This is a genomic window from Dysgonomonas sp. ZJ709 (genome assembly GCF_011039195.1).
In the GTDB taxonomy this organism is placed as follows: Bacteria; Bacteroidota; Bacteroidia; order Bacteroidales; family Dysgonomonadaceae; genus Dysgonomonas.
Genome location: NZ_JAAKEM010000015.1, coordinates 57,672 through 107,905 on the forward strand (window position 1 = coordinate 57,672; position 50,234 = coordinate 107,905).

General features: G+C 36.2%; 36 protein-coding genes (1 of these 36 only partly in view). 26 read left to right on the forward strand and 10 right to left on the reverse strand.

Translation table 11 applies throughout. The features are described 5' to 3' along the window. From G7Y56_RS11475 to G7Y56_RS11490, 4 genes are all read right to left on the reverse strand, one after another. On the reverse strand, nt 1–2,008 hold the 5' portion of the coding sequence (locus G7Y56_RS11475) for a glycoside hydrolase family 78 protein (RefSeq protein ID WP_165043562.1). 638 nt of this gene lie to the left of the window's left edge; 2,008 of the gene's 2,646 nt are visible here — the first part of the coding sequence; the start codon lies at nt 2,006–2,008; its stop codon lies beyond the left edge, outside the window. 372 nt (nt 2,009–2,380) lie between these two features. Further along, a complete protein-coding gene (locus tag G7Y56_RS11480) occupies nt 2,381–3,919 on the reverse strand; it encodes a RagB/SusD family nutrient uptake outer membrane protein (RefSeq protein WP_165020254.1) in 1,539 nt (512 codons plus the stop codon). 65 nt (nt 3,920–3,984) lie between these two features. Continuing rightward, a complete protein-coding gene (locus tag G7Y56_RS11485; RefSeq protein WP_165043564.1) occupies nt 3,985–7,134 on the reverse strand; it encodes a TonB-dependent receptor in 3,150 nt (1,049 codons plus the stop codon). A gap of 747 nt (nt 7,135–7,881) precedes the next feature. Beyond that, complete coding sequence (locus G7Y56_RS11490; protein ID WP_165020256.1) at nt 7,882–8,775, reverse strand: AraC family transcriptional regulator; 894 nt, start codon at nt 8,773–8,775, stop codon at nt 7,882–7,884. Nucleotides 8,776–8,993: 218 nt separating this feature from the next. Here G7Y56_RS11490 and G7Y56_RS11495 point away from each other — a divergent pair, with 218 nt between their 5' ends. The 4 genes from G7Y56_RS11495 (at nt 8,994) to rhaD (ending at nt 13,736) form a co-directional block, all read left to right on the forward strand. Next, nucleotides 8,994–10,472, forward strand: a complete 1,479-nt coding sequence (locus G7Y56_RS11495) for a rhamnulokinase family protein (protein ID WP_165043566.1) — start codon at nt 8,994–8,996, stop codon at nt 10,470–10,472. 24 nt (nt 10,473–10,496) lie between these two features. Then, nucleotides 10,497–11,753, forward strand: a complete 1,257-nt coding sequence (locus tag G7Y56_RS11500; protein ID WP_165043567.1) for an L-rhamnose isomerase — start codon at nt 10,497–10,499, stop codon at nt 11,751–11,753. 92 nt (nt 11,754–11,845) lie between these two features. After that, nucleotides 11,846–12,880, forward strand: coding sequence for an L-rhamnose/proton symporter RhaT (rhaT, locus tag G7Y56_RS11505; protein WP_165043569.1), 1,035 nt, complete (start codon nt 11,846–11,848; stop codon nt 12,878–12,880). Nucleotides 12,881–12,935: 55 nt separating this feature from the next. Continuing rightward, on the forward strand, nt 12,936–13,736 hold the full coding sequence (gene rhaD, locus G7Y56_RS11510) for a rhamnulose-1-phosphate aldolase (RefSeq protein WP_165043571.1): 801 nt from the start codon (nt 12,936–12,938) through the stop codon (nt 13,734–13,736). A 746-nt stretch (nt 13,737–14,482) separates the two neighbouring features. On the opposite strand, the gene G7Y56_RS11515 is transcribed toward rhaD, so the two are convergent. The 3 genes from G7Y56_RS11515 to G7Y56_RS11525 form a co-directional block, all read right to left on the reverse strand. Next, nucleotides 14,483–16,360: a SusD/RagB family nutrient-binding outer membrane lipoprotein gene (locus tag G7Y56_RS11515; RefSeq protein ID WP_165043572.1), complete on the reverse strand. Its 1,878-nt coding sequence runs from the start codon at nt 16,358–16,360 to the stop codon at nt 14,483–14,485. An 11-nt stretch (nt 16,361–16,371) separates the two neighbouring features. Further along, a complete protein-coding gene (locus G7Y56_RS11520) occupies nt 16,372–19,692 on the reverse strand; it encodes a SusC/RagA family TonB-linked outer membrane protein (protein WP_255498740.1) in 3,321 nt (1,106 codons plus the stop codon). A 167-nt stretch (nt 19,693–19,859) separates the two neighbouring features. Next, nucleotides 19,860–20,114, reverse strand: a complete 255-nt coding sequence (locus tag G7Y56_RS11525) for a hypothetical protein (RefSeq protein ID WP_165043574.1) — start codon at nt 20,112–20,114, stop codon at nt 19,860–19,862. 973 nt (nt 20,115–21,087) lie between these two features. Between G7Y56_RS11525 and G7Y56_RS11530 the strand changes: the two genes are divergently transcribed. Next, a complete protein-coding gene (locus G7Y56_RS11530; protein WP_165043576.1) occupies nt 21,088–22,395 on the forward strand; it encodes a site-specific integrase in 1,308 nt (435 codons plus the stop codon). 338 nt (nt 22,396–22,733) lie between these two features. Here the strand turns inward: G7Y56_RS11530 and G7Y56_RS11535 are convergent, their stop codons facing one another. Beyond that, nucleotides 22,734–23,615 carry an AraC family transcriptional regulator gene (locus G7Y56_RS11535; protein ID WP_165043577.1) on the reverse strand — a complete coding sequence of 294 codons (882 nt, stop codon included), beginning with the start codon at nt 23,613–23,615 and terminating at the stop codon, nt 22,734–22,736. A gap of 761 nt (nt 23,616–24,376) precedes the next feature. Between G7Y56_RS11535 and G7Y56_RS11540 the strand changes: the two genes are divergently transcribed. From G7Y56_RS11540 to G7Y56_RS11605, 14 genes are all read left to right on the forward strand, one after another. Next, a complete protein-coding gene (locus G7Y56_RS11540) occupies nt 24,377–25,630 on the forward strand; it encodes a fimbrial protein (protein ID WP_165043579.1) in 1,254 nt (417 codons plus the stop codon). Nucleotides 25,631–25,817: 187 nt separating this feature from the next. Then, entirely contained in the window at nt 25,818–26,768 is a 951-nt protein-coding gene (locus G7Y56_RS11545; RefSeq protein WP_255491297.1) for a hypothetical protein, read from the forward strand. A 36-nt stretch (nt 26,769–26,804) separates the two neighbouring features. Next, nucleotides 26,805–27,404, forward strand: a complete 600-nt coding sequence (locus tag G7Y56_RS11550) for a DUF3575 domain-containing protein (RefSeq protein WP_165043581.1) — start codon at nt 26,805–26,807, stop codon at nt 27,402–27,404. Nucleotides 27,405–27,416: 12 nt separating this feature from the next. Further along, on the forward strand, nt 27,417–29,357 hold the full coding sequence (locus tag G7Y56_RS11555; protein ID WP_255498735.1) for an OmpA family protein: 1,941 nt from the start codon (nt 27,417–27,419) through the stop codon (nt 29,355–29,357). 17 nt (nt 29,358–29,374) lie between these two features. Beyond that, a complete protein-coding gene (locus G7Y56_RS11560; RefSeq protein ID WP_165043582.1) occupies nt 29,375–31,834 on the forward strand; it encodes a Calx-beta domain-containing protein in 2,460 nt (819 codons plus the stop codon). A gap of 79 nt (nt 31,835–31,913) precedes the next feature. Then, nucleotides 31,914–32,414 (forward strand): hypothetical protein, encoded by a 501-nt coding sequence (locus G7Y56_RS11565; RefSeq protein WP_165020268.1) that lies wholly within the window; start codon nt 31,914–31,916, stop codon nt 32,412–32,414. A 117-nt stretch (nt 32,415–32,531) separates the two neighbouring features. After that, the gene (locus G7Y56_RS11570; protein ID WP_165043584.1) at nt 32,532–33,761 is read left to right on the forward strand and encodes a FimB/Mfa2 family fimbrial subunit; all 1,230 of its coding nucleotides are present in this window, start codon (nt 32,532–32,534) and stop codon (nt 33,759–33,761) included. Nucleotides 33,762–33,772: 11 nt separating this feature from the next. Next, the gene (locus G7Y56_RS11575; RefSeq protein ID WP_165043586.1) at nt 33,773–36,379 is read left to right on the forward strand and encodes a DUF4906 domain-containing protein; all 2,607 of its coding nucleotides are present in this window, start codon (nt 33,773–33,775) and stop codon (nt 36,377–36,379) included. A gap of 10 nt (nt 36,380–36,389) precedes the next feature. After that, nucleotides 36,390–37,709: a hypothetical protein gene (locus G7Y56_RS11580; RefSeq protein ID WP_165043587.1), complete on the forward strand. Its 1,320-nt coding sequence runs from the start codon at nt 36,390–36,392 to the stop codon at nt 37,707–37,709. Between the two features lie 51 nt (nt 37,710–37,760). Next, nucleotides 37,761–38,762, forward strand: a complete 1,002-nt coding sequence (locus G7Y56_RS11585) for a hypothetical protein (protein ID WP_165043589.1) — start codon at nt 37,761–37,763, stop codon at nt 38,760–38,762. A gap of 191 nt (nt 38,763–38,953) precedes the next feature. Next, on the forward strand, nt 38,954–39,304 hold the full coding sequence (locus tag G7Y56_RS11590) for a hypothetical protein (protein WP_165043591.1): 351 nt from the start codon (nt 38,954–38,956) through the stop codon (nt 39,302–39,304). Nucleotides 39,305–39,328: 24 nt separating this feature from the next. Further along, entirely contained in the window at nt 39,329–39,937 is a 609-nt protein-coding gene (locus tag G7Y56_RS11595) for a porin family protein (RefSeq protein WP_165043593.1), read from the forward strand. A 63-nt stretch (nt 39,938–40,000) separates the two neighbouring features. Continuing rightward, nucleotides 40,001–40,411, forward strand: a complete 411-nt coding sequence (locus G7Y56_RS11600) for a polymer-forming cytoskeletal protein (RefSeq protein WP_165043594.1) — start codon at nt 40,001–40,003, stop codon at nt 40,409–40,411. Nucleotides 40,412–40,640: 229 nt separating this feature from the next. Continuing rightward, nucleotides 40,641–42,965, forward strand: coding sequence for a hypothetical protein (locus G7Y56_RS11605; RefSeq protein WP_165043596.1), 2,325 nt, complete (start codon nt 40,641–40,643; stop codon nt 42,963–42,965). 89 nt (nt 42,966–43,054) lie between these two features. Here the strand turns inward: G7Y56_RS11605 and G7Y56_RS11610 are convergent, their stop codons facing one another. After that, entirely contained in the window at nt 43,055–43,276 is a 222-nt protein-coding gene (locus G7Y56_RS11610; RefSeq protein ID WP_165043597.1) for a hypothetical protein, read from the reverse strand. 479 nt (nt 43,277–43,755) lie between these two features. After that, nucleotides 43,756–44,019: a DUF4884 domain-containing protein gene (locus tag G7Y56_RS11615; RefSeq protein ID WP_165043599.1), complete on the reverse strand. Its 264-nt coding sequence runs from the start codon at nt 44,017–44,019 to the stop codon at nt 43,756–43,758. 347 nt (nt 44,020–44,366) lie between these two features. On the opposite strand from G7Y56_RS11615, the gene G7Y56_RS11620 reads away from it, so the two are divergent. From G7Y56_RS11620 to G7Y56_RS11650, 7 genes are all read left to right on the forward strand, one after another. Beyond that, nucleotides 44,367–45,179 (forward strand): site-specific integrase, encoded by an 813-nt coding sequence (locus G7Y56_RS11620; RefSeq protein WP_165043601.1) that lies wholly within the window; start codon nt 44,367–44,369, stop codon nt 45,177–45,179. Then, nucleotides 45,176–45,613 (forward strand): tyrosine-type recombinase/integrase, encoded by a 438-nt coding sequence (locus G7Y56_RS18815; RefSeq protein WP_304487068.1) that lies wholly within the window; start codon nt 45,176–45,178, stop codon nt 45,611–45,613. Before G7Y56_RS11620 ends, G7Y56_RS18815 begins: the two co-directional genes overlap by 4 nt. Nucleotides 45,614–45,617: 4 nt before the next feature. Beyond that, nucleotides 45,618–45,836, forward strand: a complete 219-nt coding sequence (locus G7Y56_RS11630; protein ID WP_255498736.1) for a helix-turn-helix domain-containing protein — start codon at nt 45,618–45,620, stop codon at nt 45,834–45,836. Nucleotides 45,837–46,441: 605 nt separating this feature from the next. Continuing rightward, nucleotides 46,442–46,696, forward strand: a complete 255-nt coding sequence (locus tag G7Y56_RS11635; protein ID WP_165043604.1) for a hypothetical protein — start codon at nt 46,442–46,444, stop codon at nt 46,694–46,696. Between the two features lie 426 nt (nt 46,697–47,122). Next, a complete protein-coding gene (locus G7Y56_RS11640) occupies nt 47,123–47,497 on the forward strand; it encodes an NINE protein (RefSeq protein ID WP_165043606.1) in 375 nt (124 codons plus the stop codon). 1 nt (nt 47,498) lies between these two features. After that, nucleotides 47,499–48,338, forward strand: coding sequence for a hypothetical protein (locus G7Y56_RS11645; protein WP_165043607.1), 840 nt, complete (start codon nt 47,499–47,501; stop codon nt 48,336–48,338). Nucleotides 48,339–48,492: 154 nt separating this feature from the next. Further along, nucleotides 48,493–50,082, forward strand: coding sequence for an N-6 DNA methylase (locus G7Y56_RS11650; protein ID WP_221412557.1), 1,590 nt, complete (start codon nt 48,493–48,495; stop codon nt 50,080–50,082). The last annotated feature ends 152 nt before the right edge of the window (nt 50,083–50,234 follow it).

Genomic DNA, 50,234 nt, shown 5'->3' on the forward strand with positions numbered 1-50,234 from the left:
TATTGAGGTATTTTGCATTTACAGCATTTTTTATTTTTTCTGCTAATGCCGTGTAATGTACATAGTCGTCTTGCTTGCCGAATAATTTAGCAGCTTTAGCTAATATTGTCGCATCCACATAATAATATATAGATGAGGTAAGTTCTTTTGATGAACGCGATTTAACAGGTACCCAGTCACCTCTGCCCCATGAAGTCAAACCATCGGGACTCGTGCGGTCTACATAGTTGACATACCTTTTTATGTTTTCATAGCAATCGGCAAGTAATTTGCTGTCACCATAGAACATATATACTTCCCATGGTATAATAGCAATTGTACTTGTCCAATCCAATCCGTTCTCGGTGCCGTATCCCCAGCCACCTGTCGGGATGATATCCGGAAGAACACCATTTGGTTGCTGTTCGTCGCGGTGGTCAGCAAGCCATTTTTCGTAAATGGTAATACCATCGAAATTATATAATGCTGTTTCTATAGCAAAATGTCCGTCGCCTGTCCATCCGTTTTTCTCACGTTGAGGGCAATCAGTAGGAAATCCCATTAAATTTGACAGATAGGCATTGTTTGTGGCCCACCATAATTTGTTTACAAGTTGGTTCGATGTTTTGATTTCTCCTACAGGAGCAACATCACTGTGCATAAAGTAGCCTGTAATACTATTTATATCTAGTTTAACAGGTTTACTGCTGGTTACCTCTACGTATCGGAATCCTTTGTAGTTGAATTTCGCCATGAATTCATCCTCTCCATTTCCGCTTAATGTAAGGATATCGGTTTGGAATGGATCTTTGTCGTCTTTCGGACGGTGATATACATCTATGTTAGACATATCTATATGACCATTTTCGTATAAGCGTTCGCCATGTTTAATTCTAACGACTGTTCCCTCTTCACCTGATACTTTGATTTTTGTAACACCGGCTATATTTCTTTGCAGATCGAAAATGTAAGTGCTATCGTTCAGTTGTTTGATAGTTTTAGCAGGTATCGTTTCCACATTGCGGATCGGTTGCATTTGTTGTGAAAATATATTCTGAGATGGTGCACCTCTATAGCCCACACCTCTCCATTGCGAATCGTCAAACGAAGGAGTGTTCCATCCTTTTTGTTCTAAACGTGCGTCGTAATGTTCGGCTGTATATATACTATTGAATACAACTGCGCCCGATGATGTCTTCCAGTCTCTTTCTGTTGGTATAACTTCAACAGACCCATCGGTGTAAGTAATGCGTAAGTCCATGCAAAATGTAGGACGGTTACGCCACGGAGCTTTGTCGAAATCCCATACTCCTATCGATTGATGATTATACCATCCGTTACCAAGCAATACACCGATTGCATTTTTGCCTTGCTGCAACTGTTTTGTTACATCGTAGGTTACATACAATGTTCTTCTGTCGAAGCGTGTGTACATGGGGTCGAGTCGGTGGTTGCCTATCTTCTCTCCATTTATATATAACTCGTATAATCCTGCAACGGCAATATATGCACGTGCCGATTTAACTGTTTTCTTTGTATCGAATGTCTTTCTGAAATAAGGTGCCGGTTTATAATCGATACCTCTTTGGTCGCCAATCCATGCGCCTTGCCAGTTTTTCATACCCATCATTCCTGTTTCGAATGCTGTAACATCCGATTGAGCTAATTGTCCGTCCTTATCCCATACGTTTACCTTCCAGTAGTAGCGTGTAAAAGGATTTAATTCTTTGCCGGCATAAGTAACGAGTATGGCATCTGAATTTTTCTTCTTTGAATCCCACGTGTTTCCCTGCCCGTTTACCACCGCCATTGAGTCGGTTCCTACAATCAATTGATAGGCAGTTTGTGCTGCTCCTAGTCGGCTATCGTCTATCATCCACGACAATCGGGGGGTAGGGGTATCCACACCAAGTGGGCTTGTAAGGTGTTCGCAGCTCAGATTTTCAGGCTTGCAAACTGTTCCTGTCTGTGCAATCAAAAGATTGGCAGACATTGCTAAAATAATAGCTAGTAAATAAGTTCTCACCATATTAATATTTAGAGGTTAAATAGATTAGTCGATAGAGATTGTCCGGATAAACTGGATTTAAAGGTAATAATTAAATTAATATCCAGAGTTTTGTTTCAATATTCAAAATTTGATATTGCATGTATTTTATTCAAATAAGGATAAAATGTCTCTACAATAAACAAAAGTAATCTATCGATAATAATATAGTATTGAGTAAAATGATTTAGATACTTGAAAAATTGACAGTGAAAAGATGTGGAGTGCCGAATGCTGCTGTCATTTTAATTGTAGAAGCTTGTATAGCTCAGTTAAGAGCTATTTTTTCAGAATAAAAAATCCGCAGAAACCACCAGTATAAACCGATAATTTCTGCGGATATAAAAATATGCATCAATAACCTGGGTTCTGTGTCAATTTACTGTTTATTTGAAGTTCGCGGTATGGCAACGGGAAAATCAAACGCTCTTTTGTCACATTGTATGCTCTTGCCTCAATGTAAGGATAGAGAGCTTTCATTTTCACTCCATAAGCATTCATCACCGTGATTGCTTCGCCTGTGCGAATAAGATCGTGCCAGCGTTTGTTTTCGAAAGCAAATTCATGACGACGTTCATCTGCTACAACTTTTGCCGTTACAGCCGTAACATCTGCCAATCCTGCTCGCTTGCGCACTTCGTTAACATAAGGAATGGCTTCACTTGCACGGTTTTGTTCAACCAAGCATTCTGCTAATGATAAGTATACATCTGCATAGCGATATACCGGCCAGTTATCATCCGTATTATCTATTTTGGCATGCGGATTTCTATATTTGTTTACGAAATAGCAATACGATGGATAATTCGCAATTTCCGGATCTCCTACTTTCAATACAGCATCTATTCTCATAATACCACTTTGTGTATCTGTTTTCCCAACTGCTACAGCAATAGATCTGTCAAGACGCTTGTCTCCCGCTTCGTACGAATTTACCATTTCTTGCGTTGGTATTACATATCCTCCGTTACTGGTATTGTTACTACCGGCTACCCCTGTAATGGCTTTCCCATCGTTGGTCAGAGGCATCATTCTGTATATAAAGCTACTTTGTTGTCCGTCGTCACCTTGTTTGAACTGTACCTCAAATATCGACTCTTTGCTATTTTTGTAATTAGGGTCAAACAAGTCGGTATAATCTATCAGGCTATAGCCCATTTTAGTAATCTCTTTCAACAAAGTTTCAGCTTTGGCATAATCGCGCGTCGGTTTTGTCATCAGTACTCTGGCTAACAACATTTTTGCCGATCCTTTACTTGCTCTTCCCGATTGTTTTCCTTTATCATTGAAAGTCGGATTACTTAGCATTCTTTCTGCATCTTCGAGGTCTGCAACAATTTGAGCATATACCTCTTCTACACTCGATCGAGGTAAGAAGGCTTTGTCGTCTCCACTCTCTACTATTTGGAGATTAAGAGAAACACCACCGTAATATCTTACTAATTCAAAGTAAAAATAGGCTCTAAGGAATTTGGCTTGTCCTTCTATTTTATTGTTGAATTCTTCGGAGAAACTTTTCTCGTGAAGACGTTGTATTACAGTATTTGCTTTGGCTATACCCGAAAAACAATCGTTGTAAAACTGGTTTGTAAGGGGATTTATAGCATCGTCGGTAAAATCGGCGATGTCTTCTGCCGGGCGCTGTCCGCGATCTACTTCGTTGCGCACATAATGCGCATTGTCTGACCTTTCTTCTCCCATCAGGAATCCTGATTTTCCGACTGTCGATCTTACGGCTTCGTAAACACCGGCTGTTGCCCGTTCAAATTGGTCTTCTGTCTGGAAAAAAGTTTTGTCGGACAGGTTACTCTCCGGGCTTAAATCCAGAAAACTATCTGAACATCCGAAAAGTAAGAGGACAGAAGTTATATATATACTAATTCGTTTTTTCATAATGTTTCTTTTAATGAAATTCATTTATTTATATGACATTATTGCAACTAATAATTGCTTTAACTTTAGAATGTTATGTTACATCCGATGCTAAAGATACGTGGTACAGGGTATGTCGTTCTGTCAATACCTAGTCCTTGCCAGCTACGTGTTGCGCTTCCTGAGTCGTATATGCCGATTTCAGGATTCAAACCTTTATATTTAGTGAAAACAGCTAGTTGCTGAGCAGTCAGGAATACCCTGGCTTTAGATATATAATCGTTAGGTTTGAACTGGAAAGTATAGCCTAATGTTACATTCTTTATTGCCAGATATGAAGCATCAGATACCCAATGCGAGTTGGCAAAACGATATAATTCGGTTGTTCCTGATTTGGTTCTCGGTACTAAACCGTTACCCGGATTCTCGAGAGAACGCCAGCGATCAGCTACGTATTTTCTTACGTTGAATACACCATCAAGGTTTTCTGTGTCCTCGTAGTTGGCATTCATAACATCTCCACCTACTTGTCCTGAAATAAGGATACTTAAGTCGAAGTTTTTGTAGTAAAATTCATTCGTAATACCATAAATAAAATCAGGGTTAGGATCTCCGATAATTGTGCGGTCGCCTTCGAATGTGATTTCGCCGTCACCATCTATATCTCTCATTTTGGCTGTTCCTACATCAGAAGTCGCGTATTTTGGACTATTGTTAAAATCTTCCTGAGTCATGTACACTCCGTCGTAAATAAATCCAACGAAAACGCCGATTGGTTGTCCTACTTGTAGGCGGTTGAAATCGCTGTCTTTTCCGTAAGCGCCAATAGGTGTATTGTTTGTTCCCAGTTTTAATATTTTGTTTTTATTAATGGACAAGTTGAAGTTTGTAGTCCATTTAAAAACACCGTCTATATTTCTTGAGATAACAGTGAATTCATGTCCCCACGATTTGAAATCTCCCACATTTGAATCGATTTTGCTGAATCCTGTCGAAGTCGGTATATCTATCTGATAAAGCATTCCATCGGTTCTTTTGTGATAATAGTCATACATTACATAGATGCGATCATTGAGGAATCCAAAATCTACACCGATGTCGAATTGCTTGTTTTCTTCCCATGTAAGTTTATTGTTTCCGATACGTTTCAATGCCTGTCCTGACACTAAAGCATCATCAAATACATAATTTTTATTCTCTAACTCGGCAATGTGGTTATAGTTACCGATATTGTAGTTTCCTGTTATCCCATAGCTGGCACGGAGTTTTAGATAATTCATAGTTCTGGTAAGCGGTTCCATAAACGATTCGTCAGACACGATCCATCCAGCCGAAATAGATGGGAAATTGGCATATTTATTCCCTGAACCGAAGCGAGAACAACCATCTCTACGTATTGTGGCTTGTAGTAAATAACGATCCATAAAACTATAATTAACACGGCCGATCATTGAGGCTAAAGCCCAGCTATTGGTGCTGTTCGTGTTTTTTGAACCTCCTTTTGTCGCAGCTCCATCTATCCAAGGAATTTCGTCATCGGGATAGTCTGATCCGTATAGCGAGCTACCTTCCCATGTCGATTTTTGAGCACTGTAACCTGCTAATAAGTTTAACTTATGCTTTTCTGAAAACGTTTTGTCGTAAGTCAACATATTTTCAACAGTCCAGTTGTAGTTGAAGCCTGTGTGATATTCTCCGCTGGCCTTCCATGGCGGGGTCGAATTCCAGTTGCCGGCAGATGTCGAAGGGTTAAATACGCGACGATTATTACTTGATATATCGGCTCCAGCTTGTAGCTTATATTTAATTCCATCCCAGATATCCAGTTCTGCAAAGAAGTTATTGAGCACTGTAAATGTTTTATTTTTATCAGTTCTTTCTTGCATTTTTCGAACCCAGTTTACCTGATTAAATGCTCCGGGAGCATTAATAGATTCTCTAAGATTTCCATCTTCATCATACGGACCTACGATTGGAGGTGCTTCGATGGCAGCACCCAAAATATTACGGTGACCATCCACTCCCTGATTATTACCGATTACGAATGTAGGCGCTATATTTAATCCTAGTTTTAATCTTGGATTTACCTGATAATCGATGTTGGCACGTAAAGAAGCGCGTTGAAATCCGGTGTTGATCATAACTCCATCTTGGTTGAAGTAACCGAGGAATACCGCAGCGTTGAATTTGTCTTTTCCTGTTGTAACGCTTAAGCTATAGTTTTGAACAGTGGCATCACGGGTCAATTCGTCATACCAGTTTGTTCCTTCACCATAGATCGAAGGGTTTTGATATTCCGTAGGAACACCGCCGGTGTATCCTTCATATTTTGCTTTGTCTTCGTAAAACTCTTTTTTGTACTGAGCATATTCTTGTCCGTTCATCACATCGGGTTTCTTTAACCCTCTTAAGGTTTGAATACCATACGATGCATTGAAACTGACGTCGGTTTTGCCTGCTTTTCCTCTTTTGGTTGTGATAAGTACCACACCATTCGCTGCGCGTGATCCGTAGAGTGATGTTGCAGAAGCGTCTTTCAATATAGAGAAAGACTCAATTTCATCCGGATTTATATTATTAATTCCTGATGTGATCGGCATTCCATCTACTACGTATAATGGTTCGTTACCACTGTTAACTGATGCAGCACCACGTATACGGATAGTCATTCCTTGTCCCGGTTGACCCGATACTTGATTGATCTGAACACCGGCGACCTGTCCTTGTAATTTTTGTGCTACCTGTCCCACAGGGAAGTCGCGTAGAGTACTACCATCTACTTTCGATATGGCTCCGGTTACATCTCTTTTCTTTTGTGTTCCGTAGCTGACTACGATTACTTCATCCAAGAGACGGGTGTCTTCTACGAGTGATACATCGACAGTCGACTGGGGTCCGAGAGGAATTTCTCTTGTCGAATATCCGATAAACGAGAATACAAGTGTTGCTCTTTCTCCACTGATTCGGATCGAGTAATTACCATCGATGTCAGTGACCGTTCCGTTTGTAGTTCCTTTCTCTACAACACTAACTCCGGTAAGAACTTCACCTGAATTATCTTTCACATTTCCTGTGATGATTCGTTGTTGTTGGGTTGCTTGCGTGTGGTTGTCCTCGGCGTAGGTAGTGAGGGAAACCGCAAATAGCAAAACGATTGTAAGTTTGATAGCCAGAAGATTGGGGAAATGCGTATCCCTGAATCCTTTTAGCAAAAGATACAAATCTTTGTTTTTCATAGCGTTTTTAATTAATGTGTTTTTATGAATGTTTCACTTCAAAGTTGCCCGGGCAAAAGGCTCGCAGGGCATTCAAATTGGGTTGGTAATGGTTTAATGTTACATAAGCAGAAGTTTTAGTCAGAAATTGAATTATTTAAATGTATCCCTAGCTAGGTAGATGTTTGTTATACTTAAAATATAGACAGAATATTTATGAAAAATCCGTCTTATGGATAGAATAAATTTTGCAATATTATGCCTATACGCCTGCTTTTGTATTACTCTCTCAAAATGCAGCTAACCTCCAAATTTTCAGAAGAAAAAAGGTGTTTAAAGTGACTGCTTTTGTCTATTATTTAGCATAAAGGTATAGGTGTGTTTTAATATGAATTTACATTGATTAGTAATAGATTTAATACTTAAATCTAATTTATTACAATTAGATTTACAGCTAGCTTTCACCTTTTGCACAAGAATCTTGTTATGGTGGAGCTGTATAAAATGATACAATGTATTTTTCGTTGCACTTCAACGATGAAAAGTGTAAACCTTTCATATTCGACAAAAGTAGTTGATTGAAGGTAATGCGTATTGTATAAAATGATTTATATACTTTGAAAAATGACAGTGAGTTTTATGGCTGTTCTATCTCTTCACCTATTTATCTCAAATAGATATAGAGCTGTATTGTAGCTAAAACTGTAAGGCTTTTATTCGATGTAATAAAGGACTTTTATAAGTTAAATCTTACAATGTTTTTTGCAATTATAAATTTTTTCCTTGTGTAAATTCTCTGTATTTAATCGGAGAGGCTCCGGTCATTTTTTTGAATGCTGTACAGAAATAATCGGGGTTTTCGAAACCAACTTCGAATGCTATTTCCTGACTGGTGAGCATGGTGTTGGTAAGTAGTTCTTTGCTTTTCTGTACGCGCAATTCTTGTATGTACTGGTGTGGAGATAATCCCGTATATTGTTTGAAGATACGTCTGAACCATGAGTAACTCATGAATACCTGATTGGCAACGCTTTCGGGTGTAATGTCCGTATGAAAGTTTTCAAACATTATCATCTTTGCTTTGTTTATCTGGTTTGTTACTTTCATGTCTTCGAAAGCCGCATACTTGTCTTGAGAATAGGCAATACCCAGTAAGTGATTGAGAATACCTGCCAACATTTGTTGGAATCCGGTTGTTTGCTCTTTTGCTACACTGATTGCACGCATATAGAGCTGGACAATATCTTCGCGTGAGCCTACATTAAATATGGGCTTATGCATATTGAAAAATCCGTTTTGAATGCGACTGTCTATATTTACGCCTTTAAATCCAATCCAATATTCATTCCATCCGGTCGAAGGATCGGGGCTATAAGTATGCCATTCACCGGGAAATAATAAAAACATATTTCCGGCTTTAATTTCTGTTTTTTTCTGACTGGATGAGACAAAAGTGCCTCTACCTTGCGTGATATATATTAATTGGCATTCTTCCAATACGCGTCCCTTCTGTGTCGAGAATAGGTATCTGGTAGGATGGTTTTGGGGTGGATAGGGAGTGTGTGGATCGATGTGTTGATAACCGACCGTATTGACAGTAAGTCCCCATAGCATGTCCTGCTCATTTGCTATTAAATACTTGATGTGTACAGAGTTTTTCATTGGTATAACAGTAAGGTAAAACAGAAATTAGAATAGGTCAAAAAACAAAATGAGGATGTAATATTAAAAATAAAAATGTATATAACCAAGAAAATGATTGAAATATATTAATTGGTGCAAGTGTCAAATTTTTAAATCCTTAAATCAAATACATCAATATTCGAAATGTCCAATGCGTTACTTTTGTACCAAATCAATGCTATATCTAATATTACACTATGAAAACACATTATTTTTTCGCCTTCGACCTCGGTGCCACAAGTGGACGTTCTATTTTAGCGACAGTAGGAGGCGGAAAAATAACATTGAAGGAATTGACTCGTTTTCCCAATAAAATCATATCTGTACATGGTAAATGCTATTGGGATATATATGCCATTTTCGAAGCATTGAAGGATGGGTTGAAGGTTGTAGCAGCGGAGAAAATCAAATTAGATGCTATTGGAATTGATACTTGGGGTGTCGATTTTGTTTATTTAGGAGAAGACGGTTCTTTGTTGAATCTGCCACGATCGTACCGTGACCCTTATACAAACGGGATTCCTGAAGAATTGTTTAAAGTATTGCCTAGAAAGGATTTATACGAATTGACAGGTATACAGATTATGAATTTTAATAGTCTGTTTCAATTATATGCTGCCAAGCTCGAAAATTCTCCGGCTCTGGAGAAAGCCCACGACATTTTATTTATTCCTGATGCCCTATCTTATATGTTAACAGGAGGTAAAGTATGTGAATATACGATTGCTTCGACATCGCAATTATTGAATCCAAAAACAAGAAGAATAGAGCCCGAATTGTTGGATATTTTAGGTCTTAATTCGAATGTGTTCAGACCGATCATAATGCCTGGTGAGACAATCGGCTTTCTAACAGAAGATATTGCTAGAGAGTGTGGTGTTCATAAAGCTCCCGTAATAGCCGTTGGTGGGCACGATACCGCTTCTGCAGTAGCCGCAGTTCCGGCAGATGGTGAGAGTTTTGCATATCTTAGTTCGGGTACATGGTCGCTGATGGGAATCGAGGTTAAGGAGCCTATTCTGACACAAGATTCTTATGAGATGAATTTCACAAATGAAGGTGGTGTAGATGGTTCAATCCGTTTCCTTAAAAATATTGCAGGCATGTGGCTTTTAGAGCAATGCCGCAAAGAATGGGGAGGGACTGGTGTCCATTATTCTTATAATGAGATTGTCGAACTTTCTGATTCGGTTGCAGGATTTCAATCTTTTGTAGATCCGGATGATGCAAGCTTTGCTAACCCTGTTAGTATGGTTGTAGCTATTGCTGCATTCTGTGAAAAGACAGGACAAAACGTGCCGAAAACACATGCTGAATTTGTAAGATGTATTTTCGATAGTCTTGCGTTTAAGTATCGATATGTATTGGAGTGCCTGCAAAAAATGGCTCCATTCAATATAGAAAAGCTGCATATAATTGGTGGAGGTTCACAAAATAAATTATTGAATCAGTTGACTGCTAATTCTATAAATATGCAAGTTGTTGCAGGTCCTGCAGAGGCAACTGCTATAGGGAATGTTATGATGCAGTCAAAAGGAATTGGTATGTTCGATTCTTTGCAAGAAATGAGATTAATGGTTCGTAACTCAATAGATTTGGATACTTTTTATCCTCAGGATGTGCATTTGTGGGATAGCGAATACAACAAATTTTTGAATATCATACAAAAGAAATAAAGTTAACACTTAAACGAAAAAACGATGACTAAAAACTCATTAGTACAAAGATCTTATGAAATAGCGAAAGAACGCTATGCTGCCGTAGGTGTAGATATCGATGCGGCTTTAGTAAAATTACAAGATATCTCGATCTCGATTCATTGCTGGCAAGCCGATGATGTTTGCGGATTTGAAAATCTGGGAAATGCCGGAGGCGGAGGTATTCAGGCTACGGGAAACTACCCGGGTAAAGCCCGCAATATAGAAGAATTGCAGTCGGATATTTCTAAAGTTCTGACTCTTGTCGGTGGAAAACATCGTCTGAATCTGCACGCTATATATGGTGATTTCGGTGGTAAAACTGTCGACCGTGATCAGATAGATGCGAGCCATTTTACAACATGGATGCAATGGGCTAAAGAAAGTGATTTGAAATTAGATTTCAATTCTACTTCTTTCGGTCATACTAAAAGTGGTGATTTAACATTGGCGAATCCTGATAAATCGATTCGCGATTTCTGGATAGAGCATACGAAACGCTGCCGTTTGATTTCGGAAGAAATGGGTAAGTTTCAGAATGATCCATGCATTATGAATCTTTGGGTGCATGATGGAATGAAGGATCTGACTGTAAATAAATATAAGTATCGCCAGCTATTAGAGCAATCTTTAGACGAAATATTCGCTATTGATTATAAAAATATGAAAGACTGTATAGAATCTAAACTGTTCGGTATTGCACTGGAAAGCTATACTGTGGGTTCGCATGATTTCTATTTAGGTTATGGTGCAAAAAAACAAAAGATGGTAACGCTCGATATGGGACATTTCCATTTGTCGGAAAGTGTTGCCGATAAGATATCTTCATTGCTTCTGTTTACCCCTGAAATTATGTTGCATGTGAGTCGTCCTGTTCGTTGGGATTCGGATCATGTAACTCTTTTAACAGATGAGGTGATCGATCTGGCCAAAGAAGTAGTTCGTGCAGATGCTATTAATAAAGTTCATGTAGGACTAGACTTTTTCGATGCTTCAATCAATCGAATCGGTGCTTATGCAATCGGTATACGCTCGACACAAAAAGCACTTTTACAAGCGTTGTTAGAGCCTCTTGCTAAATTACGTGAATATGAAGCAAATGGACAATATTTTGAACGCTTGGCTTTGCTCGAAGAAGCGAAGGGTTTACCTTGGAATGCTGTGTGGGATTATTTTTGCATGAAAAGTGATGTTGCTATTGGTGAAGATTATATAGCAGAAGTACAACAATACGAGAAAGACGTTACTTCTAAGAGATAAAAACAAAGGTTGTGATTTGTGGGTATTTGATATATCTGGTCGGTAACATTCATTTACTCACAATTCATAACATATAATTATAACTGACCAACATGAATACAATAATAGGATTAATCATCATTGCGTTTGGCAGCTTGGGGCAATCAAGCTCGTATGTTCCGATCAATAAAGTGAAAAACTGGTCGTGGGAATGTTTTTGGCTTACCCAAGGTGTCTTTGCCTGGTTGTTATTTCCTCTCCTTGGTCTTTTATTGGCAATACCTTCGGGTTATTCGTTTTCTGAAATAATGTTTTCGGGTGGCGATGCTATCTGGAAGACTATCGGCTATGGTGTTCTTTGGGGTATTGGAGGGCTAACCTTTGGTTTGAGTATGCGTTATCTGGGTGTTGCCTTAGGTCAATCACTGTCGCTAGGTACATGCTCTGCTTTTGGAACATTGATTCCTGCTTTGCTTAAAGGTGATAATCTATTCAGAGGAGACGGTTTAATTCTGCTTATCAGTGTTAGTATTGCTTTGGCAGGTATTGCTGTTATCGGATATGCGGGTGCTTTGAAATCGAGCAATATGTCTGACGAAGAAAAGAAAAAGGCTGTCAAAGATTTTGCATTGAAGAAAGGTGTCCTGATTGCATTGTTGGCAGGGGTGATGAGTGCCTGTTTCAGTTTAGGGCTGGAAGCCGGAGCTCCTCTTAAGAATCATATTCTTGAGCTCGGTGCAAATCCTTTATTGGCATTGAATCCTGTTATATTCCTTGTTACTTTAGGAGGCTTTATTACCAATGCCAGTTATTGTTTATATCAGAATTACAAGAATAAAACCTTTAAAGAATATACGTCTATTTCGGGGGGTAACTGGATCAATAATATTTTATTTTGTGCATTGGCCGGATTACTTTGGTATTCCCAATTTTTCGGACTAGGTGTAGGACAAAGTTTTTTCGAGCCGGGTAGTATCATGATGGCTTTCTCATGGAGCATATTGATGTCGCTCAATGTTGTGTTCAGTAATCTGTGGGGCATCGTACTCAAAGAATGGAAAGGTGTCGGGACGAGGACAATAATAGTACTCCTTTTAGGTTTGTTATTATTAATAGGTTCTATTATTTTCCCTCAATTAATTAAGTAAAGCTGTATGGCGATATGATTAATATTACTTTTATAGAAATAAATTACAATTAAAAATGAAACTAAGTATTAATAATAAATTACAAGCACAACTCGACGAGGTTGCCGAGATTGCAGGTTATTTATGGGAAAAGGGATGGGCAGAGCGTAATGCCGGAAACATATCTATAAATGTAAGTGAATTTATAGGTGATGAGAATAGAAATCTCTCTGCGCAGTCTAAATATCCATTACCTCGCAATATGAAAGAGCTTGCCGGCGATTTCTTCTTTGTAACTGGTACAGGCAAACGGATGAGAGATGTAGCTAAGTGTCCTTTGTCAAATGGCTCGATTGTTCGCGTATCGCAAGATGGAGATTCGTATGATGTAATTTCGGAAGAGAATGTGAAACCGACTTCGGAGCTGGCTTCTCACTTTTCTATCTTAGCATCATTCAAAAAGAAAGGCTCAAACAACAGGCTGGTATTACATACTCATCCGACGGATTTGATTGCAATGTCGCACATACCCGAATTGAAAAATGAAAAAGCACTGAATGAATTGTTATGGGGTATGCACCCCGAGACATTTATTGTTGTTCCCCGGGGTATTGGTCTGGTGCCTTATGAAGTACCCGGAACATTAGCTATTGCTGATTTAACTTTACCTACACTTGACAGGCATGATATAGTTATTTGGGAAAAACATGGAGTATTTGCTGTAGGTGAAAATCTGACTGATACTTTCGACTTGATCGATACTCTATCTAAGTCGGCTCAGATATATGCATTTGCCAGAACCTGTGGCTATACACCGGAAGGACTTACCAAAGAACAGATACAAGGGCTTATAGAGCCTTTTGGGATAAAACTATGAAACTCATTTTGAGATAAAAGCGGTAAATAGTTATTTTATTAGAGAACACTTTAAGAGTAATTAAGAAGCTGGTTATATTCATAACCAGCTTCTTTTGTTTAAATATATTATCATTTAATTAAAGGCAGTTTTAAAAATGAAAAACACGCATGCATCCCTGCGCGCGTGTTCTCTCTCAACACACATTTCACAAAACTGAGTTATGCAACAAATTGTTTGTGCTACATACTCTTTTCTTTATTACCTCATTATTTTCTATGTCTTTTTCAGAAAGATGAAGAGGCAATTATTTCTTATATTTTACAAAGAGAATTTTAATAATAACATTCCCTATGTATTATGATATTCCGGGTCAATTCAATCCTCACGATTTATACTGATTCTTAAGGTATAAAAATAGTTTATTGTAATTTATAAACAGTGAACAATTTCGTGTATTGTAAACTATGTTTGTGTCGTATTTAGTGGTGATTCCATGCAATCCTGTCTGTTGTTGTCCGTTTGAGATTGTTGCCTCTTAAAAAGTGTGTATTTTCGTGTTTGGGGATTGTGTTTATTTTTTTTCGTTTGCTCTATGGCTGTTTTAGCTGTGTCGACCTGCTTCAGCAACTTACTCTTATTCGGAGGAATAAATCTTTCAAAGATATTGAATCTTTACTGAAAAAATATGGCAGTAAGAAGAGTCTTACTGCCATAAATAATTGTATTAACTTAAATCTTATTAATCTATTTCAAGATGAAAATATTTATTGAACATTTGGGCCTGCACCGAATTGAGGAGCATTTTTGTCATACCATACACGCTCACTATTCAAGATCGTTGGATCACTATTGTTACTTCCGTATGAATAATTTTGATCTTTCCATGCTTGTAGAGTAATCTCATATAATTTATCTGTAGGAGCCGGTTCACTAACTTTGAATCGTCTTGGAATTCTGTTTGTATAATCTAGTTTTTTGTCAAAAGCCTGCCATGGTAAAACAGTGCTATTTTTCATAGGAACACCAGATCTACGTACATTCACAAATTGATCAACCGGATTCATTATATAATGTATATATTGTTGGATATATACTTTCTCTAATTGATCACGAACAGATCCGGTTAATTTAAATGCATCATTATCTAACATGGCCTCAACCATGGCTGAATTGATTTTTATACTTTTATCTAGCTTGTCATTGACTGAGACGCGGTTGTAGTATGGAACCTTGTTTAATTCTGCGGCTTTATCATACATATAAGCAGATAAACGTGAACCTTCGGTTAAATATGCCTGTGCGGATTGAGGAAGGTTTGCTCCTAGTAATTTAAATTCGGCTAATAGTAAATTTACTTCCGCCGCCGAAAAGAAAATACCGTACCAAGGGGTTTGCTCGATATCTTTGTCTGGTGCAACATCCGGTGCATCGGGATAAGTAAAATCATAAATGCCTTTTACAATCTCTTGATTACGGAAAGATAATGCTCTGTATGTTTTATCAGCTCCGGCTGAGGTTTTTAATGTAAACAGAGTACCAGTAGGGTTAAATATCCACTTGTTTGCATCATCCTGTCCGGCACCAATTTCTAAAGGTGCACCGTAGTAACGAACCCAAGGTTCACCATCACCTTTCCAAGCTGTGAATGTTTTCTTACTACCATTTACCTCTATAATTGCATTTTCTTCGATATATGGAGGCAGTTGTTTGTTCTGATCCAGAAACGCCTGAACAACTATCGAATTGAAATCATTTTTTGTAAATACGCTTAGTAAACGAGTGTCATGATTTTTCTTCATGAAATTGAGTAGAACATCATTAGCCAAAGCTTCAGGAAAATCATTATTCCAGTGATTATTATTCTTTCCACGATTGTAAATCAGATCATCCTCACTCGAAGTAAGAAGACCGGCAGGACTTGCTGCTGCTTGATTTACAAGTTCTAAAGCTCTTTGCTTATTTGTATTTATCAGACGAGCCGCCAATTTTACTTTCATAGAATTAGCCAGTTTTGCCCATTTAGCTACATCACCATTATATATGAAGTCTTGAGAGCCAAGAGCATCATTTATTTTATTTGATGTCAGATAATTGATTGTTAGGTCCAATTCTTTTACCCATAACTCGATCAGCTCTTCTTGTGTATCGTATTTAGGTAATAATAGAGGGGGATCGGTATAACGGGCTCTTTCAGCTTCACTGTATTGACGTGAGCCATACATATCACTATCATTCATGCCGATCATTACCAATAATGGATTGAGAAGATACTCGATATATCCGTATTTTGCTTTATCGGCTTCATTCATCTGGCTAATCTGATAACGAACCTCATTCGTCATTCGGAGTAATCTATCGACATGTGAGCCGATACTTCCCTGCTCTGTAATAAGGTTGAAATTGTCAGTGTTTCCGCCGGTACCCACGCTAGTTTGTGTCCAGGAAGCTAATCGAGGTACGTCATAATGCCATGCACTGTAATCCATTGGTTCTACATTTACAAGACATTCTGTAAATAAGAAACGGACATTAGGAGTGGATATATCCGAGGGTCTGGAGTTTAGATCAGCAAAGTCGTCTTGGCATGCTATTAACATTCCTGCACTCACAAGACATGTTGCAATATAATATTTTAATTTCATAACTATTTTATTTAGAATTGTGCATTAATTGTGAACATATAGCTTGCAATATATGGCTCGAAACCGCGAATACGGAATTCTGCCGCTCTATTACCACGAACACTTTCGGGATGTATCCCGTTTGGAAGTGAATTATATATGTAGCATAAATTACGCCCTGAAACACTTACAGCAAGATTTTTAGCGCCAACTTTAGATGCCAAAAAACGTGGGAGTTTGTATGACAGTGTTACATCACGCAAAGCAACATAGCTTAGTTCATGAACCCAGTCATCATTAATCGTACCTTCACCCCATGCATTTCTGAATACGTGGTATGCGCTGGCGTGGGTTGGCTCTATTATGCCTTGTTCTACAGCTTGTTGGTGAGATAGTCCGCTAATATCATGTTTTTGACCATCGATACCTGTTGCCATAGTTCCCGGAGCAAATACACCTTCAAGGATAACACCATCGTTATAGGTAATACCATTACTTCCACCGGTATATTTACTTGTCCACTCCATACCTCCATTCTCTTTATCTCTGTACTTTAATGATGATTCAGTCCAGCCGGCATTAGAGCCATAACGATTGCTATACATTGCTACCAGACCTCCGACGCGCGCATCCAAACCAACATGAAGGCTTAAGTCCTTCCAGCTTACATTTGCAGCCATAGATCCTAAGAAATCAGGATTCATGTCACCTAATTCTTCAACTTTACCACTACGACGTTCGTATACAGCACGGCGCGTATCACTATAGTTTAGCAAAATACGTCCTTGCTCATCTTTTGCCGGAAGTATATCCGTCATTAGCATACCATAGCTACCGCCAACTTTTGCAACTGAACCTACACGGTAATCGTATAAATTGGTCTGTCCGGCCAATTCAATATATTCCGCTGCATCAGGATGTAATTCAACAATTTTACTTATGTTTTTAGTATATGTAAAATTTAATCCGACTTCCCAATCTTTATTTCTAAAAGGAATTGTATTCAATGCTACTTCTATCCCTTTATTCTGGATATTACCTGCATTTATTAGCTGTCTGTTTACTCCCGAAACGTCCGGAACGGCAATAGTCATGATTTGATCTTTTGTATTTTCTTTGTACAAAGTCAAGTCCAAATTGACGCGGCTATCGAAAGCCCGGAAATCAAGCCCTAATTCCCATGCATTTTTACGCTCAGGCTTCAAGCTTTTGCTCTTCATTGTTCTATCCAGTGTATTCAGATAAATATTGTTGCCATTAGGTAATTCTAAAATACCAAAACCATAAGCCTGATTTATCGAATATGGATCAGTATCGTTACCAACTTGTGCCCAAGAAGCACGTAGCTTTGCAAGTGTAATCCATGATGGCAATTCGAGAGTTTCATTAGCTAACCACGCCCCTGATACAGATGGGTAAAAGTATGAGTGATTACCTGTCTTGTTTGAATAAACTAATGCCGATGACCAGTCGTTACGTCCTGTGATATCAAGGAATAATTGATTGTTCCATGCCATATTTACAGCGAAGATCCCTGACAATATTCTTTTGGTATTATTTACATTAGCATCTGATGTTTTAGGTTTAATCGAATTATCGACGAACCATTGACCGGGAACCACCATTCCTCCATCAGTTCTGACATTATAAGCTGTCTGCGTATTATTATAGTATTCGAAACGGGTAAAGCCTCCAATGGAGAATTTATCGAAGACCTTATTAGCAGTTAAACCTCCACCAAAAGTTGTTTGTTCTCGGGTTCTTTGGAACATTTCGTAGTATCCACCTTCATTTGCATAGCCGCTACCTAATTGTTTATCTTCGGCACGGATATGATAATAATTCATATTAGCATCAGCTTTAAATTTCAGCCAATCTGTAATTGCCACATTAACTTCGAAAGTTGAACGGGTGACAGTTTCTTTTTGGTAATAGTCCCAGTTGTCAATTTGGAACCAATAACTTTTATTCGGTACACTTCCATAAAGATCTCCATATTCAGTACTTGCTATTCCTCCGTGCTCGCCTAGGTACTTATCGCGGAAATATGCCGGATCATATAGTGGTGAGTATGTTCCGTTAATAAAATTTTCACCAATATTGCGGGCCGCATTTTTCGGAGTCGAATTTGCAAAGCTGACGGATGCTGCAACATCTATACGATTACTCAATTTATGGCTGGCTTTCAAAAGAAGGGCATACCGTTCGAAAGTATTGTGCGGAGTTGTCGAAGTTGCGTTCTTAGAGGAAAGTGAAGAATAAAAAGTTGTTCTCTCATTTCCACCTTGTATCGCTACGTTTGTATTAGTATTAAATCCAGTTTCGTACATGTCCAGCATATTGTTTTTTCTTGGACTATATGTAGTCATTGTGCCATCGTAGTTTTCAATTTGGCTTCCATTGTATGCTGCACCATAACCGGTAGAAAATCCTCCTGATGGAATAATTAAGGTATTTTGCCCGTTTGAGTTTACTTGGGTTTGCCACGGCTCCCATATATTGCCATCACCATTAGCGTCATAACGTCCGACATATGGCCCTACACCATATTTAGTTTGAACTCTAGGCGCCCTATAAGCATGATCCCATCCTAATGTTTGCGAGACTGAAACTCCGAGACCGGTACTGCTTTTACCACTTTTAGTGGTGATTACAACAACACCGTTCAGTCCTCTGGACCCATATAATGCAGTTGCTGCAGCTCCTTTTAGTACGGATACTGTTGCGAAGTCATCAGGGTTAAGATTTTTCAACTCATTACCATAATCACTGGCATTGGGTCCCCAATTCAAATCGTCATTACCTGATACTCCATTATCCAGAATAACACCGTCTATAACATAAACAGGTTGGTTATTATTTCCAAATGTCGAAGCTCCGCGAATCTGAATTTTTGTAGCACCAAAAATACCACCATCCGATTGTGATATATCAACACCGGCGACTTTACCTTGCAATCCGGCAATTGGATTGATTGTATTTACATTCAGTTCGTCCCCTTTCAATTCGGTGACTGCATATCCCAATGCTTTTTCTGAACGTTTTAGACCGAGGGCTGTAACTATGACAGCATCTAATACTTTTGCATCTTCGTCCAGTGTTATATCCACTGTTGTTTTGCCCGCGACTCTTACTTCTTTGGTTATAAAGCCCACATAGGTCACGACTAGTGTTGCATTACTCGAAACCGATAGTGTGTAATCTCCGTTTACACCTGTCATTGTTCCATTCTTTTCTCCTTTTTCGTAGACGCTAGCTCCGATAAGTGGCTCACCAATATTATCAGTAACTATCCCTTTTACTGAAATTTTATCGGTTTGCGCACTCACTAGTGTGCATACGAATAGCGCCATGAATAACATATTCATGCGCAAGGCAAATCTACCTAAACCTTGTCCGATAGATTTTCGACATTTGAGTCGTCCCTCATGTTTCATACTTCTTGAGCTTTTTAGATTGTTTGATTGATTAGTTTAGTATATAAATCCTTTTTATAACACAAAAACAGGATTCGATATTTTTAAGTGGTTACTGAATCACTTAAAAATATCGAATCCTGTATATTCGTTGTATAAAAAAGAGAAAGGTTGTGCTTTTCGACAAACTTTTCTTTTGAGAATGTTATTTTTTTGTTATGCTCTCTCTCTCTCTCTCTCTCTCTCTCTCTCTCTCTCTCTCTCTCTCTCTCTCTCTCTAATAAAACACAGTTAACTTCCAAATTTTCAATTGAAAAAATGGGCGTAAAAGATGAAATATTTTGTATTAGATTTTGCATAGGGTTATTTAAATGTCAGAAATACATATTGTATGACAAATGATAGAAATTTGATTGCGAATTCTTTATCAAGGTGTAATAAGTGTTTTTTTGAGAGCAATCTCTGTAAATCCTAAATTAATGTTTTTTATGTATTAGGCTGTAAACGTATAAATAAATCCTAATAAAAAAAAATATTATATTGAGCCAGATCTTCTTAGATTAAGTTTTAGTTAAAAATTCAACAATTACTATTTAATATGTTTTAATAATAGGCTGTTTATTAGTGCGTTTGTGTGCTTTAAATTTGATTTATATGCTTGTGGAATGGCTGTAGTATGTTGTAAAACATAATATTAAAATAATTAATAATTGAAAGCTTAAATCTAATTGGGAATATCAAAATGTGTTAAATTTACAGAATAGAGTAGTTCGATTTTCTAAAGTATAATGCTCAATATATGTTAATCAGAGAAGTGTATCTCTAGTGGTAAGGCTAAAGGTTTAGAAGATTTATTTGTCCTCGTGTTTCTGTATTTAATAATGAGTTTCATCTCGTTACGAATACACTTTCCTTTTTTTTGAGGAGGAAAAATGGAGGTGATTTAAGAGTTGGCTTCGTTTTAGTGCCATTCTACTGGACAGATTCTTTTTATATTCTACTGTTATTTGTTATTTTTTAGGTCATTTCGCAAACAATTTTTTTCTGACCTTAGTAAGAAAATCCTTATTTAATATTATCTATTATATTTTGATATTGCTATTGCAAAAGTATGCTGGAATTAAATTTTGAATCTATTTTGAATGCTAGGAAAAATGGCATTTTTTCTAGTTAATATTGGATACATATTATGCTTTTTTCATATAAAACTTCTTAATATTCTATATCTTTGCAATTCTTTTGGTAACAATTTTCCACCTGCAAATGTTATTCTATAAAATATGCATTTGTGAAGACTGTTATTTCAGATTTATATTAATACAATTACTACCTATGGCTTCTGTTAAAATCTTATATCGGCCTTCAAGCAAAGTCGGACAATCGCAAGGCAGTCTTTGCTTTCGTATTATTCACCAGCGTAAAGTGAAAGTGATAACAATAGCATCATCTATTAATCAATCGGAATGGGATAGTAATAAACAGGTTATCGTCTATCCGGCAGCACCTTTATTTCGAGTGAAATTTCTACGGGAGTTAGAAGATAAGATAAAACAAATTGCAAATAGGTTGGAACAAGTAATAGCTGATCTTGAAAAACAAGGACGTTATGAAATAAGCGATATTGTGTGTAAAAGTTATCTCGAAGAAGAAACAAATTCGTTATATCACTACACTGAAAAGCAGGCCCGATTGCTTTTCGATTATGGGCAAGAGCGAACAGCTCGTGCTTATCGTACAACAGTTCGCCAGTTGATGAAATTTAATAAAGGGGAAGATTTGTTATTGGAGCATATTAATATAACTTTTGTTAGGGACTTCGAGAGACATATGAAACTGCAGAATAAATCATTGAATACTATTTCTTTCTATATTCGTAACTTACGCGCTATTTATCATAAAGCTATTCAAGATAAATTTATTATTGCTAAAGCTGAGAATCCTTTCTCTGGGACTTTTACCGGATTTCAACGAACAAAAAAACGAGCTTTAAGTTTAGAAGAAATTGCACTACTTAACAATTTAGATTTTTCACAACTATTAAATAATAATGATCAAAAGACTTCATCTGCACTTTCATCTGTTGATGAAAAGCTTTATACTTGCTGGCGTCTGTTTTTCTTCTGTTTCCATGCTCGCGGAATGAGTTTTGTCGATCTGGCATATCTGCGTAAGGATAATATTCGCAGAGGTGTTATTTCTTATTATCGCAAAAAAACGGGACAGCTGATGGAAGTGAAAATTACATCAACGCTGCAAGGTATAATTGATAGCTTTAGTGACGATGTGGCATATTCGCCTTACTTATTTCCAATCATTGCAGATAGTGGCAGATCTTCTAGACTCCAGTACGAGAGTGCTTTACGTCTTCAAAATAACAAACTTAAGGAATTGTCTCATCTTGCTGGTCTCAACAAGTCGCTTTCTACACACATGTCTCGACACTCATGGGCTACTCTTGCTAAAAGGGAGAACTTACCATTGTGGGTTATTAGTGAAAGTTTGGGGCATTCTAACGAAAAGACTACTTATACCTATTTAGCTTCATTTGAACGTTCCATTTTAGATCAGGCGAATGAAGCTATTAGCGCAGCTCTTAACAGAACGAGTACTTATCCCTCCAATATTCGTAAGCGAGGCTAATTTATAAGTAGACCTTAATTAATTTATGTGCACTCTTGTGATATTCATGAGGGGATATTTTTATTTTGGGCGCTTTGTTATTCAACTTATGAATAAATATGCCATTTTAGTCTAATTAAAAAACGTTTTATTATGTTAATAAGCAGTCAAAGAGTAGACTTTCACCCTCTTTTTATTACATTTGTATATTAATCACAAGGTAAAAGACATATCTGTCACTTTCTAAGTGTCAGAATGATCAATATGTCTTATGCATTTTAATGTTGACAAAGGTATTACATTCTCAACCCAAATCCGTTCTGTATTTCTCCCTATTTGTTAATAATTTCCACCATTCGTTAATAATTTCCGCCATTCATTTTATTTTGACGAATATTACCTGGTGTTTGCCCGAAGCAATCTTTACAGAAATCATTGAAATGAGAAGAAGAATTAAACCCGAAATCCGCGCTTATTTCCTTAAAACTACGGTCGCTCGTACTTATCTCATGATATATTTTACTAGCTTTTTGCTTTTTCATCCATTTATAAGGTGATGTTCCAAAAGTCCTTTTGAATTTTTTCTCGAAACCTGAAACTGAATAATTCATTGATTCTGCTAATTGCACCAATGTTGTATATTTGCTGTAGTTTTGCATGATATGTTCAGCAAAATTAGTATTCATACTTAAGGCCATATTGAAAAATATTACCAAATCTTCTTTCGTGTAAAAAGCTCTAAATAAGAAAAATAGCTCTTTTATTTTTATTTCAAAGAAATATTTACATTTCAGTCCTTTAGAAATACAAGTATCTAGAAATACTAAATAATCCTTCAAAATAGCATTGATTTCCAAGGACCCTGAGGATGCTATATTATTATCTAACTGAATTGTTGAGGTCTGTTTAACTAAATCTTCAACTCGGTATCGATCACAAAATTGCATTTTATTTTCCAAACGAATAATAATTAAAGCAACATCTTCTTCGACATATCCTTTAAAATGATAGAATGCTGGGACATATAACATCTTCCCCTCTTCTATTATCTCATCGCAGAAATAGCCAAAAGAGAATTTCAGCTTTCCTTTCATCAGAAACACTATTTTATTTGTTAAAGTATTAATATCCCAGGTGGAATCTTTGGTGAGATCTTTTCTTTCAATAACAGGTCTTTCTCTATTGCTATAATTCGCACAGTATAGGTGTTCGTTTGGATATAATAATCTTATATCATTCATATTTACAATGTGTTTAGCAAATGTTTAACGAGATAGATTATATCTTATCGTTTAACATTCAGTTGTATCCGTTGGTAGGTGTTCTTTTCACAGCTTATTTGGTGTAAGCTGTCTCTTATTTCTTGTTTTGATGTTTAACTTTGTATTAAACTTCCTTCTCTTTTGCTTCTTCTGTCTTGCATATATGTGTTTGATTATCAGTGAGTATATGTTGTGTTTTTATTATGATCTGACACTTAGAAAGTGACAGATTTATAGATCTATTAAGATATATGTAAGTGCCACCAAACATTAACTGGATATGTACAGAGTTGAGTCTCACAAGAATACCTTAAGGCAACGCAACGGATATATGGATGTTAGTCTGGAAATTAATATTCAATGTTTATCAATTGATAGAGATTGCGCATGTTCAATTAGACCTGTTATTGTAGAAGATGGGTGCTGCTGCAAATTGCCGCAAGTACTGCTCGATGGAAAACTTTATCACAAAGGTTATAGTCAGATAATGAGTAATATAGAAGTGTGTATTCTCCACAATGAGCGCAATGGTTACCAATGTTTTAAGGTGATAAAATAGTAGACTTTGTTATAAATATATGATATCGGTTGTTTACGAACGCCGGATAAACAACCCCCGGATTACTATTATAAAAATATTTTAAAATATTCAAGAAAAACTCCTTGATATCACACACAATAGTTTATAATACATAAAATGTATAGTCATTGCAATTATTTATTTAACATTAATTTTAAAAATGAAGAAAGTATTTATTAGTTTAATTATGTCTGGATTTTTATTCACTGCATGTAGCAGTGATGAGACTCTTGAGACACCAGAAGAAAAGGCTGTAGGTGCAATCGAAGCTACAATCTCTTTCGATCAAACAAACACAAAAGCCGATCCGGCACTATCAAAAGCAATTCCGCTTACTTCTTGGAAGAATATTGAGAGTGTACAAATGTTTTTATATGAGACTGGAACAGGAAAGATTGTATATGCTTCTGACTATCTAGATCCATATAATGCAGGGGGAACACCAATTACAAAATTTACATGGACTAACATCCCTGTAGGAACTGGAACTTACGATCTGGCTTTGGTTGCTAATGCTAAAAGTAGCGTTGCTACGCATGTTTCGACATACATCGGAACAACAGCAGTACAATGGGGTCAATATAATGTAAAAGAAGATAAGTTATTGAATACTGATGTTTTTGCAAAATTGAAACCTGGAACATTGCCTGCCGTGCATACTTCACAAAGCGCAGCGCATGCAGCTCAAAAAGGTTATATAGTACCATCTGAAGTATTTACTGCTTATGCTACCGGTATACAAATCGAAGAAGGTGTTACTAAAACATTGGCTACAGCTTTGAAACTGAAACGTGAAGTATCATTATTACGCGTAAGAATAAACAGAGAGGCTGTTCCTGCGACTGTGAAATTCGATGATGATAAAGCATCTGTACTAATCCAAAGACAACCTCAAAAGTTAGGATTTAAACAAGGTACATTTGCGGGTGGAATCGTGGCAGGTACAGCTAATGATGTTAATGAATTAATCGTAGGTGGTACTGGTGCTACTGCTTTTAATGCAGTTAATCCGGCAGCGGCTGATTATTCAAATAATACTCAAATGCTAACAGCTGGTTTTACACTTTGGAAAGATATAGTAGTATTCCCTAATCTACCTTCGGCAGAAGTAGTAAGTGTTGATGCTCCTGTTGCAAGTAACAGACGATATATAATCCGTGTGAGTGCTTTGGCTCCAAAAGATTATGTTTTAGATAATAATACAGTACTGAGTGCGCCTACTACAGTATGGTGGTATGGTTATATACCTCATGCATTTACAGCGAATACTATAAGAGAAATAAATCTGACACTTACATCTAAAGGTAAGATCACGATACCGGCTGTTCCTGATCCTGAGGGAGGTTTAATTATAAATCTTACAGCTCCTGAAGATTGGAATGCAAACATTGACAGATCTGATTTAGAACTTTAAATAACAATCATTCTTATTCAATAAGTGAGTAGTTCCCTGTATAGTGTTGAGAGTAAGGCTCTCAATGCTATACAGAAGGGGACTCTCATATCAGAAGCCTTTATCTTTATAAAGTAAAGAACAAATGACAAGTAAATATAAATATACCGGGAGCATCTATCTTATAATTTTTCTAGTATGTATGTGCATGTTTTCATCGTGCACGTATGATTACTTTGAAGATGAGACAAACTATGTTGTATATGTCCCTAAAGCGGATGCCGCGAAAATGACAGATACATACAAAGTAGAAGATGTAAGGATATACATTTTCAATACAGACCTCCAAAGAGAGCGTTACTCGGTAAATCCTTTTGCTGAAAACGCAAGATCAAGAGTCGGAAACTTTCATTTCAAACTTTTGCCGGGATTACATCATGTGTATTGTTTTACGAATATGCAGAATATCGGATTTTCGGATATTCAATCACACAACACAGCTAGGTTCGGTCTACAACAATCTGAAGATGGTTATTATCAGGAACCACCAGTTATATTAGTCGACTATAATGAGCCGCATATGCGTGTACCAGGGCCACCGATTACCGATACAGCATGGTTCGAACATCAATACGTTGGACGTATTTGTTTTGCAATGAAAAATCTAGGGAAAGTAAATCCTAAACTTTCCTTCGACAATATAAAAAAAGTTGACATTATAGCTTCGGGTGTTGGTACTATCCAATATTTATCTCAACTGTCTGATTCGGTTCAGACCCGCTCATCTCGTAATGGTATAGATGACAAAATGCGTTTGAGTGCAGAACTATATCAGAGTCCTTATAAGGATTTTGAATTTGGATTTGAAAACTACTACTTGCCGTCTCCGGATCTTTCTGCCGAAGGTAACTCTTCGGATGCTTTTAGCTTCAAAATAAGTTTCATGGACGCTGGTAACAACATAATAGAAACCCTCAATGTTGATGCGGTTGATAGTAAAACGGGTAAAGCCGTTGTCCTGCATATGGCACAAACCATTGTATTAACAATAGATGGTAATAATGTACAAATACTAGAGTTGGGTAACCCCCATGACTGGTATTCGGATATAGAAGGTACAGATAATAATACTCCAGGTAATGGAGGAATAGAAATGTAATACATATTATAAAATATATTAAACACAATTATTTCGATGAAACATTTTCTAAGATACATATTGGTTTGTTTAACACTCCTTTTGTTTTATTGCCCTCAGTCGCAGGCTCAAGCGATTAAAACGAACATTCCGCTTATTGCGACAGGAAATCCTAATATCGGAGTTGAATGGTCGGTAGGAAAACAGTTAACCCTCAATGGTGACATTCTGTGGGCACCTTATCTTTTCAAAAAAGACGAAGAAGTTTTCAGAGCACTCATTACTAGTGTAGATTTCAGATATTATATCAAACCTAAATTTTATTATACAAATGATTTATGGGATGGTCTTTATGTCGGTCCTTACGCTATGTATGGTAATTTCAATATAGGATTTAAGAATAGCGATGAGTCTAAGATGAGTTATAGAAGAAAGGGATGGGGACTATCCAGTGGGATAACAACAGGTTACAAATTTTATATATCGAGCCGTTTTCGATTAGATGTTAATCTGGGTTTGGGTTATGCTCATATGCAATATGATAAATATCAATTAGGTGGAGAGTATGCCGAATATCCACTCGAAAAGAAAAGGACAAAATCATATTGGGGACCTACAAAATTTGGTGTTCATATTGTCTACAATATATTCAGATAATAGTAAGAAATAATGATAAACAGAAAAATAAAAATACGGCTTTTATCCTTGGTTCTTTTATCGGGTATATCTCTTTATACATATTCGAAGGAGATAAAAGGAAGTAAACAAGACAACAAAGCCCGAAAAATAGAGATGAAGGCTGACCGTAAGTTTATCGGGCAAGAGTTCGATAAAGCGATGGAGATTTATGAGTCTGCCTTTGTTAACTCAATGAGTACTGAGTATGCAGCAGCACTTCATTTGAAAACAGCACGGTTATATCTTACATTGCTGGATTATTTGTCAGCAATACCTCATTATGAGGCGGCTATGGCTTCGGGTGAAGAATTATTTACTGCGGTCGATGTATGTAACTACCTTGATGCACTTAGATATTCGGGTCAAAAAATTAAGGCAAGCGGTATAGCCAGACAATATGCTTATCGCGATGTGTATAAACTGGATCAACGTTATCAGAACATATTGCATGCTTTGAATTTCGAAGATGGTTTTTTGCCGGTAGGTGCTCCCGAATATAATGTAGATAAAGTAGAAAGTGCCGGTACTTCCAATTCCGAATTTTGGATCGGTAGGATGCAAAACGATTTTTTCTATGCTACAAGTAACAGTAGGTTTCATGATCCCAATAAGAAATTTTATCACCGGACAAGATATTATTCTTTAGATGAAAATTCAAAATTTTCGTTAAGTAATGAAGATAATCAGAAGGATGCCATATCAAATTCTATTCCTGTTTATTTGAAAAATGGATCATTAGGAGATAATCAGAAGAATGACGTATTACATTCTATTCCTATTTATTTACAAAACGGACCATTATCTTTTTCTCATGATATGAGCAAAATAATAGTGACCGAAGTGTCTTACGACAAGGGAGATCAGATATCAATGTCAAAGAAGGGTATCAATACATTCCAAACAAAATTATATTATTCACAATACGATGCTAAGCGTCGCGGATGGTCGGCTTTCACAGAAGCTTTTCCACAAAAACAGGGATTTTCTTATGCCCATCCTTATATATTTAACAACGATCGCTCTGTACTGTTTTCGTCCGACATACCGGAAGGATTTGGTGGATATGATATCTACGTAGCACATTGGGACGAAAAAAATAAAAGATGGGGAGAACCTATCAATCTGGGTCCTCAGGTAAATACGGAAGGTGATGAAATATCTCCATGTTTTTACGAAGATATGCTTGTCTTCTCGTCCAATGGTCATGTTGGTTTTGGCGGATACGATCTTTATGGTATAAGTTATGAAAATAACAGTGTGGTACCTGGTAGCCGAATTCATTTCGATTACCCTCTAAATACCGCACTCAACGATTTTGGTATGCTACGCATCAATCTGAATACAGGTTATATTGTATCGGATAGGCAACGAGTAAACAAAGATGATATCTTTTACTTTGAGCGTAATAAAACAGACAAGAAGAACAGCCTTATTTACGGTATGTCAGAATCGAAGGCTATATCGAATGGAGCTATTAGTCTGATAGGTAACGAAGGGAATTATAATAATCTTCGTAAAGAATCTTTACCTCAATTCAATTATACCCAACATATGTTGAGTGTATACTTCGATTTCGATAGTTTCAATTTGGATTATGCAGCAACTACGGATTTGGCTAATTGGCTGAAAAAAGTTAATCTGAAAAACATTGAGTCGCTAGTTATAGATGGGTATGCCGACGAAATGGGTACCGAATTCTATAATTATAATTTATCGAATAGCAGGGCTGAAATCGTTGCTCAGTGGCTCGCCGAACAAGGCGTTAATGTCAAGGTAGTTGTTTCCGGGAAAGGGAAAGTTAGAGTCGGCAAAGTTGATTCGTCAGAAGTTCCTTTCCATAGCGATTACTCAAGCAACTATAATTCATGGTCCAATAGAATTTGGATGAATCGCAAAGCAAGGCGCGTAGATATAATAGGAATAATTAAATAACAAATAAATATTTTACAATGCAGTATAGAAAGAGAATATACGGAAGTTTACTGGTTTTGGCTCTTTTAGCCGTATTCTCGGTAGAAAAAGCGAACGCTCAGTATATGCCTATTGTTTATGATAGGATATATGGTGATAATACTAATTTTCAGCATGTTTGCCCGGCATCGTCAGGCGAAGTTGTATTAGTTGGCTGTAATGATGGAAAAACTACAATCTCATGGGTGAAGCGAGACGGAGAAGTGTTCTTTTCTCGTAGTCTTCCCGACGGTTTTACAACAGTTAACAATGTTCATTATCTTGGAAATAATAAGATATTGGTTTTGGGGCAGTCTGCTCACTGGAAGGCAAAGAAGAAAACAGCCATAACAGGTGGACGTGCTATTATTATAGATAATGCAGGTGCTGTATCGTCAGATGTTTATATGGGCGAAGATGGCAGTGAATTACTATGCGGAAAACAGCTGAGAGATGGTAGTCTGATACTCGGTGGATATGAAACCAAAATGGGAACAACCCATTCGGGAATGATTGGAAAATTAGATGCTTCCGGTAAAGAAGTGTATAAATATGTTTCCGGAGAAAGTGGTTCATGCATTGGATTTGATGTTTTGGGCAGCAGCACAGAGTATATACATGTGGCTTTCACAGGAGACGAGAACAAAGTAGCATCGGTTGTAAGATTAGACAATAAAGGTAAACCTGTTTTTGTAACCAGATTGACGGATAATAATTTCCAGATTCAAAAAATGCTGACAGCTGCGGATGATCATATATTCTTGATCGGTAACAGCAATACAACAGGTGGTCGCATAATAAAGATACGTACAGAAGGTGATATTGTTTTCAATAAAGAAATCGCATCATCTTCGGATAAAGCTACAGTTGACTATCTATACCTTGCAAATAACGGTAACATATTAGTGGGAGGAAACGGTTCTAGTAAATCTTATTATTCTCTTTTACGTAATGATGGTACTGATCTTCAAAAGTATATACTTAAAGGCAGTATATCGGGTATGGGCTTGAATCCTGTATCAGGAGAATCGGTGATTGTTGGTTTTGATACAGATCTTGGTCGTGGTTCTATTATCGGTTTAGCTAAAGATGGTCGTCAAATATATCAAAAGGCTACCGATGGTAACTTCGATAAAACGCAGTTAACTCCGAATGGTATTTTTCTGGCTAGTAGTGCTACCGGACGTATCTGTATGCTGTCTAATTCAGGTGATCTTCTTTTCGATCGCTATGCTGTGGAAGATGGCCGAAATACATTCGATGAAGTATATTTTACATCTAACGGTGATGTCCTGTTTAAAGGAATGGGCAATCGCTTGATCAAACTGGGACACGGACTGTATGTGTCTGATGTGAGAATAAATAAACCGGTGAATGGTTATACTACGGCGTTGTTTACAGTGACTCTTACGGGCTATTCAACAACAAGTGAAGGTGCTCCGGTACCTGTGACTGTTGAGTACTTCACTAAGGCAGGAACTGCAACGGAAGCGAATAACTATACTCCTATAAAAGGAAGCCTGTCTTTTGTTCCTGCTAATGATGGAGCTACTCATTACATGATAAAACAAGAAATTGAAGTTCCTGTCAAAGCTAATAACCTGATGGAAGGACAAAAAATGTTTGAAGTTCAATTAGCTAATATCAAACAAAGTTATCCTGTTAAACCGGTAGGTATCGGAACAATCGAAGACCATGAGATATTGGTTAAATTGGTTAATACCGAAGATGGTGTAGAAGGTCTCAAAGATGTAGTATATGAGTTGGGTATTTTCAAAACGAATGGAGAACCACTTATTAATTCTACGGGATCAGATATTGTTGTCGACGGTATATATGGTAAGGGTACAGCTGACGTTTTAGATTTCGACATGGGAATTATCCCACGTGTGATGATAACAAAAGGCTCGAAAACGGGACAATTTAATGTGAAAACGCTGAATGATACTCGTTACGAATTACCTAAATCTGTAGTAGTAGACTTCAATAAAATATATGCTATAAATGATGTTAGTATCGGATTCGAAAGTTCTTTATTAAGTTCTACAGGTACTATAATTGATCAACCGGCAATGATCGCCATCAATTCGTTGGGTGACCATGGAAGAATGAATAATATCGTATCAGGATTTTTCAGAGTATCTCTGTTGAGAGCTTCCGATGGAGTATTGTTGACTAATGCAACAGGAGGAGATGTAAATATTTCATGTTCTGTAAGTTCAGAAACTACTGCAACAGAAGGTAAAGATTTTGTATTGACAAACCTGCACGATTTACGAATCTGGGGCGATGGTAATAGAAGTGCAGTGAATCTGAATGGTATCATCCTTTTCGATAAAGAAAAACTGGGAGCTAAGAAATTAGTTATTGGTATCGATTCGGTTGCTACACCGGCTAATGCACCTCAAATAAATATTGCGTCCGATGGTAAATATGGCGGCTTCATGATCAACGATTAAGTAGCCTCTTCCATACTCACGTCGTTTGTTTTTAATGTGTTATCCATCTTGAATTAAACTTTAGAATAAGAGAAACAATATGAAAAAGAATATTTTACCCTTGGTTCTATCTTTAAGGAATAGACAAATAAAAGAGTTTAAGATGTTTACTGGTTCCAACAGAGGGGCTATGGAACTCGAAACATCAGATTTAGACCTGAAAAGACTTTGGTTTGATTACATAAGAAACGTAGACACCTGTTACCGAGATTTGGTATTTGCTTTTATCGACGAGTCGAGACTTTGTCTTTTTCCCGATAAAAACATGTATAAGTACCGTTTCGAGAAAGGAGCCTTGCAGATCTATAATGCTCAAAAGGAAGAATGGATAACATTTGCACATGGCGACAAGACGAAGTTAGTCATAAGAAAAGGCTTGACCCATGTCGAAAAACAACATAAAACGAATAAGTGCAGAGTAAAAAGTAGTGATGAGACCTGTTTCGGAGCATTTAATTATGCGGGATTCCCTTCTCTGTCTCTATTGAAAGATAAGCAAGCCAAAATAGCTTGGTGTAATTTACACTACACTTTTCAATAGATGACCAGAAGAATACGAAATACAAGTCAATTCCTATACAAGAATTAAGGTTGAGAAATATGGCTTGTATGTCATTATACCATACAAGCTATATTCCTAACTAAAAATGTAAAAAAGATGTACATAAAAATAAAACATTTCCTCTCAATTTTAGCTTTACTTATTGTTTGCTTTTCTTGCGGCAATGACGAATTAGCACCGGATTCACGAGCTGTAGAGGTGCCTGAAACGGGAACGAAAGGTCTCCAAATAAACTTATTCAATGTTTCGGATAACATACGGGATTATTCGGAGGTTTACGTATTTAACGGCGAGGACCCAAACACAAACTTTTTCCATCATAAAATATTGAACAATAACATTGAGCGAACCAGCGAATCTTTAAAAATGACCACAGCTGTTGGGAAGTGGAATTTTGTATTAGTGGCTTGCAGCGAAATGGATATCCGTTCAAGATTAACTCCACCTACAGCTTCGTTTATTAGGTCAAATACTCCGATGTGGGTAACTCAACCTTCCGGGGGAATATTGCCTGATGTTCCGGAGATTCGTGTTGCGACTATTAATGGAATAACTATTACAGAGGATACTTATGAAACTGCGGAAGCTATCCTCGAACGAAATGTAGCGAAAGTGCGCGTAGTTCTTGCAGATGGTGTCGGGTTTAAAACCGGTGCCGGTACTGTCTCTCTTAAAAATGTTCCTACAAGTTTATCTTGGGACGGTTCGCTGTTCCCCAATAAAAACACACCTACAGTGGGTGTACCGATGACAAAAACGTTTGCGATATCTAATTCTCCAAGTATATCGGGGCATCAGGTAAGCGATACAATAGACTTTATCATACCTGCACATAAGTCTACGTCCGCAAGCGATTTTTCGACACATCTGATTACTGTGCAAGTAAATTTAAAAACGGCAGGCTCGACCGACTTCATAAAAGAGGTTGTTGTACCCATTCCCCCTAAAAACAATAAAATTCTGTTGGTAAGCTTAACAGCCAAAGGTGGAGTGGAGGTAAAGGTGGATGTGAAAGACTGGGCAACAGTAGTCTCTAACGAAGATGTCGATATGTATGCCATGTCGCAGATTTCGACTACCGCAACAATGGCTACTTTCAGTATGAATATGAAACAGGAGCGTAACTGGTGGGTGACACTTGAAGACACGAACAATTTCGAGTTTGTCGATGAAAGTAAAACTTTTGGTCAAAAAACAATTTCACCTGCTACTATACAAGTGAGACGCAAAACTTCTGGAGTTGCTCTATCAACAAAAGTAAATCTCTTTATATCCGGTTTGGACGGACTAAAAGAGCAGTATGTCGTAAATAATCTGATACAATAAATTTTTGCTTTATGTATTATAAATATATCCGAAGAATAAGTTTCCTTATTGTTGCTCTATTTCTTCTTTCCTGTTCGGTCGATTTGGATGACGAACTTGCAAAGTCGAAAGCTCCAATTGATGGAAAGGCAGTTATTGCTTTACAATTGCCTACTGTCCAATCTGATGGTGCAACAACAAGATCTGCAGATAACGAAAGTTTGATTAATAACATTTCACTTTTTATATTCAATAAAACAACCGGAGCCAAAGAGTTCTATGTGCGGTTGAATGTACCTACTGATCCATCTACAGAGGTGGATATGAGCCGATGGGCAAGCGATCAGGTTATAATGTTACTCAATTCGGCAATATTATCGGATTTGAGTATATCCCGAAATATACATGTGGTTGCCAATGTCAATGAAAGTAAACTGAATGCCATTAGCAGTGAAAGCAATCTGAAGGCTGTAATAACTGACGCAATTACAGCTGAGATTGCTGAACCTGATACTGATAAACCTTTCATTATGCATGGCGTGAAAGAGAGCCATGTTTTTGCAACCGATAACAGAGCGTCTGTCTCTTTAGTTCGTAATATAGCTAAAGTGCAAATGACGATTAACACTCAAAATTTCACTTTTGGAGGAGCAGCTATTTCACTGGCTCCCCTTAATCAAAACCCTTCGGTTAAGATGGTGAATGTAGCCGATCGTACTTACCTTGTTTCAAACACAGCGAATCCTGCTACTGCGACTTATTTTTCGTATGCAAATAAGGTAGTTACACCATCTGAAAGGACTGCTACAACAACAAAAACGATAGCTCATTCTTATATCGGCGAAAATTTACGTACGACTTACGATATCGAGAAAAATGCGACCTACATCCTTCTGCAAATTCCTTATCAGAAAGGTGTTGGTGGCGAAATTATCACAGACAACTATTATAAAGTTCTTATCAATAAAGAAAACGGTTATAAGATTAACCGTAATACAATTTACGACTTAACACTCAATATATCTTCCTTAGGAGGAGAAACAGATGCATCGGCGGCATTAATAGAAGGTACTTTAAATATTCTGCCTTGGGACGAAAATACAGTTATGTCTGATATATCTCAAACATTTCTGACTGTAAAAGAAACAGAAACGGCAATAGGAGTAAAAAAGGATTTCTATTATGCAACCAATGCGGAAACCTCCGATTGCTCCCTAGAATCAGGAGCTCCTTGGTTAACAGCTTCTTTCGATGCAGCTAATAACATTAAGTTGGTGGCCGACGGGGCTGATTATACGGTTCCGCGAACTACGACGTTGAAGATTAAAGTTAAGAATCTCACAAAGACGATTACCGTAAACCAAGCGCCGACTCTTGTAACTGATGGTTCGATAAAACTGGATCCGAAGATTATTTATATTTCAGAGTCGCCAACATTTAAGGATGTTGCACTGACTGTTAATCCAACGACTTCATTGTGGACGAAGATAGAAGGAGACGTTTCTGTGGCTTCTTGTAATTTCACTACGGGAACAGGTAATAAAACACTCCGATTCACTAGAGGATCTACTTATGCCAATACGACTTACAAATTTGTAAATAATGGTACTTTAGAGTATGATGAAGTGAAGGTGTGTAACTTGAATTTAACTTCTTCTCTTGTGACTCTTGAGGTTCCAAATGAGGGGCTTTCTGGAGATGAAGGTGGAATCGTAGCTTTAGGAGGAGATGCCGACTGGAGAGTTAAGTCTAAATCGTCTTGGATTACTAAGGCTCAGTATGAAGGTGGGAAGCTAGTATATGTAATACCGGCGGCGGAACCTAATCAACCGGACAGGGAAGGTGAGATTATTATATATCATATTAATGATGTGAATTTGACGCGAACTATAATAGTAAAACAATCTGCTAGATATGTCAATTTTGCCAACTTTGATTATTTGTTAGTCACTTATGATTGGACTGGTAGTAGTGGGGTTGACATGGATACTGCTAGTGAGTTTAGAGGAACAAGTATGCCAAGTGTTGATGGTAAACCTACGGGATGGAGTCAAGGAAATAATATTCTATACGACCCTAGTGGAAGTGGTAAAAAAATATTAGAATGGGGAGGTGATAATCGAGCGAAAGCTGGTAGTGAAAATATTGTGATCTACATGACTGATTTTGCATCAGAAACAAACCTTAAATATCTTAAAGAGCGTGATATCAGGTATATTTATGTAGATTTATATGCAACTTGGTTTGAATCGTCAGATATTGGTAGTCCTATACTATTAAAAATGCAGGGATTTAAAAATGGGAGTATGGTTAAAAATCCTACAACTGACAATAGAAACACGTCATTTGGTACTTTTACAAATGTTGGAGGAACGTTAGAAACCAATTGGGCAAAGGACAGATCAATATTGTCAATATACTCTACTTTTAATGATGCTAGTAAGTTCAGAACACATTATACTAAAATGGGAATGATCACTTATGATATAGACACAGGTGTTGCGACGGCAACGATTGGGGATGGAACTCGTTCTATTCTAAATACATCAAATACGTCTGTTGGAATACCTATGTTACCACGAGAGACGAAAGATGAATATAGTACCAGACTTATGCAGTATTACTCTACTAAAAAATAAATAACCAATAATGAAACACTACATTATATATATCCTATTCCTACTGGCAGCCACTTCGTGTGGTCTGTCGGAGGACTCGGAAGCAATAGAGGAGGGGAGAGAAGTAGAACTATCTTTCTCTCTTGAAATACCAGAGGCATTAAATGAAAATGTGGGCTTAAAAGCTTATGATGAGAATTCGGTACGTTGTATCGACCTGTTGGTATTCGATCAGGCTAATAAGTTTTTGCAAAGAATAAAAGTAAATAGTATCTCCGGAACAGGAGCTACCAAGGCTTTTAGTGTAAGGATAGCTGCCACAACTCAAGCCCGTACGTTTCACATTGTTGCTAACGGACGCGACGAGAATAGTGCAGATCTTGTGAATTTCAGTTCTATTACTATAAACACTTTGGAAAGTGTTGCGATCCCTTCGTTAAAAACAAATACCCTAGCCGCCAATACATCCCCCACATTACCGGTGGTAATGTGGGGAAGGGCTGCATTGACAAGTGTAGCTTCGGGTAACTCTTTAGGTACGATCAAAATGTTGAGAACTGTCGCTTCTATGTATACCCAATGTGCAACAGCCACGGCTAGTAATGGTATGAGCGATTTTTCATTAACAGCTTTTACAGTGCTCAAGAGTTCAAATATGGGAAAGGTTGCACCGAATAGCTATACAGTTGAGGCTGCTACACCTACAACAGTTAGTTTGATAGGAGGCTCTGCTTATATCGACTATGTGTTGCCTTCGGGAACAGGCGTGTGGGCGAATGCAACCAGTAACAAAACGTCTGAGTTGTATATGTATGAAAGAACGAATGAATTAACCAATAATGGTCTTTCTGTTATAATCAGAGGTAAATATAAAAATGTAGACGGATATTATAAAGTTTGGTTAGCCAATGCATCAGGACAGGTACTCCATATTGTCCGCAATCATCGTTACCTTATACAGATCACTAAGGTGTCAGGTACCGGTTATGCTACCCTGCAAGAAGCAATGAATGCTACTTATTCAGCTAATATTTTCGCTGAGATAGTTGATGAAAATAATGAGATTACCGATATGGTAGTGGATGGGAAAAACGAATTAGGCGTTTCGTCCGGCATCACTATTAGCGGAAGTGGCTTAAAGACTGTCGGCACGGTATTGAATACTAATACAGCAGCTACCCTTACAGCATCGAGCGATGTCGCATGGATCACAAGTATCACATTCGCCGGTTCGGGAAACTTCAGAACAGTGACAGCTACTTTTGGTGCTACGGCAGCTGCGCGTACAGGTACTATTACCTTTAGAGCAGGTAGTTTAACAAGAACTATTGTTGTGACGCAGAATCCTTAAAGCCTTTTAGGTTATATATGTCTATAAATAACATATCAAATATTTAAGTTTATGAAAAAAACAATTTTGATTTTCTCTTTAGTTGCAATCTCATTTGCAAGTTGTTCGAGTGACGCAGAGATAAATGATATTTCTGCAAATGGAGCAGTTGAAACAAAGAGTGCTTTAGATAAGATATTTACAGTGGAGAAAGTGGCTGATGACATCTCTATTGCAGGCTCTAGTGGCAATATTGCATGCACAGATTTAGATGGCAATTTTTATTTTGCTGAAGGGACAGATGTAATGAAATATGACCTACAAACAAAAGAAACTGTAAAGGCATTTAAACTTCCAGAAAAATTTGAAGGTTATGTTGCGCTGTGTGTTGACCAACAAAAGAATTTGTATTATAAAGCTTTTGATAAGTTATTTAAAATATCGGGTGTGGATGGAAGTGTTGCTGATCTTACATCACGTATTCCTTTTCCTACAAATACCACAGCGGTAGTCTTATGTGGAATAACTGCGGCAGAGAATGGAAATGTATTCTTGAGCGGGTATGCCTATCAAGATGTTCCAACTCCTTTAATTCGAGAACACATATTTAAAGTAACTCCACAGGCGGTGATATCTGAGTTTGCGTCTTATGTGAGAGGTGATTATCCTTATTTGAAAGGTTCTTCTTTGGTTAAATCCAAAGGCTCGTACGTATATGTTGTGGATTTAAAGGAAGAGAATCCTGATAATAATCGTTATTTGAAAATAAATACTACAAATGGACAGATTGAAGATTTATCTGCTCATACCCCTGTAAAAGCTATTTCGGCTACGCATAGTAAAGATAATCCATACGCTTTAAGCGGGAATGACATTGTTAGGATTCGTCCAACCGAAACTTCCGATTTATTAATTGGAACTATCCCTTCTTATATAACAGACGAAAACGGAGAGCTTGTTTCATTGGGGTATTTAGGAAATTTCTGGATGAATGCCGAAGCAACTGTATTTTATGTGATGTCACACGATTATGGCCAAAATAAAAGTGCTTGCTACAAGCTAACTCTGGAATAGGCATTTGAATTAAAGAAAATAAATAATACTGCATTTTTAAGTAGGGGCAGACCAATGCATTTGCCAATAGCCACATGAGTTTAGCTCCTGCTTAGAAAAGCCACAAATAGAATTTAACAGAGAAAAACGGGTAATACATACACGGAAAAACCGCTTTTGAGTATTAACAAATAATAGGTGAAAGCAAGATTATGGAAGATATATATCAAATATTGAGAAAAGAAAGGAATGAAGAGAGTAACATCTATTTGTATAAAATGGATGACTATTGGTGCGCCTATGAACGCTCTGCCTTCTATATGTCCTCGATTTGTAAAGTTGATACCATTTTCAAGACAGTGAACGCGATGAAGGAAAGTGTAATGCTTATTACCATTCTCAAGAAGAGAATAAATGATATGAAAAATCCTCATCTGACGATACTGGAACAATCGGATACCAATATGGTTATTAAGTGTCACATAACTTGCAAAGGTTTTTTATTCTGGAAAGAAAGTTTTATCCCCGTGGTTAGTAGCCCCAATTCGATAGAAATAATATAAAAATAGTTGATTTAAATATAGCTGATGAAAGTAAAAGTACTATTCCTGTTGTTCATATTTGTTCCTGTTATTGCAATAAATGCACAGCGTTTAGGTGTGAAAGCAGGGGTTAATCTGAATAATTCTAAAGTCGATTTTAATGGCATGGATGCCGATTTATATACAGGTTTTAATGTAGGCTTGATATCTGATTTTAACTTGCCGTTCAGCGGATGGAAATTTAATACAGGCTTACTATATTCGTATGAAGGATTCAAATTGAAAGAAGACTATGGGAATAATATGGGAATTACTTACCATTTTATAACTAACAATATCGAAATACCGCTTAACATACGTAGAGAGTTCAACCACTTTGTAATTAAACATTATATCCAGGCCGGTCTTAATTCTTCCTACGCTTTGTCAGGAAGAATTAAGGATGGTGAAAGTTCTCGCTCACTCAGTTTCAAAAACAATGCCGATAGATTTGATTTTGGTGCAAGTGTTGGTATTGGTTGCTATCTTACCTCAAAACTCCAACTATTGGCTAGCTATGATCATGGTCTTACCGAAAGCGAGTTGGTTTTCGGAGACCAGATCATCTCCACCAAGAATCGTAGATGGTCGCTTGCTGTGGAATATATGTTTTAACGGTCAACAGACCAAAGGCTGACAAAGAATTTTTATAAGTACAATAAATACAATCTTAAAATAATGTTCAATAAAAAAGCGAAACCAGATACAATCCTTGCAGAAAAGAAATACAGTGTTCTTTCGGAAGGGGTAACTGTTACCGGAGAAGTAAAAATAAAGGATGACCTGAGAGTAGATGGAAATGTTGAAGGTAATATTTCTTGCGAAGGAAAAGTCATTATCGGTCCTAATGGCTGTGTCTCTGGCAATATAGAAAGTAAAAGTATTGAACTGATGGGTAAAGTCAATGGAAATATTTTAGTACATGACATTATCGTACTCAAGTCTTCGTCATATTATGATGGAGATATTACCGCCCTGAATATCGAAATCGAAGCAGGGGCTAATTTCTTTGGGAATTGTAAAATGATTAATAACAGAAAGTCTGAAAAAGATATGATGATTGTTGAAGACGATAGTCTATACAACTAATCATTAGTAGATAAAATTGTATTTAGAATGTAAACCTATATTTTAAATACAGTCTTACGTAGTTTTGTAAAGTTTTTGGAGCCATGTGGGCTGTGAAGTTCGCATGGTTTATTTTTTAAAAATCTTACCTCAAAATAAAGTAAAATAGTATAATATGATTCCGCGATATCCATTTGACTTTTTCATCGTAATTAAAAAAATATTTAACACAAATCTTAGAAATACAAAAGTGTCAATTCTGGAATATATATTTTCTGATTGGCCTGCAAGAGCAGAACAATCTGGACGATTTAGTCCTACAGCTATGGTATGTAAATCGTTAATCATAGGCGTATTTGTATCACTGATAACAATTTCGTGCTCATCACCTAGCCCCACAATTATGACTCAGCGTCTGTTTATGCAGACTAAACGACCTAACATTCAGCTCCCGAATAAAGCAAATTCGGATGAAAATGGAGCCTCGATTGTTTCTGAAAAAGTAACATTCAGAGACTCGAGCTATGGTGTAACTGATGGTGAAGTTGCGTTTAAAGAGGGTCAGAACAAATTGGATACAAATGCAGTTTATCGATTGTCTGAGGTTGAAATCAACGCTCAGGGTCGTTTTACCGCAGAACGTGATGGTCGAATAAATGTGGATTTTAAGATTACTGTACCTAAAGAGATTCTGTCTAATGACTGGCGCTTGGTTTTGAACCCAAAACTAATGCATAATGATTCGGTTGTTCCATTGCAGAAAGTAGTTCTAAGCGGACAGGGATTTGTTGATAAACAAAAGCAAGATTATGCAGATTATGATAAATATATGAAATCTATTGTGGATAAGTCACAATATGATAGCGTATATCTAGATAAGGCAAATATATCTAAGGATATACGAGCTCGCCAAACCTACTATTATGGTATCTATCAGAAGGATTTCAAAGAGCAGATGGATTACGAGAAATGGAAATATAAGCGTGCAGTAGAAGATGCCTACGAAGATGCCAAGAAAACCAAATACAGGACAGAGCAGTATCATGCATATGCCCGTAAGATAATGGAACATAAGGTGCGTAATGTTGTTGAGAAAAAAGATACGACAGGTTTGCATGCTAAATATATGAAAGAATATGAGCATAAGACAAGGAAGTATATAGGGCGGTATTTGGATGATTTTAATAATCCTGGTGGCAAAGATTCTGTACAATGGCTGAAAGAAATGGAGTTAAGAGCTATTCCGAAAAAATATCGCGCAATACATGAAGAGAAGCGTGGTCTTGGCGATGTTACGAATCATATCTTTACTCTAAATGACTCTGTTGAGATTGCTAAGCACAGATACTTCTTTGATCAGATCGTTCTGAATGAGGTTTCGGCAGCTAGAAGCGATGATATGTTTAAGTATCTGGTGAAATTTCCTTACGACGAGAATAAGGCTGAAATAAGGCTTGATACTATAATTTCTTCAGATAATAATTTTGTTTTCTATTATACGCAAGAGTATCCTGTGGCTCAAGGTCTCAAAACTGTTCGTATAGCAATGGATAGCAAAGTACAGGCTATCGACCAGAGCGAATATACATTCCAGAAAGCTGATACTTTATCTTTTTTTATAGCATCATTAGCTCAACTTGTCGACACATCTCTAATTACTAAACGTACAGAGTTGTATCGGAATCTCTATGATCGTATGACAGTTTATACGAAATATAAGACAACTAAAACGCAAATGTCAATTTACGATGCCAACTATCAAGGTAATAAGGAACAGATGGATAGGTTTGTAGAAGCATTCCGCACATATAATAATTCTCCCGAATTTGTAATTGATAGTGTCTCTATGATTTCGACTACTTCATTAGAGGGTGATTACGATGATAATTATGAACTGACATTAAAACGTGCTGCTTCGGTAAGAAATTATTTGTCTCAAACTTTATCCGGTGAAGCTAATGTAGAAAATCTGTTTAAAATCAATCATAGGGGCGAAGACTGGAATGCTTTATTAGTCCATATCCGAAAACGAAATGACATTGAAAATCTGAGTGAAATCCAAAATATGCTGACAAATGCTGTGTATCCTGATCAGTGCGAAACTGATATAGCAAAGCAATTCCCGGCAGATTATAAGATTATTCAGGATTCGGTTTATCCATTGCTGAGAAAGGTTGATTTTATCATTGATATGCATCGTACGGGATTAGATGCGGATACTGTAAAGGTCGAATATCGGTCTGACTATGAAGAAGGACTTCGTTTGTTGCAAGATCGTAAATATTGGGAGGCGATTGATATATTGGCTAATTATCCTGATTACAATGCTGCTCTGTGTCTGACTTGCATGGGGTATAACAATAAGGCGTATGATTTATTGATACAGCAGCCCTCATCGGGTAATGTCGAGTATTTATTAGCGATCCTTTCGAGTCGTTTACAGAAAGAAGACGAAGCAGTTAGTCATTTGCTGAAAGCTTTTGAGTTAGATCCAACAAAGGTGTATCGTGCTAAGTTAGATCCGGAGGTATCAGCTTTAGTTAGTAAATATAATTTAGAGCCTCAGTTGGATTGAAGTTTCACTATATTAGTAGATATAAAAGGAAATAAGCAAAAGGGGTTCGAGCCCCTTTTGCTTATTTATATTAAAGGGGGAATGATAATTTAGTCTTTGCTATTCTGGGCAGAAAACTTACCGGCATAGAAAATGATAAAACCAATGGCTGCTATTATAGCACACGCGCCTATAATATAGAGAAAAATAGTGGAGACAACCTTAACTCCGATGACTAATAAGACAATGAATAAAGCTATAGAAATAGCCCCGATGGCGATTAGAAAGTATTTTAGTAATTGCATAATATATTTGTTGAAGTTATTATTCATTATTAGTTTAAACAAGTCTGACGCGGAACTTGTTTACTAATTAAATATGAATTTTCTGCGAGTTTTCGTATATTTATGCAGAAAAGCACCAGACTTTTATTTCTAAAAATAGAAATAACTACTCTTCTATAATTCGGTGAGGTATAAATTTTTAAATATATAAAGTTATGAATGCTATAATTATTCTTTTATTTGCCAGCATTATTCTTCTCGTTTTAAGCCTTGCTATATGGTTTATATCCGGATATATAAACATGAATAGATCTAAAGTGACGAAGAAATATGATAGTATTGCAAGCTACATATTTTCGGCATCCATATTTGGCTTTATTTTGTATTTTATTCTTAGAACAACACTATAGAAATATTGTTTCCATAACGATAAACGGTTATTGATAAATTACTTAAGCGTAATAGAACGTTGGTGATTATTTCTTTAGTCCGAAGATAAGAGTGTCTTTGATACAGATCAATTTTTCTTATTTTCTTTTTGTAATAGTTTGTATACGGGTACTTGTCGAATCATTGCTTATTGCAGTTACATCTCCTGTACAATTTGTAAAGTACACATAATTACTTCTGTCATAAAAGCGGTAAACTTTGCATCCATCATGCTCAAATAAATAATCAACGGTGTATGTTGGATTATTATCTGACGGGGCTACGAGAAGAGCACTACCACCGCACGATGCGAGAATAAATGCAACTGCGACGGTCATTAATTGGAGTGTAATTCGTTTCATAATAGGCGTTTTTATATTAGATATGGCAAATATAGACAAAAGTGCTGTGATTGATACACAAAAATATTAAGATGCTGTTACTTAAAATAAAAACCACCTACATATTCTGTAAGTGGTTTATTCTAAAGTGACCTCGGAGGATATAATTTACCTTTCCGTTACTTTCCACTTTTTTGCTTTTAAAATGCATTTTCATACTGTAAATCAACGATGCGATTTGCAAGTTTCATTTCTTTTTTATATATTAATAGTAGAACATAATAGAAAAATCTACTACCTATTTTCTACCCACTTTTCTACGCAATTTAAATTCAATTAAATTTACTAATTTATAAAAAAGAAAAATTATGAAAACTAATTATTCAGTTACTGTATTTATGCGTTTAGACAAAATTTCAAAAAAGAAGAAAGATGCACCAGTTGTTATACAAATTTACCGCGATGGACAGAAGACTCAAAAAAGAGTATTTAGAATAAAGCCAGAATATTGGGATGAAGAAAATTGTGTAGTAAAAAAATCTCATCCAAATTCTATGGAGAAAAATTACCAACTTAAACAGGCAGTTGCAGAATGTGAAGAATTGACATTTTCTATAATTAAAGCAAATAATGAATTTGGTATTAATCAAATTAGAAACAATATTCATCAGCGGACTTCATTAGATTTTTTTGAATATGCTAACTCGTACTTAGAAAAATTAGAAAAAGATGGAAATATCTCTTTATATAAAAAAGATAAAGCCATAATGAATAAGTTTAAGATTTTTTTCGAGAAAGACTGTCTGCCTATAAACAAGTTTAGCAGTGGTTTAATAGTAAAGTATGAACAATATCTTTTAACCGAAAAAGGTAATTGTCGCAATACAGTAACTACAAATATGAAACGGTTATCAAAATATGTAAGGGATATTTACAAAAACTATAAATTAGATATGTCTCAATTTCCTTTTAATGATTATGAAATGACTACAGAAAAAACACAAAGATGCCCTTTAACCGCAAAAGAGATTTCAAGAATTGCTAATTTAAAACTTACACCAATAAATAAGCTATGTGATGCAAGAGAAATTTTTCTAATGGAATCTTATACAGGTATTAGGATAGGTGATATCTTAACGTTAAAATGGAAAATTATAATAAACAAAGATTGTCTTTTATGACACGTAAATGTGGTATAGAAATGAATCTTAAGTTAGGGGGAATTGCTATGGAAATTATAGAAAAAAGAAGAAGACGCAATAGAAATAAAAATAATGGAGAAATTAATCTCAATGATTATATTTTCAACATACTGGATGTAGATTTAGATAAGGCAACAAAGCGTCAAATACATAATGCAATTAGTTCAGCAACTGCAATAATAAATAAACGTTTAAAAGAGATTGCAATAAAAGCGCAGATTAAAAAGAATCTTTCTACCCACGTATCACGACACTCATTCGCTACTCTTTTAATTTCTTCAGGTGAGGATATCTATACGGTATCAAAGTTACTGGGACATACTAATGTCAAAACTACTCAAATATATGCTAAAGTGGAGCAAGCTAAAATGGATGAAGCAAGGGATAATTTTAATAAATACATGGCAGGATAAAATTATGGCAGAAAATATATATTTAACTACAGAAGAAGTCGCTATTATATTACGTGTAAGCGAGCGAACATTATATAATTATCGTGAATGTGGAAAGTTACGTTATCATAAAGTTAATAATAGCATAAGATATTTAACCGTAGATGTTGTACAATTTGTAAATAAGAGTACAACTATTTCATCATATACAAAAGATAATATCAAAAGATATTTACAAATATAAATTATAATTTAATACCTCATCAAACTAAAATGATGAGGTATTTTTATGTTTAGATAATCTATCTTTATACTAAAACCTAGTGCATAGCACTTTTTGTATTTTTTTCTATCCGTTTTTTTCGCTAAAAATACAGAAAACTACTTATACCAAAAGATTATGCTGAAACTGTTTTCTACAAATGGATTAAAGGTATTTCTCAAAATCACTATACATAGTGTATAGAGGAGAAAACGCCTAAAAAACAGGGTTCTTTTTAAATAAACGTAACTCTGTATATAAATAGATACAGAAACGACGGATAAACTAATAGAATTTTAACCAGATTCGCGGATAAATGTTTGTACTTATTACTATGTATATATTACTAATAATAGTAATGATTATAGTAGGGTGTGTGAAAACTTACTGCATAGTATGTAATAGGTAGGGTGGACTCAGATAAGAATTAGAAAGGAAAAATTAGAACAAGATAATTATTCAACTAAAGATCTTATTTGTAATTACAGACATGAGGTAAAATTTTTGTTTTAGACTATTGATTTTTTAAGGAACGGATACATATAGATTATGTGTCCGTTTTTTACTTTTATTTAAATAAACATATTATGAATGAAATCAGATATAGACTAGTAAAATATAAAGATGAACTCGGAATTAATTACGGTATAGTTATTGGTGATGTTATAATAGATTGTTTAGGTAGTGTAGTTGAAGACTATTATGATTTAGAGATACTAGAATTTATGATAGCGTGTAATAGGTATTCTGATATTGGAATTGAAATAATCCCTTTATTATTTGTGGCGTGGAAAAAATATAAAGACAGTAATTTAATAATATACGATAAAGATAGTAATTAGATAAGAAGTAGCTTCTGCTCACCGGAATTATCGTGGGGTGGGGGTCCCCATTAAGTTGGATTGCATGTACGGTCAGCTTGGGGTATATCGCTTAGGTAAGAACAGAAAATTTAAGAATACAGACATATTATAATATAGGTATAAACTTTTTAGTATTTTTGCATACGAACCAATTAAAATAAAAACTATAAGAAGAAATATTTAAAATATACATATTTATTTAAAGCATTAGCTTTTATTCTTACTTCTAAAAATCGCCAATTTTAATGTAGACAAGAATAATGAGTATAATGCTCACGTATGGTGCGTGGGCTTTACTTGTTTGTCTACATGGTGTTTGGCGATACCTTAGAAGTGAATGAGATAAAGTTCCACGCACTTTTTATGTAGTAACGAATCAAATATTAATTTAAAAAACAAGTAATTATGAAAAGTAAAACAACCGCAGCAATTTTAGCAATCTTTCTTGGAGGTATTGGAGTACACAGATTTTATCTGAATCAATCCGGATTAGGCATTCTATATCTTTTATTCTGTTGGACATTTATTCCCCTTATTGTTTCATTGATTGATTTTATATGGCTACTAACAATGGACGAAAATAGGTTTAACCAGAAATTTAATTCTACCTATCACACTCCTTATCCGAATCACACAAATATTACGGTGAATAACGGAAGTCAAAATCAATCCCATTCAACTACAAGTACGAGTGACGAAATTAAAAAGTTATATGATTTGAAAGAAAAGGGTATTATCACGCAGGAAGAATTTGAATTAAAAAAGAAAATATTGCTGTAAAATGAAGAAGATACTTATAATTGTATTATTCGTTATTCCACTTAACGGATATACGCAAAGTAGCAAAATTAAGAATTTTTTTCAAGCACCAGCGGAGGCACTATTCTCTGAACCTATCACCGAAAGTAACCTATCAAAATATCAATACTTTGCTGATTCTAAGTATGTGGAGAAAGATACATATGGCGGCGACCTTATCAATGGAAAGAAAAATATTGCTGTGCTTACTTATATTGAAAAAAGAGCAGGAGATAGTTTAAAAGTATATTATGAACGTAAAGAGAAAACTCGATTAAGAAATCTTCGGCTAAGTCAAATAGCAGATTCTATAAAACAAGACTCTATTCAAAAAGTCAAGATTGCCGAAGAAATTGAACGTGCAAAATGGGATTCTATTCGTAGAGCTGAAAAACAAGAATTCTTTTCGATAGAATCCATAGTCGAAAATATTGGCAAAAATGCATATTCAAAAGAAAACATCGAAAACTCGCTGCATGTTTACCCATCAGCTTATCAGGGCACATGGACTTTCTATGAACTGGACGATAAGTTCATAAGTATAAAATATGTTGGGTTGGAGGATATTTGTATTGAATTAGGATTTCGCCTATTCGGTGAAGATGCATCCTTTTACAAAAAGGAACTAATGAACGCAGATTTTAAATATCAAAAGACATTCAGAGATACATTAATCGAAAATCACTCACAAGGCTATTCAAACCTATCTGGAGTAGAAATACACCGCTACCGAAAATATACAGGTAAAGAATATGTTATTTGCGATATATACTATGACCAGTTTACGACCTTTAAATTTTACAGAGCTCGGTATAAGAAATAAATTAGTTATTCACTATGCAGAATGGAGGTCTAAAAGCCTCCATTTTTATTTAAAACTTCTACGTTCTGTAATTAGTATTATCAAACGTTGAAAACTCATATATAATAAAATTAGGTATCTTTAAAATCTTTTAGTCAGTATAAAATAGCTATTTTTGGAACAAAGAAAAACAGAATACAATATGACGATCATAGAACAAGGAGTTAGGGATAATCTGATAAGTTTCGACACAGATAGAAACTTCATAACTTATACCAAACAAAAGAAAAGACGCAGTTATAAAAATCCAGAGGAACTTATACAGGCTGAAACATATTTAACTTTGATATACGAATATAATTATAATCCTAACCAAATAGAAATATATGTCTCCATCAAAATGGGGGCTTCCTCTAAAGAAGCTGACATTGTTGTTTACAAAGATGAGAAAAAGAAGACTCCTTACATTTTAGTTGAATGTAAAAAAGAAGAAGTTTCAGAACCTGAATTTTTACAAGCAATAGAACAGGCATATAGTTATTGTTATGCTATTGCAGGTGAAATAAAATATGTTTGGGTTACATCAGGTATACGTAATGAGTTTTTTGAAGTTGATTTAAATAGCAATGCAAGAGTCACTCACAAAGATATACCACGTAAAGGGGTAACAGAACTCCTAAATTACCGTTATGTTTACGAAGCTGATTCTATTAAACAAGACGGAAACAAACAAGCCCTATATAACCTTGAAACGATAGATGAAAGTGAGCTTACTAAAATATTTAAGCAAGCTCATGATGCTCTATGGGGTGGAGGTCAATTAAATCCATCAGAAGCGTTTGACGAACTGGATAAATTGATTTTTTGTAAGGTTTGGGATGAAAGGAAAGATCGCAAACCAGGAGAACCTTACGATTTTCAAGTAATAACTATTTCTGCAAAAGAAGAAAAAGACGAAGCTAGACGTAAGAAAATAGAAAATGATAAACTTTATAAAAGAGTATTGGCTCTTTATGAAGAAGGTCGTAAAAGAGACCCTGAGGTTTTTAGAGATAATATTAGATTAACACCTGAAAAAATAAGAACTGTTGTAGGATATTTAGAGAAAGTAAATCTTGGAGAAACAGACTTAGATGCCAAGGGGCGTGCTTTTGAAACTTTTATGCACTCTTATTTTAAAGGAAATTTCGGACAGTATTTCACTCCCCGTCCTATAGTTGATTTTATAACTCGAGTCCTCCCAATAACTAACGAATCAAAAGTGTTGGATACCTCTTGTGGTAGTGGCGGATTCTTATTATATGCACTTAATAAGGTTAGGAAACAAGCTGACAAACTTTATCCTGATTATAAAACGGACACAAGAAAATTTGATAGACATAAGAAGTATTGGCACGATTTTGCTGAAAAAAGACTGTTTGGGATAGAAATAAATGAACAGATTTCTCGTGCGGCAAAAATGAATATGATTATCCATGATGATGGTCATACCAATGTTATCACAAGCGATGGTCTGTTAAGTGATAAAGAGATACAAAAGAATGGAAATGACAATAAAGGTTTTGAATACAATTCTTTTGATTTTATCATTACAAATCCTCCATTTGGCAGTGTTGTTAGGCAAACAGAAAAAGCGTATTTGAGAGAATATAAATTAGGAAAAAAAGAAGGAGATTGGCTTGCTGTCGTACAAAAGCCCGAAACTAATAGAGATAGTCAAAGTACAGAAGTCCTCTTTATTGAGCAATGTCATAGGTTTGTATAATATAATTGAAAAGTAGTCCACTTAGTAATTGAAAAGTATACCACTAAGTGTCTCGGATGAGATTGGCTAAAGATATTTATTCTTCATCAGGTTGTAACATTTTTTTAGTTTCTTTAACTCTGTACGACTGTCCATTCATGTTGATAAGGTAT

Bases quoted from the DNA above. Each gene is read 5' to 3' on its own strand.
- G7Y56_RS11480 (WP_165020254.1), bottom strand. From the start codon at position 3,919: ATGAAAAAACGAATTAGTATATATATAACTTCTGTCCTCTTACTTTTC.
- G7Y56_RS11485 (WP_165043564.1), bottom strand. From the start codon at position 7,134: ATGAAAAACAAAGATTTGTATCTTTTGCTAAAAGGATTCAGGGATACG.
- G7Y56_RS11490 (WP_165020256.1), bottom strand. From the start codon at position 8,775: ATGAAAAACTCTGTACACATCAAGTATTTAATAGCAAATGAGCAGGAC.
- G7Y56_RS11495 (WP_165043566.1), top strand. From the start codon at position 8,994: ATGAAAACACATTATTTTTTCGCCTTCGACCTCGGTGCCACAAGTGGA.
- G7Y56_RS11500 (WP_165043567.1), top strand. From the start codon at position 10,497: ATGACTAAAAACTCATTAGTACAAAGATCTTATGAAATAGCGAAAGAA.
- rhaT (WP_165043569.1), top strand. From the start codon at position 11,846: ATGAATACAATAATAGGATTAATCATCATTGCGTTTGGCAGCTTGGGG.
- rhaD (WP_165043571.1), top strand. From the start codon at position 12,936: ATGAAACTAAGTATTAATAATAAATTACAAGCACAACTCGACGAGGTT.
- G7Y56_RS11515 (WP_165043572.1), bottom strand. From the start codon at position 16,360: ATGAAATTAAAATATTATATTGCAACATGTCTTGTGAGTGCAGGAATG.
- G7Y56_RS11520 (WP_255498740.1), bottom strand. From the start codon at position 19,692: ATGGCGCTATTCGTATGCACACTAGTGAGTGCGCAAACCGATAAAATT.
- G7Y56_RS11525 (WP_165043574.1), bottom strand. From the start codon at position 20,114: ATGCAAAATCTAATACAAAATATTTCATCTTTTACGCCCATTTTTTCA.
- G7Y56_RS11530 (WP_165043576.1), top strand. From the start codon at position 21,088: ATGGCTTCTGTTAAAATCTTATATCGGCCTTCAAGCAAAGTCGGACAA.
- G7Y56_RS11535 (WP_165043577.1), bottom strand. From the start codon at position 23,615: ATGAATGATATAAGATTATTATATCCAAACGAACACCTATACTGTGCG.
- G7Y56_RS11540 (WP_165043579.1), top strand. From the start codon at position 24,377: ATGAAGAAAGTATTTATTAGTTTAATTATGTCTGGATTTTTATTCACT.
- G7Y56_RS11545 (WP_255491297.1), top strand. From the start codon at position 25,818: ATGTTTTCATCGTGCACGTATGATTACTTTGAAGATGAGACAAACTAT.
- G7Y56_RS11550 (WP_165043581.1), top strand. From the start codon at position 26,805: ATGAAACATTTTCTAAGATACATATTGGTTTGTTTAACACTCCTTTTG.
- G7Y56_RS11555 (WP_255498735.1), top strand. From the start codon at position 27,417: ATGATAAACAGAAAAATAAAAATACGGCTTTTATCCTTGGTTCTTTTA.
- G7Y56_RS11560 (WP_165043582.1), top strand. From the start codon at position 29,375: ATGCAGTATAGAAAGAGAATATACGGAAGTTTACTGGTTTTGGCTCTT.
- G7Y56_RS11565 (WP_165020268.1), top strand. From the start codon at position 31,914: ATGAAAAAGAATATTTTACCCTTGGTTCTATCTTTAAGGAATAGACAA.
- G7Y56_RS11570 (WP_165043584.1), top strand. From the start codon at position 32,532: ATGTACATAAAAATAAAACATTTCCTCTCAATTTTAGCTTTACTTATT.
- G7Y56_RS11575 (WP_165043586.1), top strand. From the start codon at position 33,773: ATGTATTATAAATATATCCGAAGAATAAGTTTCCTTATTGTTGCTCTA.
- G7Y56_RS11580 (WP_165043587.1), top strand. From the start codon at position 36,390: ATGAAACACTACATTATATATATCCTATTCCTACTGGCAGCCACTTCG.
- G7Y56_RS11585 (WP_165043589.1), top strand. From the start codon at position 37,761: ATGAAAAAAACAATTTTGATTTTCTCTTTAGTTGCAATCTCATTTGCA.
- G7Y56_RS11590 (WP_165043591.1), top strand. From the start codon at position 38,954: ATGGAAGATATATATCAAATATTGAGAAAAGAAAGGAATGAAGAGAGT.
- G7Y56_RS11595 (WP_165043593.1), top strand. From the start codon at position 39,329: ATGAAAGTAAAAGTACTATTCCTGTTGTTCATATTTGTTCCTGTTATT.
- G7Y56_RS11600 (WP_165043594.1), top strand. From the start codon at position 40,001: ATGTTCAATAAAAAAGCGAAACCAGATACAATCCTTGCAGAAAAGAAA.
- G7Y56_RS11610 (WP_165043597.1), bottom strand. From the start codon at position 43,276: ATGAATAATAACTTCAACAAATATATTATGCAATTACTAAAATACTTT.
- G7Y56_RS11615 (WP_165043599.1), bottom strand. From the start codon at position 44,019: ATGAAACGAATTACACTCCAATTAATGACCGTCGCAGTTGCATTTATT.
- G7Y56_RS11620 (WP_165043601.1), top strand. From the start codon at position 44,367: ATGAAAACTAATTATTCAGTTACTGTATTTATGCGTTTAGACAAAATT.
- G7Y56_RS18815 (WP_304487068.1), top strand. From the start codon at position 45,176: ATGACACGTAAATGTGGTATAGAAATGAATCTTAAGTTAGGGGGAATT.
- G7Y56_RS11630 (WP_255498736.1), top strand. From the start codon at position 45,618: ATGGCAGAAAATATATATTTAACTACAGAAGAAGTCGCTATTATATTA.
- G7Y56_RS11635 (WP_165043604.1), top strand. From the start codon at position 46,442: ATGAATGAAATCAGATATAGACTAGTAAAATATAAAGATGAACTCGGA.
- G7Y56_RS11640 (WP_165043606.1), top strand. From the start codon at position 47,123: ATGAAAAGTAAAACAACCGCAGCAATTTTAGCAATCTTTCTTGGAGGT.
- G7Y56_RS11645 (WP_165043607.1), top strand. From the start codon at position 47,499: ATGAAGAAGATACTTATAATTGTATTATTCGTTATTCCACTTAACGGA.